The sequence below is a fragment of the Rhodococcus erythropolis R138 genome (genome assembly GCF_000696675.2).
Taxonomy (GTDB): domain Bacteria; phylum Actinomycetota; class Actinomycetes; order Mycobacteriales; family Mycobacteriaceae; genus Rhodococcus_F; species Rhodococcus_F erythropolis.
Window position 1 is genome coordinate 3,058,015 of sequence record NZ_CP007255.1, and the last position, 56,284, is coordinate 3,114,298.

Annotated in this window: 58 protein-coding genes and 1 riboswitch (2 of these 59 running past the window's edge); of the genes, 35 read left to right on the forward strand and 23 right to left on the reverse strand. The window is 63.1% G+C overall.

Going from position 1 to position 56,284, the window contains the following annotated elements:
- The 4 genes in view from H351_RS14250 to H351_RS14265 are tightly spaced (at most 7 nt apart) and all read left to right on the forward strand, a layout consistent with a single transcriptional unit that may run on beyond the window.
- Window positions 1-120, forward strand: partial view of a sulfate ABC transporter substrate-binding protein gene (locus H351_RS14250; protein ID WP_003944569.1) — the end only. 912 nt of this gene lie to the left of the window's left edge; 120 of the gene's 1,032 nt are visible here — the last part of the coding sequence; the start codon falls outside the window, past its left edge; it ends in the stop codon at window positions 118-120.
- A gap of 7 nt (window positions 121-127) precedes the next feature.
- Window positions 128-976, forward strand: a complete 849-nt coding sequence (gene cysT, locus H351_RS14255; RefSeq protein ID WP_003944556.1) for a sulfate ABC transporter permease subunit CysT — start codon at window positions 128-130, stop codon at window positions 974-976.
- Window positions 973-1,779, forward strand: a complete 807-nt coding sequence (cysW, locus tag H351_RS14260) for a sulfate ABC transporter permease subunit CysW (protein WP_003944503.1) — start codon at window positions 973-975, stop codon at window positions 1,777-1,779. The genes cysT and cysW overlap by 4 nt, the downstream gene beginning before the upstream one ends.
- The gene (locus tag H351_RS14265; protein ID WP_020908203.1) at window positions 1,776-2,825 is read left to right on the forward strand and encodes a sulfate/molybdate ABC transporter ATP-binding protein; all 1,050 of its coding nucleotides are present in this window, start codon (window positions 1,776-1,778) and stop codon (window positions 2,823-2,825) included. Before cysW ends, H351_RS14265 begins: the two co-directional genes overlap by 4 nt.
- Window positions 2,826-2,950: 125 nt before the next feature.
- Here the strand turns inward: H351_RS14265 and H351_RS14270 are convergent, their stop codons facing one another.
- The 7 genes from H351_RS14270 to H351_RS14300 all read right to left on the reverse strand — a co-directional run bounded on the left by H351_RS14270 (window position 2,951) and on the right by H351_RS14300 (window position 10,222).
- Window positions 2,951-3,847, reverse strand: a complete 897-nt coding sequence (locus tag H351_RS14270; protein ID WP_021333400.1) for a universal stress protein — start codon at window positions 3,845-3,847, stop codon at window positions 2,951-2,953.
- Window positions 3,848-3,902: 55 nt separating this feature from the next.
- Entirely contained in the window at window positions 3,903-4,679 is a 777-nt protein-coding gene (locus tag H351_RS14275; RefSeq protein WP_020908202.1) for a DUF998 domain-containing protein, read from the reverse strand.
- Between the two features lie 94 nt (window positions 4,680-4,773).
- Window positions 4,774-5,529: a sirohydrochlorin chelatase gene (locus H351_RS14280; protein ID WP_029255654.1), complete on the reverse strand. Its 756-nt coding sequence runs from the start codon at window positions 5,527-5,529 to the stop codon at window positions 4,774-4,776.
- A 4-nt stretch (window positions 5,530-5,533) separates the two neighbouring features.
- Window positions 5,534-6,820 carry a sulfate adenylyltransferase subunit 1 gene (locus tag H351_RS14285; RefSeq protein ID WP_029255653.1) on the reverse strand — a complete coding sequence of 429 codons (1,287 nt, stop codon included), beginning with the start codon at window positions 6,818-6,820 and terminating at the stop codon, window positions 5,534-5,536.
- Window positions 6,820-7,755 carry a sulfate adenylyltransferase subunit CysD gene (gene cysD, locus H351_RS14290; protein ID WP_020908199.1) on the reverse strand — a complete coding sequence of 312 codons (936 nt, stop codon included), beginning with the start codon at window positions 7,753-7,755 and terminating at the stop codon, window positions 6,820-6,822. Before cysD ends, H351_RS14285 begins: the two co-directional genes overlap by 1 nt.
- Entirely contained in the window at window positions 7,752-8,495 is a 744-nt protein-coding gene (locus tag H351_RS14295; protein WP_020969971.1) for a phosphoadenylyl-sulfate reductase, read from the reverse strand. The genes cysD and H351_RS14295 overlap by 4 nt, the downstream gene beginning before the upstream one ends.
- Entirely contained in the window at window positions 8,492-10,222 is a 1,731-nt protein-coding gene (locus H351_RS14300) for a nitrite/sulfite reductase (protein ID WP_020908197.1), read from the reverse strand. Before H351_RS14300 ends, H351_RS14295 begins: the two co-directional genes overlap by 4 nt.
- A gap of 2 nt (window positions 10,223-10,224) precedes the next feature.
- On the opposite strand from H351_RS14300, the gene H351_RS14305 reads away from it, so the two are divergent.
- The 3 genes from H351_RS14305 (at window position 10,225) to H351_RS14315 (ending at window position 12,608) form a co-directional block, all read left to right on the forward strand.
- Entirely contained in the window at window positions 10,225-10,407 is a 183-nt protein-coding gene (locus H351_RS14305; RefSeq protein WP_029255652.1) for a hypothetical protein, read from the forward strand.
- Window positions 10,408-10,725: 318 nt separating this feature from the next.
- The gene (gene hemW / locus H351_RS14310; RefSeq protein WP_029255651.1) at window positions 10,726-11,952 is read left to right on the forward strand and encodes a radical SAM family heme chaperone HemW; all 1,227 of its coding nucleotides are present in this window, start codon (window positions 10,726-10,728) and stop codon (window positions 11,950-11,952) included.
- Between the two features lie 35 nt (window positions 11,953-11,987).
- On the forward strand, window positions 11,988-12,608 hold the full coding sequence (locus tag H351_RS14315; protein ID WP_029255650.1) for a CG0192-related protein: 621 nt from the start codon (window positions 11,988-11,990) through the stop codon (window positions 12,606-12,608).
- 26 nt (window positions 12,609-12,634) lie between these two features.
- On the opposite strand, the gene H351_RS14320 is transcribed toward H351_RS14315, so the two are convergent.
- The gene (locus H351_RS14320) at window positions 12,635-12,958 is read right to left on the reverse strand and encodes a type II toxin-antitoxin system VapB family antitoxin (RefSeq protein ID WP_003944521.1); all 324 of its coding nucleotides are present in this window, start codon (window positions 12,956-12,958) and stop codon (window positions 12,635-12,637) included.
- A gap of 157 nt (window positions 12,959-13,115) precedes the next feature.
- Here H351_RS14320 and hrcA point away from each other — a divergent pair, with 157 nt between their 5' ends.
- The 5 genes from hrcA to H351_RS14345 all read left to right on the forward strand — a co-directional run bounded on the left by hrcA (window position 13,116) and on the right by H351_RS14345 (window position 18,329).
- Complete coding sequence (hrcA, locus tag H351_RS14325; RefSeq protein WP_019749027.1) at window positions 13,116-14,159, forward strand: heat-inducible transcriptional repressor HrcA; 1,044 nt, start codon at window positions 13,116-13,118, stop codon at window positions 14,157-14,159.
- Window positions 14,160-14,240: 81 nt separating this feature from the next.
- On the forward strand, window positions 14,241-15,392 hold the full coding sequence (dnaJ, locus tag H351_RS14330) for a molecular chaperone DnaJ (RefSeq protein WP_029255649.1): 1,152 nt from the start codon (window positions 14,241-14,243) through the stop codon (window positions 15,390-15,392).
- A gap of 2 nt (window positions 15,393-15,394) precedes the next feature.
- Window positions 15,395-16,156 carry a 16S rRNA (uracil(1498)-N(3))-methyltransferase gene (locus tag H351_RS14335; RefSeq protein ID WP_029255648.1) on the forward strand — a complete coding sequence of 254 codons (762 nt, stop codon included), beginning with the start codon at window positions 15,395-15,397 and terminating at the stop codon, window positions 16,154-16,156.
- A 143-nt stretch (window positions 16,157-16,299) separates the two neighbouring features.
- A complete protein-coding gene (locus H351_RS14340) occupies window positions 16,300-17,538 on the forward strand; it encodes a L,D-transpeptidase (protein WP_020908192.1) in 1,239 nt (412 codons plus the stop codon).
- A 14-nt stretch (window positions 17,539-17,552) separates the two neighbouring features.
- The gene (locus tag H351_RS14345; protein ID WP_021333395.1) at window positions 17,553-18,329 is read left to right on the forward strand and encodes an alpha/beta hydrolase family protein; all 777 of its coding nucleotides are present in this window, start codon (window positions 17,553-17,555) and stop codon (window positions 18,327-18,329) included.
- Here H351_RS14345 and H351_RS14350 read toward each other — a convergent pair.
- Complete coding sequence (locus H351_RS14350; RefSeq protein WP_029255647.1) at window positions 18,321-19,925, reverse strand: MFS transporter; 1,605 nt, start codon at window positions 19,923-19,925, stop codon at window positions 18,321-18,323. The genes H351_RS14345 and H351_RS14350 overlap by 9 nt on opposite strands.
- Before the next feature lie 128 nt (window positions 19,926-20,053).
- Here H351_RS14350 and H351_RS14355 point away from each other — a divergent pair, with 128 nt between their 5' ends.
- The 5 genes from H351_RS14355 (at window position 20,054) to era (ending at window position 24,809) form a co-directional block, all read left to right on the forward strand.
- Window positions 20,054-20,749 (forward strand): TetR/AcrR family transcriptional regulator, encoded by a 696-nt coding sequence (locus H351_RS14355; protein ID WP_029255646.1) that lies wholly within the window; start codon window positions 20,054-20,056, stop codon window positions 20,747-20,749.
- Between the two features lie 112 nt (window positions 20,750-20,861).
- Window positions 20,862-21,950 carry a PhoH family protein gene (locus H351_RS14360; RefSeq protein ID WP_019749020.1) on the forward strand — a complete coding sequence of 363 codons (1,089 nt, stop codon included), beginning with the start codon at window positions 20,862-20,864 and terminating at the stop codon, window positions 21,948-21,950.
- 48 nt (window positions 21,951-21,998) lie between these two features.
- Window positions 21,999-22,541 carry an rRNA maturation RNase YbeY gene (ybeY, locus tag H351_RS14365; protein ID WP_003944525.1) on the forward strand — a complete coding sequence of 181 codons (543 nt, stop codon included), beginning with the start codon at window positions 21,999-22,001 and terminating at the stop codon, window positions 22,539-22,541.
- Window positions 22,542-22,562: 21 nt separating this feature from the next.
- Complete coding sequence (locus tag H351_RS14370) at window positions 22,563-23,867, forward strand: hemolysin family protein (RefSeq protein WP_019749019.1); 1,305 nt, start codon at window positions 22,563-22,565, stop codon at window positions 23,865-23,867.
- Between the two features lie 24 nt (window positions 23,868-23,891).
- Window positions 23,892-24,809, forward strand: coding sequence for a GTPase Era (gene era, locus H351_RS14375; RefSeq protein WP_019749018.1), 918 nt, complete (start codon window positions 23,892-23,894; stop codon window positions 24,807-24,809).
- Between the two features lie 49 nt (window positions 24,810-24,858).
- Here the strand turns inward: era and H351_RS14380 are convergent, their stop codons facing one another.
- On the reverse strand, window positions 24,859-25,413 hold the full coding sequence (locus H351_RS14380; protein ID WP_019749017.1) for a TetR/AcrR family transcriptional regulator: 555 nt from the start codon (window positions 25,411-25,413) through the stop codon (window positions 24,859-24,861).
- A 4-nt stretch (window positions 25,414-25,417) separates the two neighbouring features.
- Window positions 25,418-26,836 (reverse strand): amidase, encoded by a 1,419-nt coding sequence (locus H351_RS14385; RefSeq protein ID WP_019749016.1) that lies wholly within the window; start codon window positions 26,834-26,836, stop codon window positions 25,418-25,420.
- A 329-nt stretch (window positions 26,837-27,165) separates the two neighbouring features.
- Between H351_RS14385 and kdpF the strand changes: the two genes are divergently transcribed.
- The 6 genes from kdpF to H351_RS14415 are packed head-to-tail and all read left to right on the forward strand — an operon-like array spanning window position 27,166 to window position 34,933.
- Window positions 27,166-27,264, forward strand: coding sequence for a K(+)-transporting ATPase subunit F (gene kdpF / locus H351_RS14390; RefSeq protein ID WP_007731078.1), 99 nt, complete (start codon window positions 27,166-27,168; stop codon window positions 27,262-27,264).
- Window positions 27,264-28,949 (forward strand): potassium-transporting ATPase subunit KdpA, encoded by a 1,686-nt coding sequence (gene kdpA, locus H351_RS14395; RefSeq protein WP_020908186.1) that lies wholly within the window; start codon window positions 27,264-27,266, stop codon window positions 28,947-28,949. Before kdpF ends, kdpA begins: the two co-directional genes overlap by 1 nt.
- Window positions 28,946-31,051: a potassium-transporting ATPase subunit KdpB gene (kdpB, locus tag H351_RS14400; RefSeq protein WP_020969963.1), complete on the forward strand. Its 2,106-nt coding sequence runs from the start codon at window positions 28,946-28,948 to the stop codon at window positions 31,049-31,051. Before kdpA ends, kdpB begins: the two co-directional genes overlap by 4 nt.
- 6 nt (window positions 31,052-31,057) lie before the next feature.
- A complete protein-coding gene (locus H351_RS14405) occupies window positions 31,058-31,708 on the forward strand; it encodes a potassium-transporting ATPase subunit C (protein WP_029255644.1) in 651 nt (216 codons plus the stop codon).
- A gap of 7 nt (window positions 31,709-31,715) precedes the next feature.
- Window positions 31,716-34,256, forward strand: a complete 2,541-nt coding sequence (locus H351_RS14410; RefSeq protein WP_029255643.1) for a sensor histidine kinase — start codon at window positions 31,716-31,718, stop codon at window positions 34,254-34,256.
- Window positions 34,253-34,933: a response regulator gene (locus H351_RS14415; protein WP_019749011.1), complete on the forward strand. Its 681-nt coding sequence runs from the start codon at window positions 34,253-34,255 to the stop codon at window positions 34,931-34,933. The genes H351_RS14410 and H351_RS14415 overlap by 4 nt, the downstream gene beginning before the upstream one ends.
- A 23-nt stretch (window positions 34,934-34,956) precedes the next feature.
- Here the strand turns inward: H351_RS14415 and H351_RS14420 are convergent, their stop codons facing one another.
- Together H351_RS14420 and H351_RS14425 are read right to left on the reverse strand one after the other, a co-directional pair.
- The gene (locus H351_RS14420) at window positions 34,957-35,937 is read right to left on the reverse strand and encodes a zinc-binding alcohol dehydrogenase family protein (RefSeq protein ID WP_021344680.1); all 981 of its coding nucleotides are present in this window, start codon (window positions 35,935-35,937) and stop codon (window positions 34,957-34,959) included.
- The gene (locus H351_RS14425; protein WP_029255642.1) at window positions 35,934-36,395 is read right to left on the reverse strand and encodes a MarR family winged helix-turn-helix transcriptional regulator; all 462 of its coding nucleotides are present in this window, start codon (window positions 36,393-36,395) and stop codon (window positions 35,934-35,936) included. The genes H351_RS14420 and H351_RS14425 overlap by 4 nt, the downstream gene beginning before the upstream one ends.
- A gap of 121 nt (window positions 36,396-36,516) precedes the next feature.
- Here H351_RS14425 and dinB point away from each other — a divergent pair, with 121 nt between their 5' ends.
- Entirely contained in the window at window positions 36,517-37,815 is a 1,299-nt protein-coding gene (gene dinB, locus H351_RS14430) for a DNA polymerase IV (RefSeq protein WP_081051156.1), read from the forward strand.
- Here dinB and H351_RS14435 read toward each other — a convergent pair.
- Together H351_RS14435 and H351_RS14440 are read right to left on the reverse strand one after the other, a co-directional pair.
- Entirely contained in the window at window positions 37,812-39,092 is a 1,281-nt protein-coding gene (locus H351_RS14435; protein ID WP_021333385.1) for an LLM class flavin-dependent oxidoreductase, read from the reverse strand. The genes dinB and H351_RS14435 overlap by 4 nt on opposite strands.
- The gene (locus H351_RS14440) at window positions 39,092-39,856 is read right to left on the reverse strand and encodes a 3-oxoacyl-ACP reductase (RefSeq protein WP_046379952.1); all 765 of its coding nucleotides are present in this window, start codon (window positions 39,854-39,856) and stop codon (window positions 39,092-39,094) included. Before H351_RS14440 ends, H351_RS14435 begins: the two co-directional genes overlap by 1 nt.
- A 17-nt stretch (window positions 39,857-39,873) precedes the next feature.
- A riboswitch (TPP riboswitch) is annotated at window positions 39,874-39,967 on the reverse strand.
- A gap of 138 nt (window positions 39,968-40,105) precedes the next feature.
- Between H351_RS14440 and H351_RS14445 the strand changes: the two genes are divergently transcribed.
- Together H351_RS14445 and H351_RS14450 are read left to right on the forward strand one after the other, a co-directional pair.
- Window positions 40,106-40,546 carry a DoxX family protein gene (locus tag H351_RS14445; RefSeq protein WP_029255639.1) on the forward strand — a complete coding sequence of 147 codons (441 nt, stop codon included), beginning with the start codon at window positions 40,106-40,108 and terminating at the stop codon, window positions 40,544-40,546.
- A 104-nt stretch (window positions 40,547-40,650) separates the two neighbouring features.
- Window positions 40,651-41,640, forward strand: a complete 990-nt coding sequence (locus H351_RS14450) for an AurF N-oxygenase family protein (RefSeq protein ID WP_029255638.1) — start codon at window positions 40,651-40,653, stop codon at window positions 41,638-41,640.
- Here the strand turns inward: H351_RS14450 and H351_RS14455 are convergent.
- A complete protein-coding gene (locus H351_RS14455) occupies window positions 41,637-42,386 on the reverse strand; it encodes a TetR/AcrR family transcriptional regulator (protein WP_029255637.1) in 750 nt (249 codons plus the stop codon). The two genes, H351_RS14450 and H351_RS14455, sit on opposite strands and share 4 nt — an antisense overlap.
- 96 nt (window positions 42,387-42,482) lie before the next feature.
- On the opposite strand from H351_RS14455, the gene recO reads away from it, so the two are divergent.
- Genes recO through H351_RS14470 form a run of 3 tightly spaced genes read left to right on the forward strand, consistent with a single transcriptional unit; the run spans window position 42,483 to window position 44,492 of the window.
- On the forward strand, window positions 42,483-43,298 hold the full coding sequence (gene recO / locus H351_RS14460) for a DNA repair protein RecO (protein WP_029255636.1): 816 nt from the start codon (window positions 42,483-42,485) through the stop codon (window positions 43,296-43,298).
- Complete coding sequence (locus tag H351_RS14465; protein ID WP_019749001.1) at window positions 43,255-44,073, forward strand: isoprenyl transferase; 819 nt, start codon at window positions 43,255-43,257, stop codon at window positions 44,071-44,073. The genes recO and H351_RS14465 overlap by 44 nt, the downstream gene beginning before the upstream one ends.
- A complete protein-coding gene (locus tag H351_RS14470; RefSeq protein WP_019749000.1) occupies window positions 44,070-44,492 on the forward strand; it encodes a YbjN domain-containing protein in 423 nt (140 codons plus the stop codon). The genes H351_RS14465 and H351_RS14470 overlap by 4 nt, the downstream gene beginning before the upstream one ends.
- Window positions 44,493-44,511: 19 nt before the next feature.
- Here the strand turns inward: H351_RS14470 and H351_RS14475 are convergent, their stop codons facing one another.
- Both H351_RS14475 and H351_RS14480 read right to left on the reverse strand, forming a co-directional pair.
- Window positions 44,512-44,943: a Fur family transcriptional regulator gene (locus tag H351_RS14475; protein ID WP_029255635.1), complete on the reverse strand. Its 432-nt coding sequence runs from the start codon at window positions 44,941-44,943 to the stop codon at window positions 44,512-44,514.
- An 11-nt stretch (window positions 44,944-44,954) separates the two neighbouring features.
- On the reverse strand, window positions 44,955-45,338 hold the full coding sequence (locus tag H351_RS14480) for an ArsR/SmtB family transcription factor (protein ID WP_003944457.1): 384 nt from the start codon (window positions 45,336-45,338) through the stop codon (window positions 44,955-44,957).
- A 198-nt stretch (window positions 45,339-45,536) separates the two neighbouring features.
- On the opposite strand from H351_RS14480, the gene H351_RS14485 reads away from it, so the two are divergent.
- Window positions 45,537-46,928, forward strand: a complete 1,392-nt coding sequence (locus H351_RS14485) for a glycine--tRNA ligase (protein ID WP_003944491.1) — start codon at window positions 45,537-45,539, stop codon at window positions 46,926-46,928.
- A 92-nt stretch (window positions 46,929-47,020) separates the two neighbouring features.
- The gene (locus tag H351_RS14490) at window positions 47,021-47,602 is read left to right on the forward strand and encodes a dihydrofolate reductase family protein (protein WP_029255634.1); all 582 of its coding nucleotides are present in this window, start codon (window positions 47,021-47,023) and stop codon (window positions 47,600-47,602) included.
- On the opposite strand, the gene H351_RS14495 is transcribed toward H351_RS14490, so the two are convergent.
- Window positions 47,577-48,038, reverse strand: a complete 462-nt coding sequence (locus H351_RS14495; RefSeq protein ID WP_029255633.1) for a MepB family protein — start codon at window positions 48,036-48,038, stop codon at window positions 47,577-47,579. The two genes, H351_RS14490 and H351_RS14495, sit on opposite strands and share 26 nt — an antisense overlap.
- A 48-nt stretch (window positions 48,039-48,086) precedes the next feature.
- Window positions 48,087-48,452 carry a nuclear transport factor 2 family protein gene (locus H351_RS14500; protein ID WP_024487641.1) on the reverse strand — a complete coding sequence of 122 codons (366 nt, stop codon included), beginning with the start codon at window positions 48,450-48,452 and terminating at the stop codon, window positions 48,087-48,089.
- Between the two features lie 137 nt (window positions 48,453-48,589).
- Between H351_RS14500 and H351_RS14505 the strand changes: the two genes are divergently transcribed.
- Complete coding sequence (locus H351_RS14505; protein WP_029255632.1) at window positions 48,590-49,396, forward strand: helix-turn-helix domain-containing protein; 807 nt, start codon at window positions 48,590-48,592, stop codon at window positions 49,394-49,396.
- On the opposite strand, the gene H351_RS14510 is transcribed toward H351_RS14505, so the two are convergent.
- Together H351_RS14510 and H351_RS14515 are read right to left on the reverse strand one after the other, a co-directional pair.
- Entirely contained in the window at window positions 49,371-50,108 is a 738-nt protein-coding gene (locus H351_RS14510; protein WP_029255631.1) for a polyprenol monophosphomannose synthase, read from the reverse strand. The two genes, H351_RS14505 and H351_RS14510, sit on opposite strands and share 26 nt — an antisense overlap.
- A gap of 99 nt (window positions 50,109-50,207) precedes the next feature.
- Window positions 50,208-52,274: a TPM domain-containing protein gene (locus tag H351_RS14515; RefSeq protein ID WP_029255630.1), complete on the reverse strand. Its 2,067-nt coding sequence runs from the start codon at window positions 52,272-52,274 to the stop codon at window positions 50,208-50,210.
- Between the two features lie 69 nt (window positions 52,275-52,343).
- Between H351_RS14515 and H351_RS14520 the strand changes: the two genes are divergently transcribed.
- Both H351_RS14520 and H351_RS14525 read left to right on the forward strand, forming a co-directional pair.
- Window positions 52,344-53,033 (forward strand): YdcF family protein, encoded by a 690-nt coding sequence (locus H351_RS14520; RefSeq protein ID WP_007731109.1) that lies wholly within the window; start codon window positions 52,344-52,346, stop codon window positions 53,031-53,033.
- Window positions 53,034-53,038: 5 nt separating this feature from the next.
- Entirely contained in the window at window positions 53,039-54,337 is a 1,299-nt protein-coding gene (locus H351_RS14525; protein ID WP_019748992.1) for a deoxyguanosinetriphosphate triphosphohydrolase, read from the forward strand.
- A 13-nt stretch (window positions 54,338-54,350) separates the two neighbouring features.
- Here the strand turns inward: H351_RS14525 and H351_RS14530 are convergent, their stop codons facing one another.
- Window positions 54,351-55,901: a serine/threonine-protein kinase gene (locus H351_RS14530; protein WP_029255629.1), complete on the reverse strand. Its 1,551-nt coding sequence runs from the start codon at window positions 55,899-55,901 to the stop codon at window positions 54,351-54,353.
- Between the two features lie 72 nt (window positions 55,902-55,973).
- On the opposite strand from H351_RS14530, the gene dnaG reads away from it, so the two are divergent.
- Window positions 55,974-56,284: the 5' portion of a DNA primase gene (dnaG, locus tag H351_RS14535; RefSeq protein ID WP_003941578.1), read on the forward strand. It continues 1,609 nt past the right edge of the window; only the first 311 of its 1,920 coding nucleotides appear in the window; its start codon is at window positions 55,974-55,976; the stop codon falls past the right edge of the window.

The following is a 56,284-nucleotide window of genomic DNA, read 5'->3' on the forward strand; positions in this document are numbered from 1 at the left end:
CCCGAGCCGACCAAGCTGTGGACCATCGCAGACCTCGGCGGCTGGAAGGCCGTGGACAGCGCTCTGTTCACCAAGGACACCGGTTCGATCGCAGTGATCTACGACAACGCGACCAAGTAAGACTGACGTGACTGACACTATTGACCCCACCCCCGTGGCTCGTCGGCGAAAACTCGCGCGGGTCACGGGGAGTGTGGGGCCGCTCGGAATCGGAGTGGCCACCCTGTGGCTCTCCGTGATCGTTCTGCTTCCGCTCGCCGCGTTGACCGCCACCGCGTTCGACGAGGGGATCTCCGGATTCTGGGACGCCATCACCGCACCCGTCGCCTTGGCGTCGTTGCGCGTGACGTTGTTGGTCTCGGTGATCGTGGCATTGATCAACGTCGTGATGGGCACGATCATCGCGTGGGTGCTGGTCCGGGACGACTTCCCGGGCAAGCGCATCGTCAACTCGATGATCGATCTGCCGTTCGCACTACCGACCATCGTGGCGTCGATCGTGCTGCTGTCGCTCTACGGCCCGCAGTCACCGATCGACATCCACCTCAATGCAACCCAGCCCGGACTGATCGTGGCATTGGCCTTCGTGACCTTGCCGTTCGTGGTTCGCTCGGTGCAGCCGGTGCTGATGGAGGTCGACCGCGAAGTCGAGGAAGCCGCTGCATCGTTGGGGGCTTCCAACTGGACGATCTTTCGTTCCGTCGTTCTTCCGACGCTGGCGCCTGCCGTCATCTCCGGCGCGGGGCTCGCATTCGCCCGAGCGATCGGTGAATACGGCTCGGTCGTTCTGATCGGCGGCAACATCCCACGCGTGACACAGATGACGTCGCAGTACATTCAGCAGCAGATCGAGATCGATCGTCCGACCAACGCCGCTGCCGTCTCGGTAGCGTTGCTGGCCATCGCATTCGTGACGCTGTTCGTCCTGCGAATCTTCGCCTCGCGGGGACAGCGACGTGAGGAGAGTTCCCGATGAACGTGTCCAGAGGATCGAAGATCGGTCTGCGGACCATCGCTCTCGTCTACCTGTTCGTGTTGTTGGTCGTGCCGATCGGTGTGATCCTGACGCGAACGTTCGAGAACGGAATCGGCCCGTTCCTCGAATCGATCACGACACCGGCAGCGATCTCCGCGCTGAATCTTTCGCTGATCATCGTGGCGATCGTGGTCCCGATCAACGTGGTGTTCGGTGTTGTCACGGCTCTGGCACTCGTGCGTGGGCGTTTCCCGGGGCGGGGCGTACTGCAGTCGGTGGTCGACCTGCCCTTCGCAGTCTCGCCCGTCGTCGTCGGTGTGTCGTTGATTCTTCTGTGGGGTGCCAACGGTTGGTTCGGCGGCATCGAATCGTTGGGGTTCAAGGTCATCTTCGGCTTGCCAGGCATGGTGATCGCGACGATTTTCGTGACGCTGCCCTTCGTCGTCCGGGAAGTCGAACCCGTACTTCACGAGATCGGCGACGAGCAGGAACAAGCAGCCGCGACGCTCGGTGCCTCGGGCTGGCAGACGTTCTGGCGGATCACCTTGCCCGCGATCCGTTGGGGCTTGACGTACGGAATCGTGTTGACGGTGGCGCGTTCGCTCGGTGAATTCGGCGCAGTCATCATGGTCTCTTCCGGCTTCCCGGGGGTATCCCAGACACTGACATTGCTGGTGCATTCGCGATACATCGACGACCACAACACTTTTGGTGCGTATTCGGCGGCAACGCTGCTGATGGGCATCGCCATCATTGTCCTGTTGCTGATGACGCTGCTGGACCGTAAGAGGAGCACCACATGATCACAGTGACCGGGGCCCGCAAGAACTACGGTGATTTCGCGGCGCTCGACGACGTGACGGTCAACATTCCCTCGGGTTCGTTGACGGCATTGCTCGGGCCCAGTGGCTCGGGAAAGTCGACGTTGCTGCGTTCGATCGCAGGGCTCGAAGAACTCGATTCGGGAACCATCACCATCGCAGGCAAGGACGTCACCGGCGTCTCGCCGCAGAAGCGAGACATCGGTTTCGTGTTCCAGCACTACGCGGCGTTCAAGCACATGACGGTGCGAGACAACGTGGCGTTCGGGCTCAAGATCCGCAAGCGCCCGAAGCCGGAGATCGAGAAGAAGGTCAACGAACTTCTCGAGATCGTCGGCCTCGACGGCTTTCAGCATCGGTACCCCGCGCAGCTGTCCGGCGGTCAACGTCAGCGCATGGCGTTGGCGCGCGCTCTGGCGGTGGATCCGCAGGTGCTCCTGCTCGACGAGCCCTTCGGCGCCCTCGACGCGAAGGTCCGTGCCGACCTGCGCACGTGGTTGCGCCGCCTGCATGACGAGGTGCACGTCACCACCGTCCTGGTCACCCACGACCAGGAAGAGGCTCTCGACGTCGCCGACCGCATCGCGGTGCTGAACAAGGGGCGGATCGAGCAGATCGGTGAACCTGCCGACCTGTACGACCGCCCGTCCAACGACTTCGTGATGTCCTTCCTCGGATCCGTCGCGAAGCTCAACGGGCAGTTGGTCCGTCCGCATGACATCCGTCTCGGCCGCGATCCGAGCATGGCTCTCGCTCAGGAGTCCGGAACGGCCGAGTCCCTCGGCGTCACACGCGCAACCGTCGAGCGCGTCGTGTATCTCGGCTTCGAGGTTCGAGTCGACCTGCGCAACGAGGCAACCGGTGAGTTGTTCTCGGCTCAGGTCACCCGCGGTGACAGTGCAGCTCTGCACCTCGAGGCGGGGGAGACGGTCTACGCCCGGGCTACCCGGGTGCCGGATCTGCCGGAGACTCCGGTGGTGACGCCGGAGCAGGAGCCGGTGACGGTGAGCGTCGTCGGCCAGGTATGACCCGCTAGCCCTGTTTGACCTGTTTCACCCCCACTCCTGTTTGAGCGAACGGCACTTTCGGCCTCCTGATAGCGCCGAAAGTGCCGTTCGCTCAGAGGTGGGGGTCGGGCAACAGCGAGACGAGTTCAGCCCTCTCGGCAGACGAGGACTGGGCATTGGGCGTGGTGGATGAGGCTCTGACTGGTCGATCCGACTATCGACGCCATGAACGGGCTGCGGCCGTGGCTACCGACGACTACGAGTTGCGCTTCCGCTGAATGCTCGAGCAGTGCCTTCATCGGTCCGCTGCGCTGGACACTCCGCGTGACGTCGACATCGGGGTACTTCTCCGTCCAGCCGGCGAGGCACTCGGACAGCAGAGCGTGCTCATGCTGTTCGTACGGACCCCAGTCGACGAAGCGCCTGGCTTCGGAGTACCCGCCGAGCGAGGCGTGCTCGTTCCAGGTGTGAACCGCAACCAAGGGCGCGCCGAGGAACGCGGCAAACTCGAAAGCATGCGCGACGGCGAGTTCGCTGAGCTTGCTCCCGTCGACGCCGACGACGATGGGCCTGGTGTCGGCGACCGCGTGCTCGCCGGTACCGCGGAACACCGCCACGGGGCAGTGCGCCCGGTTGACCACTCGAATGGTGTCGGATCCGAGAAACACCGATTGCATTTCGCTGGTACCGGCCTGACCGAGTGCAACGATGCGAGCGGATTTCGAAAGTTCGACGAGTGTGGTTGCGGGAGTGCCGGTCACGAGGCCGCGTTCGACGGTGACGTCGGTGTGATCGTCGCGAATGGCGTCCTCGGCCTCGTCGAGTAACTTTGCACCCTCGACGCGAAGGTGATGGTCGAACATCTCTTCGTCAGTGACGTTGGTACCGCCACCTGACTCGGGTTGTCCCGGCAGAACGTGGGTCAGTCGCAATGGTTCGTCGAATCTCTTTGCAGCCGATGCTGCCCACCTCGCGGCGTTGACCGCGCTTGCCGAGCCGTCGATGCCGGCCACGATTCCGTGTCGAACAGATGCACTGGTCATGGAAGTCTCCTCGCGTCGCCTCCCTACCAGTGTGTCCCTGGTCACCCCGGGTTCGCTACAAACTCGTCAGCTCCCGCGGTGCGAGAACGTCGGTAGGCACTGCTGCGCGAGTTCGACGCGGGCGCAACGACAACAGAGCGGTGATGAATCCGTTACCGGGCAGTGTCAATTCCACGTTCTTCAACACGGTTCGGCGCATCAACGCGAGCAGGGCTGCGACGCCGGTGACTGCCATCCACATCGGCAGCGGGTACAGCGTCAAGCGTTCACCCAAGCCGAAAGTGAGGGTTCGTCCGAGAAGCAGTACGGCGCCGACGATTCCGGTGGCCGCGCACAGTCCCGACCATACTGCGATCCATTTGCTGTGCTTCCAGAATTGAATTGCCATGAGTACGAGAACGGCATGGCGGGCGACGAAGCCGGGAAGTACTGCGGTCCAGTGAACGAAGGTCCCGTCGTTGGCCGGGAAGAGGCCGGTAGCCGCGGTGCTCAGTGCAACGACGACGGCAAGGCCGAGAATCCACTTTTTCGCACGACCGTCCGGAATGTACTTGTGCAGCAAGGCTGCACCGAGGATGGTGAGCGCACCGAGGATCATGAAGGCCGCGTTCATGACGTCGTGCATCGGCGAACACGAATCCACGCTGCATGTCGTCACGCCCAGCGAACTGATGGAGTCACGCGCGAAGCTGTACGGCGTCTTCCAGGCTCCGGCCGTGAAGATCTCGACAAGCAGGTAGAGCACCGACAGGACCCAGGCGGTGCCGGCTGTGCCGAGGCGAAGATTGTGAGTGATGGTGTTCCCTCTCGCGGCGCTCTGAGGGGATTGCACCCAAAGATCTGTTTCGCAGGCGAAGGATGAACCTTCGCAGGCTGGACTGATCCAACACTACGGTAACAATCTGATAACGGCCTGTGAAACCGGATCAGGCGGAGCGGACCAGACGGTCGGGTAGTGCATCAGCGACTTGTCGGTAACGGTCGATCATCGTTTCGATCAGTAGAGAGTGCCCACCGATCGTTTCGGCGAAACGCGCGCGCGGACTTACCGTTGCTGCTGCAGCGCTGAGTCGGTCGGTCAGTAGGCCGGGAGCCAAGAACCAGGGTGCGACGACAACGCGTTCGGCGCCGTTCTGCTCGAGAGCGGAGATCGCCTGGGCAACTGTTGGTTCCGCGGATGTCGCGAAACAGATTCGAACGCCCGACCAGTTGGTTCCGCTCAGGAGAGTGGACGCCAGTTCTGCGGTCGCGGCGTTGGCACGCGCGTCGGACGAGCCGACTGCCGCAAGAGCGACACCGACCGACGGATCGTCCGGCCGGGCGCCCGCTTCGAGGATTCGCTCGCGCACTGCCTCGATAAGCCGAGCATCGCGACCTAGTACGTCTGCTTGGAACACGGTCAGTTGGGGGTGGCGTGTCGCGGCAGCGGCCAAGAGCCCGGGCAGATCTACCCGAGCGTGGAAGGCGTTGCCCAGCAGCATCGGAACAACAACGGCGTGAGTGTGGCCGTCGTGTGCAACTCCGTCCAGGACCTGATCGATGGACGGTGCATTGAGATCGAGAAACGCCAGCCGGACATCGAGGTCTGGCCGGGCCTCACGAAGAGCCGCCACGGCAGCCGCGATCACCCGAGCAGAACGGGGATCACGGCTGCCGTGCGCAACAGCAATGAGCGGAACCATCTTCTTAGACGCGCTCGCCCAATTCGACAGCGGAAATGACGTCGCCGACCAAGCCGGCTGCGAGAGTGTTTCCACCAGCGGGATCGATCAACAGGAAGCTGCCGGTGTGGCGGTTCACTGTGTAGTCGTCGGCCACGATCGGCTCGGCCACGCGGATCGAGATCTTGCCGATCTCGTTGAGCTCGAGAGTGTCCGGGCCCTGATCCGTGGTGAGATCCTGCTCGTTGAAGCGCTCCACCAAGCTGCCGACGATGGCCTGCGTCGTGCGCGTGCCGTGCTTGAGCAGCAGACGTGCGCCGGGGCGCAGCGACTTCTCGGCCAACCAGCAGACAGTGGCGTCGAATTCGCCGATCGGCTCGGGTGCGTCAGACGGCGAGGCGATGGTGTCGCCGCGAGAGACGTCGACGTCGTCGGCCAGGATCAGCGTGACGCTGCGTCCGGCGTGGGCGACGTCGAGTTCGCCGTCGGCCGTGTCGATACGAGTGACGGTGGTGCGCGTACCCGAGGGCAGGATCACCACTTCGTCGCCGGGTACGACGGAACCGGCGGCAACCTGGCCGGCGTATCCGCGGTAGTCGAGGAACTCGGCGGTACGCGGACGGATCACGTACTGCACCGGGAAACGCAGGCCGACGCGATGCGGCTCGGCGTCGACCGGAATCGACTCGAGGTGCTCGATCAGCGTGGGGCCGGTGTAGTACGGGGTCTTGTCGGAGCGGATGGCGACGTTGTCACCGTGCAGTGCCGATACCGGGATCTCGACGACGTCTTCGCTTGACCAGCCCAGTGAGCTGGTGAGTTCGTTGAACTCGGCGGAGATCGAGGTGAAGACCTCTTCGGGGTTCTCGACGAGGTCGATCTTGTTCACGGCGAGAACGAGCTTCGGGACACCGAGCAACGCGAGAACCGCTGCGTGCCTACGAGTCTGCGCGATGACGCCCTTGCGAGCATCGACCAGCAGGATCACGAGCTGAGCCGTCGAGGCACCGGAGACCGTGTTGCGGGTGTACTGCACGTGACCCGGTGTATCGGCAAGCACGAAGGTGCGCTTGGGGGTCGCGAAGTAGCGGTACGCCACGTCGATGGTGATGCCCTGCTCACGCTCGGCGCGCAGTCCGTCCACCAGGAGCGACAGGTCAGGGGTGTCGAGACCCCGGTCCACCGACGCACGGGTAACGGCGTCGATCTGGTCGGCGAGAACGGATTTAGTGTCGTACAACAGGCGGCCCACGAGTGTGGACTTTCCGTCGTCGACGCTGCCGGCAGTTGCCAGTCTGAGCAGATCGCTCATCAGAAGTAGCCCTCTCGCTTGCGGTCTTCCATGGCCGCTTCGGAAACTCGGTCGTCGCCACGGGTCGCGCCGCGCTCGGTCAAACGTGATGCCGCAACCTCGGCGAGAATCGCTTCGTTGTCAGCCGCATCGGAGAGAACAGCACCGGTGGTCGAACCGTCGCCGACGGTGCGGTAACGCACCGAAAGGGTCTGCAGCTCTTCGCCGTCAGCCGGACCACCCCAGACTCCGGGGGTCATCCACATGCCGTCGCGCTGGTACACCGGACGCTGGTGGGCGTAGTAGATGCTGGCGAGTTCGACGTTGTCGCGGGCGATGTAACGCCAGATGTCCAGCTCGGTGAAGTTGCTGAGCGGAAAGACGCGCACCTGCTCGCCGGGGGAGTGGCGACCGTTGTAGAGGTTCCACAGTTCCGGGCGCTGCTTCTTGGGATCCCACTGGCCGAAAGCGTTGCGCAGCGAGAAGATCCGCTCCTTGGCGCGGGCGCGCTCCTCGTCGCGGCGAGCGCCACCGAAGACGGCGTCGAAGCGGTTCTCGGAGATCGCGTCCAGCAACGGAACGGTCTGCAGCGGGTTGCGGATACCGTCGGGGCGCTCGGTGAGGCGACCGTCCGCGATGTACTCCTCGACGCTGGCCACGTGCAGGCGCAGGTTGTACTTGGCCACGACGTGATCGCGGAAGTCGAGAACTTCCTGCAGGTTGTGGCCGGTATCGACGTGCAGCAGGGTGAACGGCAGCGGCGCAGGCCAGAAGGCCTTGATCGCCAGATGCAGCAGCACGGTGGAGTCCTTACCTCCCGAGAAGAGAATGACCGGGCGTTCGAACTCGCCGGCTACCTCTCGGAAGATGTGGATCGCTTCGGACTCGAGGGCGTCGAGAGTATCGAACTGTGTGCCGTCGAGCTGAGGACGTGAAAGTGTCAAGTCAACTGTCATGATGCGTGCAACCCGCATTCTGTCTTGGAGGCACCGGCCCAACGACCGCTACGCGGATCGCTGCCGGGGGCTGGCTTGCTGGTGCAGGGTGCGCAGCCGATGGACGGATAGCCCTCGTCGACAAGAGGATTGACGAGGATGGAATTGGTGTCGATGTAGTTCTGCATCTCCTCGTCCGACCACGGAGCGATCGGGTTGATCTTCACGAGGCCGAAGGCCTCGTCGAAGGAGATCAGGGGGGCGTTGGCGCGGGTGGGCGCTTCGACGCGGCGGATGCCGGTCACCCACGCGCTGTAGCCGGACAGTGTCTGCTTGAGGGGTGCGACCTTGCGCAATGCGCAGCAGCGGTTGGGATCACGGGCGAACAGATCCTTGCCCTCGGCGACATCCTGCTCGGCGACGCTTGCCAGCGCGCGTGCATTGATGACGTTGACGCCGTAGACCTGCTCGACCGCGTCACGCGTGCCGATGGTCTCGGGGAAGTGGTAGCCGGTGTCGAGGAAGAGTACGTCGACGCCCGGATGAACTTGTGCGGCAAGGTGAACCAGCACTCCATCCTGCATGTTCGACGCCACGATGTAACCGCTACGTTCCCCCGTCGCTGCGCTCGCCCCGTCACCGAACGTGTCCTCGGTCCACTGCAACAGTTCCTGTGCGCTGGCTCCGTCGAGTTCTACGGCACCGCGCTCGGCGATGGACCGAAGCTCGTCGGCGGTTGCTCGCGAAATGTCCACTGTCATCGCAAATCTCCTTCGTCTGCGCGCACTGCCCATTCGGCGAACCGTTCACCTTCGTTGCGGTTCTTGACGAACTGACGTACGACGCGGTCGATGTAGTCACCCATCTCGACGCTGGTGACCTTGTGCTGGCGCAGCTTGCGTCCGAAGGCGCTGTCGAATCCGAGGCTGCCTCCCAGGTGAACCTGGAAACCCTCGACTTGATTCCCCTCACCGTCGTCGACGAGCTGGCCCTTGAAGCCGATGTCGGCGATCTGCGAGCGAGCGCAGGAGTTGGGGCAACCGTTGATGTTGATGGTGATCGGCACGTCGAGCTGGCTGTTGATGTCGGCGAGACGCTGTTCGAGTTCGGGCACGAGCACCTGCGAACGCTTGCGTGTCTCGGCGAACGAGAGCTTGCAGAACTCGATGCCGGAGCAGGCCATCAGGTTCTTGCGCCAGTGCGACGGTCGGGCGGGAAGGCCCAGCGCGTCGAGATCGGCGATGAGCGGCTCGAGGGTCTCGTCGGCGACGTCGAGGATGATCAGCTTCTGGTACGGCGTGAAGCGGATCCGGTCGCTGCCGGCTTTCTCCGCGGCGTCGGCGACCTGAGCCAGGATGTCTCCCGAGACGCGGCCGGCGATCGGAGCGAAGCCGACTGCGTTGTGGCCGTTGCGGGTCTTCTGGATGCCGACGTGGTCGATCGGGCGCTTGGGCTTCTCCGGCGCGGGGCCGTCGATGAGCGGGCGCTCGAGGTACTCCGTCTCGAGAACCTCGCGGAACTTTTCGATGCCCCAGTCCTTGATGAGGAACTTGAGCCTTGCCTTCGCGCGCAGACGGCGGTAGCCGTAGTCACGGAAGATCGAGACGACACCCTCCCAGACATCGGGGACCTCGTCGAGCGGAATCCAGGCGCCGACGCGCTGCGCCAGCATCGGGTTGGTGGACAGTCCGCCGCCGACCCAGAGGTCGAGGCCCGGGCCGTGCTCGGGGTGGTTCACGCCGATGAAGGCGATGTCGTTGATCTCGTGAACGACGTCCTGCTGACCGGAGATGGCGGTCTTGAACTTGCGCGGCAGGTTGGAGTACTTGGGGTCGCCGATGTAGCGGCGCACGATCTCGTCGATCGCCGGGGTGGGATCGAGGACCTCGTCGAGCGATTCGCCGGCCAGGGGAGAACCGAGGACGACGCGGGGGCAGTCACCGCACGCTTCGGTGGTCTTGAGTCCGACGGCTTCGAGGCGCTTCCAGATCTCCGGAACGTTCTCGACCTCGATCCAGTGGAACTGGACGTTTTCGCGGTCGGACAGGTCGGCGGTGTTCCGGCCGAATTCCTTCGAGATGCCGGCGATGGTGCGCAGCTGCTCGACGTTGAGAGCGCCGGCGTCGCAACGCACGCGCATCATGAAGTATTTGGCCTCGAGCAGGTCGATGTTCTCGTCGCCGGTGAAGGTGCCGTCGTAGCCTTCTTCGCGCTGGGTGTAGAGACCCCACCAGCGGAAGCGGCCGCGAAGGTCGCCCTTGTCGATGCTGTCGAATCCCTGCTTGGAGTAGATGTTCTCGATGCGGGCCCGAACGTTGAGCGGGTTGTCGTCCTTCTTGGCCTGCTCGTTGGCGTTGAGCGGCTCGCGGTAACCGAGGGCCCACTGACCTTCGGCGCGACGCTTGGCGGGACGCGCAGCGCGTGCGGGCCGGGCTTCGGCAGGTGCTGCCGAATCGGCGGGTGTGGCGGCGTCGGTGGTCGACGTCATCGATGAACTCCTGGATCTGGGCGGTTGATCGGCACGCGGCACGCACTATCGACGAACTGTGGCGGTGTCTGATCGGGACGCACCGGTCCGTGTCGGAAATCGAGGGGGCTGTCCTCGGTCTCGGAAAGCTCGCGGCCGGCTGGTGTGCTCACGAAAACGAACAGCTGGAGAAGCTGTATCTCTGAAACGACGTGTCTCTGCAGAGAGTTGTTTCGGTGAAGCAGATGGAGATGAGCGGGAAAGGCTGGAAGATCAGTGAAAGATCAACAGCTACACAGGTGCAGACACGACGAGCTGCACACACGCTTGAAGTCGACATGGCGACGCGCCACAAGTCGCACTCCGAGTCCGGTCATGCGGACCATTGTGCCACGTCAACTCGATAATTCCGACTCGGGCGCATATTTCCACGAAAAACGGGGGAAATATCGAGTTCAGGCCACGCGCCGACCTGCAGCGCAGGCTGAATAGGTGTGCGTTCCGGATGCTGGGACACTGGAGGCGTGAATGCCACCAGCACGACTCCCACTCGACAGAGCGAGGCGACGCCCTTCGCCTTGCCCGCGCGATCGCTCGAGGGTGTCGGGAAACGGCCGTTCGGGATCTACATCCACGTCCCGTTCTGTGCCACCAGGTGTGGGTACTGCGATTTCAACACCTACACGGCCGGTGAGCTCGGAACCTCGGCGTCGCCGCAGTCGTGGCTGGAGGGTTTGCGACGCGAACTCGATCTCGCGGCCGAGATGACGGGCGCCCCGGCGGCCGAGACGGTGTTCGTGGGCGGTGGAACGCCGTCGCTGCTCGGTGGCGACGGGCTGTCCGACGTGCTGTCGGCGGTTCGCAGCAGCTTCGGCTTGGCGTCCGGCGCCGAAGTGACCACGGAATCGAACCCCGAATCGACGTCGCCGGAATTCTTCGACGCTCTCCGCAGTGCGGGATTCACCCGCATTTCCCTCGGCATGCAGTCCGCGGCTCAGCACGTCCTGAAGATCCTCGACCGCACCCACACTCCCGGCCGCGCCGTCGCTGCCGCGAAAGAGGCTCGCGCAGCTGGTTTTTCGCACGTGAACTTGGATTTGATCTATGGAACGCCAGGGGAGCGAGACCAAGATCTGGACGCCTCACTCGATGCGGTTCTCTCCGCCGATGTCGACCACGTCTCGGCCTACGCGTTGATCGTCGAGGACGGCACCGCCATGGCTCGCAAGGTCAGGCGCGGCGAGCTGCCCGCGCCGGACGACGACGTGCTGGCCTCACGATACGAACGAATCGATTCACGCCTGTCCGAGGCCGGCTTGCACTGGTACGAGGTCTCCAACTGGGCAAAGGCGGAAACCGCGGACTCCGGTGACACCCGGTGCCGTCACAACCTCGGCTACTGGGACGGTGGTGACTGGTGGGGCGCCGGACCGGGCGCGCACAGTCACGTCGGCGGAGTGCGGTGGTGGAACGTCAAGCACCCGGCACGGTACGCGGAACAGTTGGCCCTCGGTGAACTTCCCGTCGGCGGCAGCGAAGAACTGACCGCCGAGGACGAACACATGGAGCGCGTCATGTTGACCGCGCGGTTGCGTACGGGACTTCCGTTGTCGGAACTGTCTGCATCCGAACGCCTTTCGGCCGACCAGGTGGTAGTCGACCGGTTGGCCGTGATCGAGAACGATCACGTGGTTCTCACCGACCGTGGTCGCCTGCTCGCTGATGCGGTGATTCGCACGATCCTGACCTGACGCGGCACCATCCTTTGCCGCGTAATGTGGCCGTGGTGGCCATCATTCATCGTGCGCAGCTGAATCCGTCCAAGAACGACCTGCTCCGAGCGTGGGTGCCCAAGCAGCCATGGATCGGGTCGGTCGACTGTTCGACGCTCGAACGCGTCGACGCCTATCGTTTCGACGACCCGGACGGTGAGGTCGGAGTCGAGACGCATCTGCTCCGCTCTGCCGACGGTCGAATTCTTCAGGTCCCGCTCACTTATCGTGGTGCTCCGCTGGACGGGGCGGAGACTGCGCTGATCGCAACCATGGATCATTCGGTACTGGGCGAGCGGTGGGTGTACGACGCTTGCTGCGATCCGGTCTACGTGAGCGCGGTGGCGACTGCGATTCTGACCGGTGGGGCCGGAGTCGATCTGGTTTTCGCGGACTCCGCCGATTGCATCCCGGTGACGGCTCACGTAGTAGGCAGCGGTACGGCCGGCGCTTACGTACCGGAAGTCGAATCGGTGACCTGCTCGACAGTCGGCACCGACACGATCATCAGCGCGGGAGAACTGGAATTGACCGTGGTGAGAGTGATCGACGCAGATCGAGTGTCAGGCTCGGCGACGCTCACCGGAACCTGGCCGGGGCAGCCGAATCCCGCACTGCTCGCGTTCGTCGGTTGAGTCTCGGCGCCTGAGTCGCGTGAGCGTCAGCGGACGCCCTCGATGACACCGGGCATCGCGTCGAAGTCGAAGACACGCGCGTGCAGCACGACGCGGTTTCGCAGGGCCGAACGAACCGCTCGGTGCAGGCCGTCCTCGAGGTAAAGAGTGCCGCGCCACTGCACTGCGTGAGGGAACAGATCGCCGTAGAAGGTCGAGTCCTCCGACAGCAAGCGATCGAGTTCGAGGACCTTCGTGGTGGTCACGATCTCGTCGAGTCGAACCTGACGTGGAGGGAACTTCGACCAGTCGCGTAGAGACAGTCCGTGATCGGGATACGGTTTGCCGTCCATCACGCCTTTGAAGATCATGTGCCGCCTTGTCCATGGTTGTGCGATCGACCCTTCGCCGATCTCACTCCACAGTAAGGGCAACAGCCGTCTCTGGCGCTCGGGCGATTAGACTGCCAGTGGGAACCGATGTGTAAATGTCGGTGTTCGTTCTGTTCAGGAAACGGAGGTGGCAACGATGTCGAGTACCGACGACAGGCGTTTCGAGGTCTTACGTGCAATCGTGGCCGATTACGTCTCCACCCAGGACCCGGTGGGATCCAAGGCCCTGGTCGAGCGTCACAACCTCGGAGTGTCGAGCGCCACTGTGCGCAACGACATGGCATTCCTTGAGGCCGAGGGCTACATCGCCCAACCGCACACCAGTTCCGGCCGCGTCCCCACCGACAAGGGATACCGCGAATTCGTCGATCGCATCGCCGACGTCAAGCCCATGTCCGGACCCGAGCGACGAGCGATCCTCGAGTTCTTGGAGTCGGGTGTCGACCTCGACGACGTTCTGCGCCGCGGTGTGCGACTGCTCGCGCAACTGACCCGTCAGGTCGCGGTTGTCCAGTACCCGTCGCTGTCCGCGTCGTCGGTTCGCCACCTCGAGGTGGTCGCATTGACGCCGGCGCGCCTGCTTCTCGTTCTCATCACCGATTCCGGCCGCGTCGATCAGCGAATCGTCGAACTCGGGGACGTCCTCGAAGACGAAGACCTTTCCCGGTTGCGCGCGCTTCTCGGCGGGGCCCTGGAAGGCAAGCGCCTGGCCGCCGCGTCGATTGCCGTGGCGGAACTGGCCGACGAGTCTCCGGCCGACCTGCGCGACGCCGTGATCCGGTCGGCAACGGTTCTGGTCGAGACCCTGGTCGAACATCCGGAAGATCGCCTCGTTCTGGGCGGAACCTCCAACCTCACGCGCAACGCCGCCGATTTCTCCGGTCTGGCCGGCTTCCCCGGTTCGCTGCGCGCAGTGCTCGAAGCACTGGAAGAGCAGGTAGTGGTCCTCAAACTGCTCGCTGCGACTCAGAATTCCGGCACGGTCACCGTCCAGATCGGTGAAGAGACGCAGGTCGAACAGATGCGCGGAACCTCCGTGATTTCGACTGGCTACGGCGCGGCCGGTACCGTTTTCGGTGGTGTCGGTGTGCTCGGACCCACTCGGATGGACTATCCGGGAACAATTGCATCGGTTGCCGCCGTTGCCAGATACATCGGCGAAGTTCTCTCCGAGCGATGACGGACGTCGACATTTGGTCGGCACACCTCCTCGCGAGGACTGAGGAAAACCTAGAAGTAAGAGAAGGACGAGAGACTCAACGTGGCACGGGATTACTACGGATTGCTCGGCGTCGGCAAGAACGCGACAGACCAGGAGCTCAAGCGCGCTTACCGCAAGCTGGCACGCGAACTGCACCCGGACGTCAACCCTGACGAGGCGGCGCAGGCCAAGTTCAAGGAGATCTCGACGGCCTACGAGGTCCTGACCGACCCGGAGAAGCGTCGCATCGTCGATCTCGGCGGAGACCCGCTCGAGTCCGGTGGCGGCGGAGGTGGTGGCTTCGGTGGCGGATTCGGAGGCGGTGGCCTCGGCGACGTCTTCGAAGCATTCTTCGGCGGCGGTGGCGGCGCAGGTCGTGGGCCGCGCGGTCGCGTTCAGCCCGGCGCCGACTCGTTGCTTCGCACCAAGCTGACCCTCGCAGAATGTGCGACGGGCGTCAGCAAGCACGTGACCGTCGAGACGGCCATTCTGTGCGACAGCTGCACCGGAGCCGGAACCAACGGCGACTCCAAGCCTGTCCGCTGTGAGACCTGCAACGGTGCCGGCGAAGTTCAGTCCATCCAGCGCTCGTTCCTCGGCCAGGTCATGACCTCGCGTCCCTGCCCGACGTGCCGCGGTGCCGGTGAGACCATCCCGGATCCCTGCCACAAGTGTGGCGGCGACGGCCGAGTTCGGGCCAAGCGCGACATCACGGTGAAGGTTCCGGCGGGCGTTGCCGGTGGCATGCGCATCCGTTTGACTGCGCAGGGTGAAGTCGGCCCAGGCGGCGGACACCCCGGCGACCTCTACGTCGAGATCGTCGAGCAGCAGCACGACGTCTTCGTTCGGGACGGTGAAGACCTGCACTGCACCATCCGTGTTCCCATGGTCGACGCAGCACTGGGTACCAGCGTCACCGTCGACACCATCATCGACGGCCCCAAGGAAATCACCATCGAGCCAGGCACCCAGCCCGGGCACGTTGCTGTTCTTCGCGGTCACGGTATGCCGAAACTGCGGTCGGGAGTGCGCGGCGACGTCCACGCTCACCTCGAGGTGGTCATCCCGAGCCGCCTCGATCACAAGCAGTCCAAGCTGCTCAAGGAATTCACGCTGCTCCGCGATCGTGACGAGGCCGAGGTCGTTTCGACGACGTCGCAGAACAGCGGTGGTCTGTTCTCGCGTCTTCGCGAAGCATTCAGCGGCCGCTGACGGTGGCCGCAACGGTCTTCTTTCTCGACCCGGTTCCCGGCGTCGGTGAAATCGCAGTTCTGGACGGGCAGGAGGGCCGCCACGCGGCCACTGTCCGCCGGATCGGTGTCGGCGAGCGTTTGGTGTTGGCCGACGGCCGTGGCCGGGTAGCCGACGCCGAGGTGACGAGCGTCGGCAAGGATCGCCTCGAACTGTTGGTCAGCGACGTTCAGGTTCTCGAGCAGCCCAAGCCGTTGGTGACCCTGATTCAGGCACTGCCCAAGGCCGAGCGCTCCGAGTTGGCCGTCGAACTGGCCACCGAGGCCGGTATCGACGCCGTGATTCCGTGGCAGTCCCTGCGTTGTGTCGCCAAATGGGAAGGCCCGAAGCTCGCCAAGGGCGTCGCACGCTGGCGAAGTGCCGCAGTGTCTGCGGCGAAGCAGTCCAGACGCGCGTTCGTCCCGGAGATTTCGGATCTGCACAAGACGGCGGCGGTGATCGCGTTGGTTCGCGACGCCGTTGCCCGCGGCGCTGTGGTTGCGGTGCTTCACGAATCGGCGACGACGCCGTTGGCCGGCTTGCCGTTGGCGAGCGCGGACGAGGTATTTCTCGTTGTCGGTCCCGAAGGTGGGCTCGACGATTCGGAGATCAGTGCGTTGTCGGAGGCCGGGGCCACTCCGGTGCTTCTCGGGCCGACGGTCCTGCGCACGTCGACCGCCGGGGCTGTTGCTCTCGGCGCGATCGGAGTGCTGACCGATCGCTGGAGACCACGGCCACTGCACTGATCTTGTTGTGACTGCACTGACGTTGGTGTGATCCCGAGCTGAATCGGATCCGGCGCTCAGCGAAGTGTCAGATTTGCGCACTATCGTAAGGACGTCGGGGGTCGCCTTCGGCGTGAGTTGGTTCGGGGATTTCAGGAGGCCAGATGTTGTCACGTGCGCATATGCGAATTGCCGGAGCGGTGTGTGCCGCGGCGGCGATGATGCTGGTTGCGGGGTGCACCGTCTCCACCGGAGACAACCCGGGCTCTTCCGGTAATGCCGTCACCACCACACCGACCAGCGAGGCGCTCGTCACCGTCACTCCCGCCGACGGCGGAACCCCCGTGAGCCCCCTCGATCCCATCGAGGTCCAGGTCGCGAAGGGAACACTGACGACCGTCGCGCTGACCAATCCCGAAGGTAAGGAAGTCGCCGGTATCACGACGCCTGACAAGACGTCCTGGAAGCCGAGCGAACCACTCGGATACGGCAAGACCTACAAGCTTGTCGTCGATGCCGTCGACGCGAATGGTGTTGCCACGACCAAGAACACGACGCTGACCACCGTCGCGCCGAGTAATCAGACTCGCGCGTACATCAACACCACCGGTGGCGCCTCGATTTCGGACGGTGGCACGTACGGCGTCGGCACGGTCGTCGCCGTTCATTTCGACGAGTTGATCGGTGACAAAGCCGCGGCCGAGAAGTCTCTGGTGGTCACCACCAATCCGCCCGTACAAGGATCGTGGTACTGGGTCGACGGTCAGAACGTTCACTGGCGTCCGCAGAATTACTACGCACCAGGCACGACGGTCTCGGTGAACGCGAACATCTACGGCAAGCAACTCGGCAACGGACTGTACGGCCAACAGGACGACACCGTGTCCTTCAAGATCGGCGACTCCCACGTCTCGGTCGCCGACGACAACACCAAGATGGTGACCGTCTACGAAAACGGTCAGGTGATCAAGGAAATGCCGACCTCGATGGGTATGGGCGGCACCGAAACGATCGGCGGCACGACGCTCTCGTTCTGGACCCAGCCCGGCACGTACACCGTGATGGACAAGGCCAATCCCGTCATCATGGATTCGTCGACCTACGGTCTGCCGATCAACTCGCGCCTGGGCTACAAGGAATCCATCAACTGGGCCACCCGCATCAGCACGGACGGTATCTATCTTCACGAGTTGGAGAGCACCGTCTGGGCGCAGGGAAACACCGACACCTCGCACGGTTGCCTCAATCTCAGTGCGGCCAATGCCAAATGGTTCTTCGATTTCTCGCAGCCAGGGGATGTCGTCGAGATCAAGAACACCGGCGGGGCTCCGCTGGAGGTGTGGCAGAACGGCGACTGGACCCTCTCGTGGGCAGACTGGGCCGCAGGCAGCGCCCTCGCCTGAGATAGATTTCCTCGGTGCCTCGATTCAAGATTCCGTACGGCCGACACGAGCAACAGTTCGGGCATCTCTACGTTCCAGACGAGGCGGTTGACGGCCCGATCCCGATCGTCATGCAGATCCACGGCGGCTTCTGGAGCGGGCAGTACGGATTGAATCTGGGCACCGCATTTGCCGTCGAACTCGCGCGGCACGGCGTCGCAGTGTGGAACATCGAATACCGCCGCCTCGGGGCGGGCGGTGGTTGGCCGGAAATGTCCGCCGACGTGAAAACGGCGTACGACGAAATCCCCGGACTGGTTGCCGCGAAGTCCTCGGCCGAATTCGATCTGAATCAGATTCGCCTGCTCGGGCATTCGGCCGGCGGACATCTTGCAGTGTGGCTGGCGGGGGAGAAGGACACGTTCACCCGGCCTGAACGGGTCATCGCGCAGGCTGCCGCACTCGATCTGGCGTCGGCAGGCGAGCGTGGACGACGGATCAGTTTCATCGAGGATCTGTTCGGCGTTCCGTTCGAAGCGGACCCGGATCTGTATCGCAATGCGTCGCCACAGCATCGACTGCCGATCGGCGTACCCGTTGTGTGCGTCACGGGTGCGGAGGATCTGCAGGTGCCGGCCAAGGTGAGCTCCCGGTATGCGAAGGCTGCCGAAGCGGCTGGTGATCCCGTGGCACTGCGCGTGATCGAGGGCGAAGGACACGACGCATTCCTCTCACCCTCGACCGAGTCCTGGCGGGTCTCCCGCGAGTTGGTTCTCGCCGAAGACCCGCTGGCTCCGAGCACGTCAGACTGACACGGGGCCTTCTTGCACAGGGGCCTTCTTGCCCGGCAGGATGAACGCCACGACAACTGCCCCCACGAACAGTGCAAGACCGCCCGCCCAACTGGCCGCCGAAATCGCGTCGGCGTAGGCACTGCCGGCGGCGTCGAGCAACGGCGCTGCCTGAGCTGCAGCCAAGGGGTTGCCTGCCATCTCTTCGGCGACCAACGAAGCGCCGCCGACGGATTCTCCGGACACCTCCATTGCGTACGCGGCCTGTTGCGCCAGCTCACCCGTCAACTGTGGAACCTGCATACCGCTGATGAATCCTGCGATCGAATCCTTGTAGCTCGCAGCGAGGATCGAGCCCAGGATCGCGATTCCCAGAGAGCCGCCGAGTTCGATGGCGGTGTCGTTGAGGCCACCAGCAGCGCCGAGATCGTCCTCGGAGAAGTTGTCCATGATGGCGTCGGTGGCCGGCGGTTCACTCAAGCCGATGCCCAGGCCGAGCAGGATCAGTGGGACAGCGAACATCCAGTAGCCCGAATCGCCGTCTACCTGCGTGAGAATCAGAACACCGACCGCGGCGACGACCATGCCGCCGACGATGGATGCCCGGACGCCGATCAGCGGAGTGATCCGGCCACTGACCACGGCGCCGATCGAAACGGCAATTGCCAAGGGCAGCAGACGAACACCGGTTTCGAGTGCGCCGTATCCGAGGATGAACTGGAACTGCTGTGAGATGAAGTAGATGGCACCGAAGGCGGCCAGGAAGAGCAGAAGTACGGCGAGTGTCGCGCCGCCGACCATGCGCTGGCCGAGTTTGCGGACGTCGAGCAGTGGCTGCGGGTGACGCAGTTCCCAGACGACGAACGAGACGAGGCCGATCGCAGCGAGCATGGCGGCGCCGATGGGTCCGCCGGTCCACCCGAAGTGGAATCCGTTGATGATCGAGTACACGAGCGAGCCGATGGTGACCACCGAGAGTGCTCCGCCGATCCAGTCGATCCGGCCCAGGTGCTCGGCCTTGCTCGGAGGCACCAGGATTACGGCGGCGACGGCAGCGACTGCGGCGATCGGGACGTTGATCAGGAAAGTGATGCTCCAGGAATGGCTGTCGAGAATCCATCCGGCCAACAGCGGGCCGAGGGCAATCGCCAGACCCGACGTCGCCGCCCACGCCGCGATGGCGCGTGATCGCTCCGCCTTGGGAAAGGTCGCGACCAGAAGCGAAAGCGTCGCGGGCATGATGATCGCGGCGCCGACGCCCATGATCATTCGTGCCGCGATGACGGCGTTGGTGGTGTCCGCGATACTGCCGAAGACGGCGCCGCCGGCGAACACGGCGAGTCCGGCCAGAAGCGCTCCGCGGCGACTGTACTTGTCACCGATCACGCCGAACAGCAACATCAGCGCGGCGTAGGGGACTGTGTAGCCGTCGATGACCCATTGCAGTTGCGTGCTGGTGAGCCCGAGGTCTCTGGTCATGTCCGGCGCCGCGACGATCAGCGCGGTATTCGCCATCACGACGATCAGCAGACTCAGGCACAACACCCCGAGCGCGGCCCACCGCCGTGAGTACGGCTGGTCCATCTCCGAGACAGGTTTGCTCATGAGTGTCGTCATGACGCGACTCCGTTCCTGATGATCGAAGAGACTCCTCGATCTATTTGCACACTGATGTGTAAGTTAATAACTTGCACACTGATGTGCAACTATGATTGACCTAGATCACAGTTGGGCAGTCGAAAGAGGTGGAACGCGCGTTGACGCATTCGGGCACAGTCGTTTCGGGAACTGCCGAATCGGGCGGAAGGCAGCGTCGTAGTCAGGCCGCGGCGAATCGCAATCGCATCATCGAGGCGGCGATCACGGCGTTCGCTGCTGATCCGGATGCGAGCATGGACGACGTCGCAAAGGCTGCCGGTGTGGTCAGACGAACCGTGTACGCGCATTTCGACAGCCGTGAGGCGCTGATCAACGGCATCGTGGACGAGGCGTCGACCGATCTCGTTGCTGCGCTGAGCCAAGCCGGTGAGCCGCCCGAGCGCCCCGATCTGGCGACTGCCGTACTGGCATTGCTGTCATGGCCGGTCGGTGATCGATTCCGGATGCTGCTCAGTTTTGCTCGCAAAGAGTTGGGGGAGCAGCGGATTCTCGATTTGATGGAGCCCGCGCGCGCCGTGAGTATCAGCGTCGTCGAGCGAGGTCAGCGTGACGGCACCTTCTCGACATACCTGCCGGCCGAGACTCTGGTAGCGATGACCGAGGCGATCACGATCACGTTGTTCGATCAGGCCAACAGTGGGCTCATCACGGACTCTGGCGAATCCTTTGCCGCCGTATGCCTGGTCATCTCGGGTATCAGTCCGGACAGAAGTGCCGAGGTCGTCGCCGAAGCGTCGGAATGGATCCGAGAATCGCTGCCGTCCGGTCGCCGCGAGGATTAGGCCGGGACGATTAACAAGTGGGCCGTGTCCGACTCTGGCGCTAGACTTCGAAGTATCGAGGCTCACGAGTCGAGTGGGCTGATCGGACCAGAAAGCAGGCCATATTCACCACGTGAGTGAACACAGTGAACTCGACGGGAACCGTGTAACCACCATCACCGATCGCGCTCTGCCCGCAGAGCGCACCGTCCGTTCGAGTATGGATCTGGCGCCGGAGACCGTGCGTCAAATCCTGGGGGCGACGGACGAGAATCTCACCGCGATCGAACGTGAGCTTCGTGCCGACATTCACGTACGTGGCGGAACTGTCTCCTTGTCGGGGACGGCTGCAGACGTTGCGCTGGCAGAACGTGTGTTCAGTGAATTGGCGTCGCTGGCCGGTCGGGGGCAACCCATCGCACCGGATGCTGTTCGACGAACCATCGGCATGCTCACCAACGAGGTCGGCGAGTCTCCGGCCGAGGTGCTCTCCCTCGACATTCTTTCGCGTCGGGGCAAGACGATTCGGCCCAAGACCCTCAACCAGAAACGCTACGTCGACGCCATCGACGAGAACACCATCGTGTTCGGAGTCGGCCCGGCCGGCACCGGCAAGACCTACCTCGCCATGGCCAAGGCCGTTCAGGCGTTGCAGGCCAAGCAGGTCTCTCGGATCATCTTGACCAGGCCGGCAGTCGAGGCAGGCGAGCGACTGGGCTTTCTGCCCGGCACGCTGCACGAGAAGATCGATCCGTATCTGCGCCCGCTGCACGACGCATTGCACGACATGATGGATCCCGAGGCGATTCCGAAGTTGATGCAGGCCGGAGTCATCGAGGTCGCTCCGCTCGCTTACATGCGCGGCCGGACGCTCAACGATGCCTTCATCATCTTGGACGAAGCGCAGAACACCACGGCCGAGCAGATGAAGATGTTCCTGACCCGTCTCGGGTTCGGTTCCAAGATCGTGGTCACCGGAGACGTGACCCAGGTCGATCTACCTGGTGGGGCCCGTTCGGGTCTGCGTGCGGCATCCGAAATCCTCACCGGGATCGACGATATTCATTTCGCCACTCTCGACAGCAGTGACGTCGTACGTCATCGGCTGGTCTCCCACATCGTCGACGCTTACGAGCGTCACGAATCGGATCGGTCCGGCGAGTTAGCGGTCGGAAACCGGGCGCAGCGCCGCGCTGCACATGCTCATTCACCGCGACGGTAGGCTGATCGACGCATCAACCCCTACTTTTCCCAGGAAAGAGCGTCGCACATGAGCATCGAGGTCTCGAACGAATCGGGCATGGACATCTCCGAACCGGAGTTGATCAGCGTTGCCCGTTTCGTGATCGCTCGGATGGATGTCCATCCGGCGGCCGAGCTGTCGATGGTTCTCGTCGACTCCGCGACGATGGCGGATCTGCACGTTCGCTGGATGGACCTGCCGGGCCCGACCGACGTCATGTCGTTCCCGATGGACGAACTCGAGCCGGGTGGCCGTCCTGATTCCCCGGAGCCTGGACCGTCGATGCTCGGCGACATCGTGTTGTGTCCGTCTTTTGCCGCGGATCAGGCTGACAAGGCCGGGCATTCACTGGCCCACGAACTTGCTCTCCTGACCGTCCACGGTGTGTTGCACCTCCTCGGCTACGACCATGCGGAGCCGGAAGAGGAGAAGGAGATGTTCGGCTTGCAGAACAGCCTCCTCGAAGAGTGGTACGAAGACCTTCGCCGTATCGACCGCGAAGCAGCACTCGCCGAACGCGATCAGAAGCTGCTCGGCAAGACCGGTTTCGTCGACGGAGTGGACCGATAACAGGCATCCGGGGGTTCTGTAGTGAGTAGCGCCATAGCGCTCTTTGTTCTGGCGATTGCTCTTGTCCCGGTCGGTGGTGTCTTCGCGGCCGTCGACTCGGCGCTCAACACCATTTCGTCGGCGCGCATCGACGAGATGGCAAAGGAAGAGCGAGCCGGCGCCGCGCGCGTGCAGCGCATTCTGACCGATCGTCCGCGATACGTGAATCTGATGGTCCTGCTTCGCATTTTGTGCGAGATCACGGCCACCGTCGTACTCGTGGGCGGTCTGATCGACATCCTCTCGTTGGGCTGGGCGCTGACCGTCACTGCGGTGATCATGGTTCTCGTCTCGTACGTGGTCATCGGCGTCGGACCGAGAACGCTTGGGCGCCAACATGCGTACTCCATCGCGATGGCCGCGTCGTTGCCACTGCTGTGGATCGGTGTTCTGCTCGGGCCGATCAGTCGCGTCCTGATCCTCGTGGGTAACGCCTTGACCCCGGGTAAGGGCTTCCGCAACGGTCCGTTCGCTTCGGAAATCGAGTTGCGTGAACTCGTGGACATGGCGCAGGAACGCGGCGTCGTCGCCGACGAAGAACGCCGAATGATCCAGTCCGTCTTCGAACTCGGAGACACGTCGGCACGCGAGGTGATGGTGCCACGCACCGACATGGTGTGGATCGAAAATGACAAGAATGCCGGACAGGCGACGTCGTTGGCCGTGCGCAGTGGTCACTCGCGCTTGCCGGTCATCGGGGAGAACGTCGACGACGTGCTCGGTGTCGTCTACCTCAAGGATCTGGTCAAGCAGACCTACCACCTGCCCGACGGCGGCCGGAACGTCAACGTCTGCGACGTCATGCGGCCGGCGGTCTTCGTTCCCGACTCGAAGCCACTCGACAGCTTGCTGGCCGAGATGCAGCGCGACCGCAATCACATGGCGATCCTCGTCGACGAATACGGCGGAATCGCTGGCCTGGTCACGATCGAAGACGTCATCGAAGAGATCGTCGGTGAGATCGCCGACGAGTACGACGAGGACGAGACGCCGCCCATCGAGGATCTCGGCGACGGAATGTTCCGCGTATCCGCGAGGCTTCCCATCGAAGACCTCGGCGAATTGTTCGATCTCGAACTCGAACTCGACGAGGTGGAGACCGTCGGCGGGCTGATCGGATACGTACTCGGCCGAGTTCCGCTTCCCGGTTCCGAGGTGGAATACGACGGTTTGATCCTGCGCGGTGAGGGAACCAACACGGGCCGAGGCCGGGTACGCATCAGCACGGTGTTCGTGCAGCGCATCCCGCGGTCCGAAGACGAAGAGACAGAAGACACCGATGACTGAGCGAGTGTTCAGCGAGGAGCAGTTATGAGCAAGAACGAATTCCGGTCAGGCTTCGTGTGTTTCGTGGGTCGACCCAATACGGGTAAGTCCACGCTGACCAATGCGTTGGTCGGCAGCAAGATCGCGATCACGTCCTCGCGCCCCCAGACGACGCGCCATACGATTCGTGGCATCGTTCACCGCGAGCATGCGCAGCTGATCCTGGTGGACACCCCTGGACTGCACAAGCCGCGCACATTGCTCGGGCAGCGCCTCAACGACCTGGTTCGTGACACGTACTCCGAGGTCGACGTCATCTGCCTGTGCATCCCGGCCGACGAGGCCATCGGGCCCGGAGACCGCTGGATCGTGCAGCAGATCCGTCAAATGGCGCCCAAGACCAAGCTGGTCGGCATCGTCACCAAGATCGACAAGGTCAGCCGCGACGCCGTCGGAAAGCAGTTGCTTGCGCTGTCCACCCTGCTCGGCCCCGAATCCGAAGTCGTTCCGGTGTCCGCGAAGTCGGGCGAACAGGTCGAGATCCTGGTCGACGTCCTCGCCGGTCTGATGGACGAGGGCCCGGCCTTCTACCCGGACGGCGAATTGACGGACGAGCCCGAAGAGGTGCTCATGGCCGAACTCATCCGTGAGGCTGCGCTCGAGGGTCTCGGTGAGGAATTGCCGCACTCCCTGGCCGTGGTGATCGAGGAGGTCATCCCGCGCGAAGGACGCACGGAGAAGCAGGGCGAGATGCTGGACGTCCACGCGTTGCTCTACGTCGAGCGGCCCAGCCAGAAGGGCATCGTCATCGGTAAGGGCGGAGCGCGTCTGCGGGAAGTCGGTACCAGTGCGCGCCTGCAGATCGAGAAGCTGCTCGGTGTGCGGATCTTCCTGGAGTTACACGTCAAGGTCGCCAAGGACTGGCAGCGCGACCCGAAGCAGCTCGGCCGGCTGGGCTTCTAGGGCCTCCGGCCCCGTGAGCGGTTAAGGAGTCCAGGGACTGCCTAACCACTCACAGGGGCCGGAGGACCCTCAGGATCGCCGCGCCGATGTCCTGCTCGTCGACGCCGGTGGCCAGGCGTCGGAGTTGGAGTCCAGTGATGACGGCGACGAGCGTCGATGCAATCGATTCGGGATCCGGTACGCCGAGTGCCGTCAGAATCGTGACGGTCAAATCGTCGTAGGCGGCAAAGCATTCGACCGCCACTTCATGGAGTTCGTGGTCGCGGCCGGCGGCGATGTACATCTCGAACGGCGCGATCCGCTCGGCCGAGAACGAAAGATCTCGCGTCACCTTCTCAGCTATTGCCGCGGCATCCTCGACGCTGAGACCTTTGTCGCGGTACTCCTCGGCCAAGGCGCGCAGGCGCGTCGTCTCGTCTGTCACGAAACGAGACAGAGCAGCGCGGAGCATGTCCGACTGGCTCGCGAAGTGATACGTGATCGATCCGAGTGAGACGCCGGCCTGCGCGGCGATGCGCCGGTTGCTCACACCCGGGATGCCGTCGGTACCGACGACGTGCAGAACGGCGTCGAGTATTCGCTCGCGAACGTCCCGGTTACTCATCGGGTCACCACCACGGCTCGGGTCGGACCTGATCCCAACGCAGGACCGATTCCAATTGTGAAGCGAGGGAGACCAACAGAGGTTCGGTGTTCTCGTTGCCCATCAACTGCGCACCGATGGGCAGGCCGGCCTTGCTGAATCCGGCCGGCACGTTGACCGAGGGCCAGCCGAGGACGTTCCACGGCCACGCGTACGGGCAGGCGCCGGTCATGACCTTGTCGGTGTCCCAGCCACCGATGCCGTCGATCGCGGTCGCCATGATCGGTGGAGTTGCCGTCGTGGGTGCCAGGACGACGTCGTAGGTGTCGAAGATCGCTCCGATCCGCTTTCGCATCCGCGGTTCGGCCGCGCGGGCCGCGCGCAGTGGTGCACCACGAAGTAGCTTGCCGTTCTGTGCATTTCCGCGTGTTCGGGCATCGACCAGTGTCGGGTCGGGAACGCGTCCGAGCCAGTCGTGGACCCCGACGAGTGAGCGGGGCAGAAAGTTCAGGCCGAAGATCAGGCCGTATGCGGGATCGTCGACGACGACGTGGTGTCCGAGTTCCCGCAGCGTGTCGGCGATCGAATGCACGGCCAGGCGCACTTCCGGGTCCAGCTTCACAGGAGTGGCGGTGAACGGATTACGAAGGGAAAGAGCGATTTTCAGTTTTCCGGGGTCGCGTCCCACCGCGTCGCTGACGGTGACCGGTGTCGGCTTGTGGAGATCGCCGTCATGGTTGCCGGCAGCGACGTCGAGCAACAGTGCCGCGTCGGCGACGGTGCGAGCGAGCGGGCCGTTGACCGTCAGGCCGTAGAAGGCTTCGGCGTCGGGCCAGGTGGAGATGCGCCCGCGCTGCGGCTTGATTCCGACGAGGTTGGTCCAGGCCGCGGGGATTCGGATGGAACCGGCTCCATCGGAACCGATTCCGGCGCTGACCAATCCGGCAGCGACGGCCGCGGCGGTGCCGCCCGACGATCCGCCTGGAGTGTGGTGACGCGACCACGGATTGCGCGTGTAGCCGAAGGCTGAACCGCTCGTGAGCGGCCACTGGCCCAGTTCCGGGCTGTTGGTCTTGCCCACGATCACTGCGCCGGCGTCGCGGAGGCGTCGAACCATCTCCGAGTCCTCGGTCTTGGCCGGGAAATCGCCAGGGCAACCGAAGGCGGTGGGTTCGCCGGTGATGTCGACGTCGTCCTTCACTGCGATCGGCACGCCGAGAAGAGGTAGGCGCTCGCCGAGTGCGAGACGCCTGTCGGCCTCGGCAGCTTCTTCGAGTGCCTTCTCGCGCCGCACGATCTTGAACGCATTGAGGTGAGGCTGAGTGGCCTCGATCCGGCTCAGCGTTGCCTCCGTGGCCGCGACGGACGAGGTAGCACCCGAAGCCAGACTCGCAACCTGGTCGACAAGGCCGGGGGCGAGATCGTGGTCGGTTCGAGAAGTCATCAGGTTCCCTTCGCAAAACTGTTCGTTCGAACGAACAGTAACTTGTTTCAGTATTAGCGAACGTGGGTTCCGCGTCAAGATCGCGTCAAGACGCCAGGTCAGTGCGTAAGTGGATCGTCAGAGACACGGAATCGGCCTCTCTGGAGGTCGATGCTGAGAGAGCGCATCCGGTCGAGGGCGACCGAGCGTCATGGCTGCGATGCACAGCAGCACGGCAAAAGATTTCGAAGAGGGAAGCTCATGGCCGATCTGGCCTACGTTGCTCTGATTCTCGGTGGTTTTCTCGTGTGCGCGCTGGTGCTGCGCGCCCTACAGGCGAGCGCTCCCAAATGACGGTTGCCGGTGTGGTCAGCGTGGTTCTGATCGCCGTCGCCGCGGCATTGGTCATTTATCTGCTCGTTGCACTCGTAGATCCTGAGAGGTTCTGATGTCGCCCGCTCTTGCAGCCGGCCTGCAGATCGCTTTTGTCCTCGCCGTTCTGGCAATTGCCTACGTTCCGGTGGGCGACTACATGGCACGCGTTTACTCGTCGACGCGGGATCTGCGGGTCGAGAGTGTGATCTACCGCGTCGGCCGGATCGACTCGCGGGCCGAGCAGACGTGGTACGGCTACGCCGCAAGCGTTCTCGGATTCTCGTTGGCGAGCGCATTGTTCTTGTACTTTCTCCAACGGATTCAGGGTGTACTACCGCTGAGTGACGGACTGTCCGGCGTCAGCCCTGCCGTTGCCTTCAACACCGCGATTTCCTTTGTGGCGAACACGAACTGGCAGTCGTACACGCCGGAAACGACGATGAGCAACTTCGTTCAGCCCGTCGGCCTGGCGGTGCAGAACTTCGTCTCTGCCGCAGTCGGGATGGCGGTGGCCATCGCATTGGTTCGTGGCTTCATTCGGGTTGCCCGGGGCGGCGAGATCGGCAACTTCTGGGTCGATCTGACGCGTGGTTCTCTGCGCATCCTCCTCCCGTTCTCCTTCGTGATCGCCCTGATCCTGTTGAGCCAGGGAGTGATCCAGTCGTTCCACAGCGGTTTCGCCTCCACCGGCCTCGACGGCAATGCGGTGACCAATGCACTAGCTCCCGTCGCGTCCCAGGAAGCGATCAAGGAACTCGGCACCAACGGCGGCGGGATCTTGGCTGCCAACTCGGCGCACCCGTTCGAGAACCCCACCCCGCTGAGCAATATCGTCGAGATTCTGGCGATCCTGTTGATTCCGGTCTGCCTCACACGAACATTCGGAACTCTCGTCGGTGATCGTAGGCAAGGCCTCACCCTGCTCGCAGTGATGGGAATCCTGTGGAGCGGACTGCTCGCGGTGACGCTCGCTGCCGAATCCGGCGCACGCGGTGTTGCCGCCACAGCAGCTGGTTCGATGATGGAGGGTAAGGAAGTTCGCTTCGGAATCCCCGGATCGGCATTGTTCGCGGTGGCGACCACGGGAACGTCGACGGGCGCGGTGAACTCGGCCCACGACAGCATGTCGCCCCTCGGCGGCGGCGCGGTCCTGCTCAACATGTTGCTCGGCGAAATCGCGCCGGGCGGGGTTGGAACCGGCCTCTACGGGATTCTCGTGCTGGCGCTGATCGCAGTGTTCGTCGGCGGACTGTTGGTCGGTCGCACGCCCGAATACCTCGGCAAGAAGTTGGGTCGACGCGAGATAACCCTTGCGGCGCTGTCGATCCTGGTCATGCCCGCACTGGTCCTGATCGGTACCGCCATCACCGTGATCCTTGGTTCGACCACCGGTTATCAAGGTAACGGGGGAGATCCGGGCACGCCGGGATCGATCCACGGGTTCAGCGAGGTGCTCTACGCTTTCGCTTCCGCCTCGAACAACAACGGCAGCGCGTTCGGCGGTCTGACCGTCACCAGCGACTGGTTCCAGTCGTCTCTCGGAATCTGCATGCTTCTGGGCCGATTCCTGCCCATCATCTTCGTTCTCGCTCTGGCCGGTGCGCTGGCCTCTCAGAAGAAGGTGGCGCCGACGGCGGGCACCCTCCCCACATCCGGCCCGATGTTCACCGGCCTGTTGACCGGCACCGTCGTTCTTGTTGCTGCACTTACATTCTTCCCGGCCCTCGCGCTGGGCCCGCTAGCGGAGGCTCTTCAATGACCGTGCGTATCAGTGAGAAACCCGTGGTAGCGCAAGACGCTGCCGACAAGGTTGATCCAGGGCAGTCCCGTCAAGTACACGCAGGCGTATTCAACCCGCGGCAGATGATCACCGCGTTGCCGGGGGCCGTACGCAAACTCGACCCACGCCACTTGGCGCGTAACCCGGTCATGTTCGTGGTGTTCGTCGGTTCCGTCATCACCACCGTCATGGCGATCGCCGATCCCTCGGTGTTCTCCTGGGTGATCACCCTGTGGCTCTGGTTCACGGTGATCTTCGCGAACCTCGCCGAATCCGTGGCCGAAGGGCGAGGCAAGGCTCAGGCGGCCAGCCTGCGCAAGGTCAAGCAGGACACCACAGCACATCGGATCACGATGAGCGGCGCGATCGAATCGGTTTCCGGCACCGAACTGGTGGTCGGCGACCGGGTGATCGTGGTTGCCGGCGAGGTCATCCCCGGCGACGGCGACGTGGTCGAAGGTATTGCCTCCGTGGACGAATCGGCGATCACCGGTGAATCCGCCCCGGTAGTCCGTGAATCCGGTGGCGACCGCTGCGCCGTCACCGGTGGTACGACGGTTCTCTCCGACCGGATCGTCGTGGAAATCACCGCAGCACCGGGCAGTTCGTTCGTGGACCGGATGATCGCGCTCGTCGAAGGTGCCTCGCGTCAGAAGACACCCAACGAGATTGCGCTCAACATCCTGCTCGCGTCGTTGACGGTCATCTTCCTCCTCGCCGTCGTAGCCATCGGCCCGATGGGCTTGTACGCGGGGCACGAGCAGGATCCGATCAAGCTGATCGCACTCCTCGTCTGCCTGATCCCGACGACCATCGGAGCGCTGCTCTCGGCAATCGGTATCGCGGGCATGGACCGCCTCGTCCAGCGCAACGTTCTCGCGATGTCGGGGCGTGCCGTGGAAGCTGCGGGCGACATCGACACCCTGTTGATGGACAAGACCGGAACCATCACCTTCGGCAACCGCCGGGCGACCGCGCTCCACCCGGCACCCGGCGTATCCGCCGACGATCTTGCTGCGGCAGCGCGCTTGTCGAGCCTGGCTGACGGAACTCCCGAGGGACGGAGCATCGTCGAGTTGTGCGCAGCAGAGTTCTCTCTCGCGGCTGAACCGACGCTCGACGAGGAACGCGCCGAGTTCGTTCCCTTCACGGCACAAACGCGGATGAGCGGACTCGACCACTCCGGACGCCAAATCCGAAAGGGTGCAGCAGATGCGGTGATGAACTGGGTCGTCAGTGGCGGTGGACATGCAGAGACCGCGGTGACCGATACCGTGAACGACATCGCCCAAGCCGGCGGAACACCACTGGTAGTTGCCGTCAAGCACGGTGAGAGCACCTCGATCCTCGGCGTGATCGCGTTGTCCGACGTCGTCAAGCCGGGAATGGCTGACAGGTTCGCCGAACTCCGGGCGATGGGTATTCGCACGATCATGATCACCGGCGACAATCCGTTGACCGCGAAGGCGATTGCCGATGAGGCGGGCGTCGACGACTTCATGGCGGAGGCCACCCCGGAAGACAAACTGGCCCTGATCCGGAAGGAGCAGGAAGGCGGACGTCTCGTCGCGATGACCGGTGACGGGACCAATGATGCGCCCGCCCTTGCCCAGGCGGATGTCGGGGTCGCGATGAACACGGGAACCTCGGCAGCCAAAGAGGCCGGGAACATGGTCGATCTCGATTCCGATCCCACCAAGTTGATCGAGGTAGTGGAAATCGGCAAGCAATTGCTGATCACCCGCGGCGCCTTGACCACATTCTCGTTGGCGAACGACCTGGCGAAGTACTTCGCAATCCTGCCGGCATTGTTCAGCGGCATCTACCCGCAGCTGGACGCGTTGAACATCATGCGGCTCGCCACCCCCGAATCGGCGATCGTCTCGGCCGTGATCTTCAACGCCTTGGTGATCATCGGGTTGATTCCGTTGGCACTCAAGGGTGTTCGATACCGACCGTCGACAGCATCGCAGTTGCTCGGACGTAACCTGCTCGTCTACGGTCTCGGCGGTGTGATCACACCGTTCGTAGGTATCTGGTTGATCGATCTCGTCGTGCGTTTGATTCCTGGAATTGGGTGACCTGACATGCGTTTCACTATCGGTTTTGCCAAACAGGTGTGGGCGGGTTTGCTCGTATTACTTGCACTCACGGTCGTTCTCGGTGTGATCTATCCCGCCGCGGTGTGGGGGGTCAGCCGGATCAGCCCCGGATCTGCCGAAGGCTCACCGGTCACTGATGCCGCCGGTTGCGTGGTCGGCAGTGCCTGGGTGGGTGTTGATCCGCAGGTTGCCGAAGGGCAGCAGGACCCGTTCTTCCACAACCGCGTTGTCGGATCCGTTTCGGACGAGGATCCTTTTGCCACCGGTGATCCGGCTGCGGCACTGCCGTCCAACCAGGGGCCGAGCAGCGAGATTCTGGCCGGATTCATCATCGAGCGCCGGGCAGCCATCGCGGCACGTGAGGGCGTCGACCCGGCATCGGTGCCCGTCGACGCAGTCACCGGTTCGGGCTCGGGTATCGATCCCCACATCAGTCCGGCGTACGCCGAGCTGCAGGTCGCGAGGGTGGCGGCGAACAACGGCATCTCGGAAGACCAGGTGCGGGGCTTGGTGGCTGAGCACACCGACGGTCGGCAACTCGGATTTCTCGGAGCCGAGCGAGTCAACGTCCTGGAATTGAACCTGGCACTCGGATTGACGGCACCTACGTGTGCTGCGCCGACGACTGGTGGATGATTGTCACGTGAGTTCTTCGGAGAAGGTCGGTCAATCTTTCGGTAGGGCACGCAAACGTGGTGAATTGCGTATCTACCTCGGCGCTGCCCCCGGCGTCGGAAAGACCTTCGCGATGCTCGGTGAGGCTCATCGACGTCGAGATCGTGGCTGTGACGTGGTCGCGGCCGTTGTGGAGACACACGGCCGCGCCCGCACGGCGGCGCAGATCGGTGACCTCGAGATCATTCCGCCGAAGCTGGTGGACTATCGCGGAACACGGATGCCGGAACTGGACGTCGAGGCCGTGTTGGCTCGGCGGCCGGCCCTTGTCCTCGTGGACGAGTTGGCACACACCAACACTCCGGGGAGTGAGAATCACAAGCGCTGGCAGGACGTACAGGAACTGCTCGAAGCCGGGATCGACGTCCTGTCCACGGTCAACGTGCAACACCTCGAAAGCCTCAACGACGTTGTCGCGCACATCACCGGCGTGGTTCAGCAGGAGACGGTTCCGGACGCGATAGTGCGTAGTGCGGCGCAGGTCGAGTTGGTCGACATCACTCCGGAGGCGCTGCGCCGCAGACTTTCTCACGGCAACGTGTATTCGCCGGAGCGTGTCGATGCGGCATTGGGTAACTACTTCAGACGCGGAAACCTCACGGCGCTACGCGAACTGGCTCTGCTGTGGGTGGCCGATCAGGTGGACGCCGCCCTGGCGAAGTACCGGGCCGAGAACAAGATCACCGATACCTGGGAGGCGCGCGAGCGTGTCGTCGTTGCCGTGACCGGGGGACCGGAGTCGGAAACGCTGGTACGACGCGCATCCCGTATCGCGTCGAAATCGAGTGCCGAACTGATGGTGGTCCACGTCGTGCGCGGTGACGGACTCACCGGCGTCTCGGCTCCGGAGATGGGCAAGGTGCGCGCGTTGGCCGTCGGGGTCGGCGCCACGCTTCACACCGTTGTCGGTGACGACGTACCGTCGACGCTTCTCGAATTCGCCCGCGAGGAGAACGCCACACAGTTGGTTCTGGGAACGTCTCGACGTTCTCGGCTGGCGCGCATCCTCGACGAGGGGATCGGCGCCGCGGTGGTTCAGCAGTCCGGCGGCATCGACGTTCACATGGTCACCCATGAGGAAACGACCGTCCGTCGGCGGATCTCGTTTTTCGGCCGATCCGAGTACCGCTTGCTGTCGTGGATTGCGGCAGTGGTGGTTCCGACGGCCGCAGCCGGACTCATGGGTCTGATCGACCGGATCTCCGGCGTGCAGGGTGAAAACGCGTTGTTCTTCGTGGTGGTGGTTCTGGTCGCGCTGCTCGGTGGTGTCGGGCCGGCAATGCTGTCTGCTCTGCTATCGGGACTGCTGCTCAATTACTTCTTCACCGACCCCAGGTACAGCTTCACGATCGCCGAACCCGACAACTTCATCACGACGGTGGTGCTGCTGATAGTGGCTGTGGCAGTGGCCGTTCTGGTGGACGCTGCCGCCAAAAAGGCTCGGGAAGCGAAGCGCGCTTCGGAGGAAGCGGAACTTCTGACACTGTTTGCGGGGTCGGTTCTCCGCGGTGCTGACCTGTCCACGCTGCTCGAGAAAGCTCGTGAAATCTACCGTCAACGTGGGGTTTCGGTGGTGCATCATGAGGATGGCGTAGTCGCGGCCGTGGGTGCAGAACCGCCGGCACGTGAAGCTGACGCGGATTCCGTATGCGAGGTAAACGACGGCGAATACGCACTGATGCTGTCGGGGCCGGAGTTGAGTGCGCGTGATCGTCGGGTGTTGACCGTTGTCGCGCACCAGGCGGTCGGCATGATCCGTCAGGACAAGCTCACGGTCGAAGCGAGCAAGGCGGCTGCATTGACCGAGGCTGATCAACTGCGCCGAGCATTGCTTTCGGCTGTGAGCCATGACCTTCGGACACCGCTTGCCGGCGTGAAGGCTGCTGTGTCGAGCTTGCGCAGCGACGACATCGAGTTCTCACCTGAGGACACGGCAGAACTACTGGCCACCATCGAGGAGTCTGCGGATCAGTTGACCGCGCTGGTCGGCAACCTTCTTGATTCGTCCAGACTGGCTGCGGGAGTGGTCAAGCCGACGTTGCGGGCGGTGTACCTCGACGAAGTTGTTCACCGGGCGTTGCTTGGATTAGGCATCGGCGGCCGGTCGGACTCCCGGTCTCACAGTGTGATCGTCGACGTGGGTACTGTTGCCGTGCAAGCCGATCAGGGTTTGCTCGAGAGAGTGATCGCCAACCTCGTCGACAACGCATTGCGGTACGGCGGCACAACACCGGTGCGAGTGGGAGCAGCACGCGTCGGAGACCGCACCGTCATCACCGTCGCAGATACCGGCCCCGGTGTACCCCGTGGTGAAGCCGAATCGATGTTCGAGCCGTTTCAGCGAATGGGGGATCGCGACAACACGGGCGGCGTCGGACTCGGGTTGTCCGTGGTGCGCGGATTTGTCGACGCGATGGGCGGAACGGTCAGTGCCACCGACACTCCGGGCGGTGGGTTGACGATGATGGTCGAACTGGCCGGTGCAGGAACGAATGGAAGCGAGTCATGAGCCGGATACTGGTTGTCGACGACGAACCGCAGATCTTGCGGGCACTACGCATCAACCTCACTGTGCGTGGATATGACGTGGTGACGGCGTCCACCGGAGCAGGGGCCTTGCGCGCTGCAGCGGAACGGCCGCCGGACGTGGTGATTCTCGATCTCGGACTGCCGGACATGGACGGCACCGAAGTACTTGCAGGCCTGCGTGGCTGGTGCACGGCGCCGGTCATCGTGCTGTCGGCGCGCACCGACTCCGCGGACAAGGTCGAGGCCCTCGATGCCGGTGCCGACGATTACGTCACCAAGCCCTTCGGGATGGACGAGTTTCTGGCCCGCGTGCGCGCAGCGGCGAGGCGTGGAACCTCGGCGGCCGATACCTCGGAACCGTCGGTCGAGACCGCGTCGTTCACGGTGGACTTGGCTGCCAAAACGGTGAGTCGGCGCGGTGAACAGGTGCACCTGACTCCGACCGAGTGGGGCATGCTCGAGATGCTTGTGCGCAACCGCGGAAAGCTGGTCGGGCAGAAGGAATTGCTTCGGGAGGTGTGGGGACCGGCTTACGACACCGAGACTCACTATCTGCGTGTCTACCTGGCTCAACTTCGTCGCAAGCTCGAGGACGACCCGGCCAACCCCAAGCATCTGATCACCGAGGCGGGGATGGGTTATCGATTCGTGGTGTGAGAAACCAGGTGTGAGAAACCAGGTCAGATCATCACCACCAATTTGCCACGAGCCGTACCGGCTTCCATCTTGGCATGTGCTTGCGCGATGTCCTCGAACGCGAACACCTCGTCGATCGGTACCACCGCCTCGCCTGACGCGACAGCGGAGAGGAAGTCTTGCAGTACGTCGGCAGGCAGGTCGGACGCGTCCCCGCCGTACGAGGTCAATCGCACTCCGCGTGGAATGTAGTCGATCGGATAGAAGTCCTTGACTGTCCACTCGTTGGACAACATGCCCGTGAAACACACGGTCCCGTGAACGCGAGTGGCGCGCAACGTGTCGGGAAGTGTTGGTGTTCCGACTAATTCGAGAGCCAGATCAACACCGTCCGGGAAAATGTCTCGCACCTGGCCTGCCACGGTACCGTCGTCGAGGACAACGTGGTCGACCCCGATCGCGGTCAACGACGACGCTTTGCTCGCATCGCGGGTGGTCGCAAGGACCGTGAGCCCCCACTGCTTCGCCAGGACTGCCGTTGCCATGCCGACCGAGGAGGTTCCGCCTCGAATCAGTAGGGATTGACCGGATTTCGCATCCAGTCCCACCGTCAGCGAGCCGTACGACGTCTGCAGCATCTCGGGAACAGCTCCCACTGTCGACCAGTCCAGTTTGCTGGAGAAGGGAACGACCTGGCTGACGGGAACGCATGTGTACTCGGCATATCCGCCGTCGAAGACCCGACCCATCCCGCCCATCATGGCGGCGACCTGCTGCCCTTCGGTCAACTCCCCGCCGGGGCAGTTCACCACTTCGCCGACGGCCTCGATGCCCAGCACCCTCGGGAACGTCACGCCTTCGGCGAGGCCGAGGCGGGTGTGCAGTTCGGATCGATTGAGACCGAAGGCCTTCACACGGATGAGGACCCAGCCGATGGTAGGCGCCGGTATGGGAATCTCCCTGATCGTCAATGCTTCTGGCGGGCCGGGGGCGTCGAGCACGATTGCGCGCATTGTGTCGGTCATGCTTTCTCCTTGGTGATGAGTGTCAGTCGGCGGTTGGCTTCGCGCAGCGTGGCCAGTGTGGCGCCGAACCGATCGAGAGCCTCGGGCGTCAGCAGGGAACCGAGACGGCGTGCCAGTTCGTCGTCGAACGTGGCCTTCGCCCCCTGCAACAGGCCAATGCCGTCGGGGGTCAACGCGATGAGTGAGGATCGTTTGTCGGCGGGATTGGATTGTCGACGGCAGTGCCCCGAGGACTCGATCCGATCCACCAATTTGCTCGTGCCACCGACGGTGATCGCGAGGGCTTCGGCAATGTCGAAGACCCGACAGGAACCTAGCCTGTCGATGATCTGCATCGGCTCGAATCGACTCAGTGGCAGGTCGTGCTCGCTTCGGAGTCGCTGGTCGACGGCCGTCCACAGTTCGGTTTCGAAGCGGACGAGGTTGTCGAAGTGACCGCTCAGGTCCGACCCCGTCATGAGCAGACCCCGAACCGATATGCATTCCGTGGAATCATTCTTTCACCGTACGCCCGATTCGTGATCAATTCCATGGAATCTATTTGCGGCCTTTCGTTGTGTCGGTGGCGCATGGGAACATATGTTCGTGTCGCATGAACCGTTGGATCGAGAAACGCCAGGTAATCACCTTGGCGGTGCTCGTTCTGGCGGTAATCATCCTGGGGGTAGTCGACCTACGGGTGACGCAACGATCCTCCATGCGGACCTCGATTCGTTCTACGCATCGGTCGAGCAACGTGACGACCCGACTCTGGCGGGCAGACCGGTCATCGTCGGCGGTGGCGTGGTCCTGGCGGCAAGCTACGAGGCCAAGGCATTCGGGGTTCGAACTGCGATGAGTGGTGGTCAGGCTCGATCACTGTGTCCCCAGGCAATCGTCGTTCCCCCGCGAATGTCGGCGTACTCGCAGGCGAGCAAAGACGTGTTCGACGTCTTTCACGACACGTCGCCGCTGGTCGAAGGAATCTCCATAGACGAGGCCTTTCTCGAGGTCGGCGGGCTCGCCAAAATCGTGGGAAACCCGCTGCAGATCGGGGCCAACCTCAGACGCGACGTGGCCGAGCAGGTCGGACTACCGATCACGGTCGGGATCGCACGCACCAAGTTCCTGGCCAAGGTCGCGAGTGCATTCGCGAAACCCGACGGATTGCTGCGAGTGCCGCCGGAGGGCGAGACCGAATTCCTGCATCCGTTGCCGGTCGAGAAGCTGTGGGGCGTCGGCAAGATCACGGCCCAGAAGTTGCGAAACTTCGACATCGTGACGGTGGGTGACATCGCTCGGCACGACGAATCCTCGATCGTCTCGATTCTCGGGGGCGGCGCCGGTCGCCATCTCTACGCGCTCTCGCACAATCGAGATCCGCGCCCCGTCCGCGCCTATCGTGGCCGCAGTTCGATGGGTGCTCAGCATGCGCTTGGTCGCGGATCCCATTCCCGCGCAGAACTCGATGCGTCGTTGATGTCCCTTGTCGACCGTGTCAGTCGACGCATGCGTTCGGCGCAGCGGACGGGGCGCACGGTCACGCTCCGGCTTCGCTTCGCGGATTTCACGCGGGCAACTCGATCTCACACGCTGCGCCGGTCCACCGCCGACACAGCGGAATTGCTGAACGCCTCGATGGTGCTGCTGGACGAAGCGATACCGATGATCGCGGACAAGGGCATCACGTTGATCGGTGTCGCTGTCTCCAACCTGGATCGGGACGGCGCCGAACAACTCGAATTGCCCTTCGACGGTCCAGGATTCGCGGGTCCGGACACTGCCGCCCTCGACTCGGCGATGGACAGCGTCCGGAAGAAGTTCGGCTCGGCGGCTCTCACGAGGGGAGTGCTCCTGGGACGCGATCCGGACCTGTCGGTGCCGCTACTGCCGGACTAGGTGAGGTTTTCTCTCAGAGTCGCTCCCTCGTATTCGTGTCGGAACAACCCACGCGCCTGCAGCACTGGAATCACGTGATCGACAAAATCTTCCAGGCCCTGCGGATAGGTCGGCGGCATCAGATTGAAACCGTCGGCACCGCGGCCGTCCAACCAGGATTCCATCTCGTCGGCAATCGACTCCGGTGTGCCGATCATCGTTGCGTGGCCACCACCCGCAGCGAGCGTCCCGAGGAGTTCCCGCACAGTCGGTGCGTCCTTCTCGACGATCCGCAGAATAGTTGCGTAGCGTCCTTGCGGCCCGCTGAATGCTTCGAGTGGAGGCAACGGGGGCACGGGCCCGTCGAGATCCCAGTCCTCGCAATCCTGTCCGGTGAACAACGAGAGTTGGCGTATCGACTGTTCGGTGGGCAGCAGGCGATCAAGTTCGGCCTTCTTGGCCCGTGCCTCGGCGACAGTACTTCCGACGTAGGTGACCAGCCCCGGCATGACGGCGACCGAGTTCGAATCCCGGCCGGCGCGCTCGATTCTCGACTTCACGTCCGCGTAGTAGCTCTGCGCGCTGGGTAGGTCGTAGGCAACCGAATAGATCGCCTCGGCGCGCTGCGCAGCCAGATCGCGACCCTGCTCGGACGCCCCGGCCTGAAACAAAACCGGTCTGCCCTGCGGGGATCGAGGAACCGTCAACGGGCCGTCGACACGAAAATGCTTGCCGTCGTGATCGATGCGAGAAATCTTGCCTGCGTCGGCAAAACGTCCCGCCCGGTCGAGGATCAGCGCGTCTTCCGACCACGAATCCCACAATGCGAGGGCCACTTCGACAAATTCGTCGGCTCGTTCATATCGGGATGCGTGATCGGGCATCGCCTCGAGTCCGTGGTTGCGCGCCTCCTGGTCGAACATCGAGGTCACGACGTTCCATCCGGCCCGTCCGCCGCTGATGTGGTCGAGCGATGCCAAAAGTCGTGCCGCGTGGAATGGCGTGTAAAAGGTCGTGGAGATGGTGGTGACCAGGCCGACGTTCGCCGTCGCTCGTGCCATGGCAGTCAACGCGGTGATCGGTTCGAGAAACCACGACGCACCAGACTCGGGTTCTCGAACACTGTGACCGTCAGCGAAGAAAACGGCGTCCAGCTTGCCGCGTTCGGCGATCTGGGCGAGCGACTCGTAATACGTGATGTCACCGAGACTTTCGACCGGTGAGTCGCGGTGTCGCCACGCCGCACTGTGATGCCCGCAACCGAGCAGGAACGCACCTATCCGTAGCTGTGCGCCCATCAGTTCTTGACGAGTCCGCCGTCGACAACCAGATTCTGGCCGGTCACGGCCCGCGACCATGGGGAGGCGAAAAAGAGTGCAGCGTCGGCAAATTCGTCCGGCGTCGTGACTCGGCGCAGGGGAGTGCTTGCCGCGATCATGTCGAACACGGCTTCCGGTGTCGCGGCACTCGCATCGGTGGTGCGGAGCAAGCCGCCGGAGACCATGTTGACTGTGATCCCGTCCGGACCGAGGTCGGCGGACAGCGTCCGTGTCAGTGCCAACAGTGCGGCCTTGGCAGCGGTGTAGTCGTGGTACGGAACTACCGGATTCTGGACCAGATTTGTTCCGACAGTGATGATTCGGCCGAAGCCGAGTTCGCGCATGCCTGGTAGCGCTGCCTGGGTGGTATTGAGTGTTCCGGCAACAGCTCCGCGTAGTTGAGAGTCGAAGTCGGCCCAGGTGATCGTGTCCGCGTTCGGCCGGGCATCGCCGTTGAACGAGAAGTCGACCAGTGCATTGTCGACCACGGTCGAGATCGGTGCGTCGAATCTCTCGCGTGCAGCGGAGAACAACTGGTCGACGGAACTGCGGTCCGTCACGTCCGCCTGGACTGCGAAGGTGCGATCCTCACCCAGTTCGGCGACCAGGGCCTCGGCGGCATCGCGGCTCTTGTTGTAGTTCACGATTACGCGGGCGCCCGAGCGGGAGAATGCTCGGCTCAGTGCGGCGCCGAGCCCGCGGGCGCCACCGGTGATCAGAACGATCTGCTCGTCGAGGTTCAATGCGCGCTGAAATTGCTGTTCGGTCATGTCGACATCCCTCCGCCAGTGCTAACTGGTCAGGTTCATCGGGTCTGATCTCAGCCGACTTTTTCGGCACCCCGTGTCACCGTCCATCAGACCACGTGAGGTGAATCGTCCCGAACGCCGGGTGTGTAGTAACGGCCGGCGCGATGAGTTTTCGATCGCTCGGGAGTCGTAATTGCAAGCGAAGTGGCAACCGGCCGCTCGCCTTCGCCCCAGGAGACTCCGATGACCACCCAGCCCGTCCACAACGAAACTGTTTCCGGTAACGCCACGACGACGACACCTTCGGCCACGGCTCGCAAGGTCGGATACGTCCTGAGTGGGCTGTTCGTCGTTTTCATGCTCTTCGACGGCATCATTCACATTCTCAACCTTCAGACCGTCAAGGACGCCTCCGCCGAACTTGGGTTGCCGGACTCGCTGGCATTGACGGCCGGGGTGGTGCAACTGATCTGCCTTGCGCTGTACGTGATTCCGCGAACGTCGATACTCGGCGCGATTCTGCTCACCGGTTACCTGGGCGGAGCCGTGTTGACCAACCTTCGAGCGGAACAGCCTCTGCTGAGCACGACATTGTTTGCCGTCTACACCGGAATCGTCATGTGGGCGGGTCTGTATCTCCGAGACGAGAAGGTTCGCGAGATCATCCCGGTGCGGCGGGTCTGAAATCAGGCCCCTGAAGGGGTTGCGTGGGACGCGGTGTCCCATTATGTTTGACCTCATTCAAGTCCGTCGACTCCAATCGACGGACTGGCCGTGAGGAGACACCGATGGCTCGGTCAGCGTCGATCGAAGTGGAAAAGCCGTACCGCCAGGTACTGCAGACTTTGTCCGAGGGCTCAGTTGCCCGCAGTTTCGATCCCTATCTCGACATCGACTGGGATTCACCAGAGTTCGCGATCGATCCGCATGATCCGAGGTGGGTGCTCTCATCCGTGTCGGATCCGCTCGGAGCGACGCAGTGGTACCAGGACCAGTCGTTGGAGCGTCGAATCGCCATGGGAATGTGGCGTCAGGCGAATGTGACCAAGGTGGGTTCGGCATTCGAGAGCATCTTGATCCGGGGAATGCTGCAATACATCATGGCGCTACCCAACCAGTCGCCTGAGTTCCGGTACTGCCTGCACGAGATGACCGAAGAGTGCAATCACATCCAGATGTTCCAAGAGCTCGTCAATCGTATGGACATCGACGTACCGGGTATGCGTCCGATGTTCCGGCGGCTGTCGCCGATCATCGGAGTGCTGGGAGCAAAGTTCCCGGTCATCTTCTTCATCGGCATTCTGGCTGGTGAAGAACCGATCGACCACTTCCAGAAGGATCTCATCCGCGAGGGTAAGGACACGCCGCCGGCGATGCTCCGCACCATGGAGATTCACATCGCCGAAGAAGCGAGACACATCTCGTTTGCTCACGAGTTCCTGCGCAATCACGTCCCCAGACTCAGTCGTTCGAGTCGAGCCATCACATCGGTCGCCTTCCCCGGCACGATGCGTTGGCTTGCGGGCGAAATCATGTCACCGCCAAAGGAATTCGCCGAAGAATTCGGAATCCCGGACGAGGTGATGAAGAGCGCCTTCTGGGGGAGCCCACATTCACGCCGCATCCTGGGTAACTACTTCGGCGAAATGCGAGCCCTGGCAGACGAACTCGGATTGATGAATCCGGTGTCGAAGCGCGCGTGGCGAAAGCTGCGCATCGACGGCGACTACGCCCGCTACCGCGGCGAGCCGAAGCGTTCCGACAAGACCCGGATCTAGTCCGGCCGCGAAGTTCCTCCGTCGGAGGACACCAGCTCGGCTATGAGCGTGGACAATTCGACATGGGGATCGATCTGTAGCCCGCTCGAGCGGGCAACGCCGTCGAACATGTACCAGGTGTATTTCGCGAGGTCGGCGATGATCTCTTCGCGGCTCGGTTTCGGATCGGTGCTTCGGACCCAGTGGGTGAGCGTGCCCTCGACCATTGTCACCACTGCGAACGGTAGTGAATCGAAGGGTGAAGAGTCGATCCCCACGGATCGACCGACTTCGGTGATAGTGGTGCGCGCCGAGTCGGCGATTGTCGCCTTCAGGCTGCTGATCGCGTCGATGCTTTCGTCGTCGTAGTCAGTGGGGCCGGTACCCATGAACTCGTGAATCCGTGGATGCTCGGTGATCCACTCGGCGACGGCGCTGATGGTTCGGGTCAGGATCTGGTCGAGAGTGCCTACCGAAATGCTCATCGACGCATCCAGGGCCGCCGCAAATTGGCCGAGCACAAACGCTCGGACTCGTCGATCGAGGTCGTCTCGGCCGCTGAATTGTCGGTACACCACCGACTTGGCGAGGCCGGCACGGTCGGCGATCTGCTGGACGGACACCTCGGCACCTGCCGCGCGCTCTTCGATCAGTTCGACAGCCGAGGTGAGTATCCGTTTCTGACGCTCGGAGTTGTGTCGCTCCCACCGCGCTTCGCGACCGGTCAACTCTGTAGTGACAGGTTGCGCAATTGCGTCGCTCGGCATCGGGCCAGTCTATCCGGACGGACCCGCCGTATTTCCGACTTGTCATCGGGCGCGGCATCGGGATCGGTCGTCGGTACAACGTGGGACACTGGTCGAGTGAGGTTGTATCGAGACACGGCGGTGGTGCTGCGCCTGCACAAACTGGGCGAAGCCGACCACATCGTCACGTTGCTCACCCGTCAGTTCGGGTTGGTACGTGCCGTGGCCAAAGGTGTCCGCCGGACCACCTCCAAATTCGGTGCCAGACTCGAACCGTTTGCTCACATCGACGTGCAACTACTTCCGGGCAAGAATCTCGACATCATCACTCAGGTGCAGACGGTCGATGCATTCGCCACTGACATCGTCGACGACTACAGCCGGTACACCACGGCCTGCGCCGTACTCGAAACTGCCGAGCGGTTGGCCGGCGAGGAACGCGCGCCGGCCCCGCAGCTTCAGCGATTGACGGTGGGAGCACTGCGTGCGATCGCCGAGCAGGCGCGGCCGGTCGAGTTCGTGCTCGACGCGTTCTTGTTGCGAGCCATGGGCTATGCGGGTTGGGCGCCTGCCCTCGAAGAGTGCGCCCGCTGCAGCGCTCCGGGACCGCACCGTGCATTTCATGTCGCCGCAGGCGGAGCCGTCTGTACCTACTGCCGCCCGGCGGGTGCTGCGACGCCGTCGCCCGGAGTGCTCGACTTGATGGAAGCCCTGCTCCGAGGGGAGTGGGAGGGCACCGATTCGGCGCCCGCGACGCTGCGGACGCAAGCCAGCGGACTGGTCGCGGCACACCTGCAGTGGCATCTCGAGCGTCAATTGCGGACGTTGCCGCTGATCGAGCGTTCGAGGCCGCATGCAGCCGTCGAGGTCGACTTGCCCGTGAGGCAGGATGGAACCCGTGATTCGACGACGCGAACCGCGAACTCCGCTTGATCCTGCTGCTGAACGGGTGATCCGGCCACCGGACCCACATCCGTCCGGGGCGACCCCGCCGATCCTGCAAACCGAACTCATCCCGCGCCACGTCGCGTTGGTGATGGACGGCAACGGACGGTGGGCACAGGAGCGCGGTCTGCCGCGAACCGCCGGGCACGAACGCGGTGAAGCTGTCCTGATGGACACCGTGTGCGGGTGCATCGAGATGGGTGTCGAGTGGCTCTCCGCCTACGCCTTCTCCACCGAGAACTGGAAGCGCAGTCCCGACGAGGTTCGATTCCTGATGGGCTTCAACCGTGACGTCATCCGCCGCCGACGCGACGAGATGAACGAAATGGGTGTGCGTGTTCGCTGGGCCGGTCGTAAGCCGCGCCTGTGGGCCAGTGTGATCAAGGAACTCGAGATCGCCGAAGAACTGACCAAGAACAACACAGTCATGAACTTGACCATGTGTGTGAATTACGGCGGGCGGGCCGAAATTGCCGATGCGGTAAAGGAAATCGCGAAGCGTGTTGCGGCCGGTGAGATCAATCCGGACAAGATCACCGAGGCGACGGTTGCCAAGTACCTCGACGAACCCGACATGCCCGACGTCGATCTCTTCCTGCGTCCGTCGGGGGAACAGCGGACGTCCAATTTCTTGATCTGGCAATCCGCCTACGCCGAAATGGTGTACCAGGAGAAGCTGTTTCCCGATTTCGACCGCCGCGATCTCTGGGCCGCCTGCGTCGAATACGCCTCACGCGACCGTAGATTCGGTGGCGTCAAATGACAGGGGAGAACATGACCGACACCACCGACGAAGCAGCCCGCCTACAAGAACGCGCGGCCGCCTCGCTGGCGCATTTCGTGACGGTCGATGTGGCTGCGGACGGCTCGCTTGGTTTCCAGTACTCCGGCGCGCTGTGCTCGATCCAGGCGATGAATTTGTCCGAGGGTCTGGACGTGCTGTCCATGACGTGTGTCCTCGCGTGGGACCGACCGGTCAGCGCGGCACTGCATCGCAAGGTGGCCGAGCGGAACCGGACCATCCAATTCGGTTCGATCGCGGTATTCGGCCACGGCAGTCTGGCGGACGTGATCCTGCGATACACGTTCCCGGCGGCCGGACTGGACGACGAGGCACTGACCACGATGTTGCTACTCGCGCTGACCGGCGCCGATACCGCGCGTCAGGGTTTGATTCCCTGACGCTGTCAGCTGTCAGCTGTCAGCCGGCGGCGCAGTCGCGGCAGGTGCCGAAGATCTCGACGGTGTGACTCACTTCGGTGAAACCGTTGTCCTCGGCGATGGTCTGTGACCACTGCTCGACCGTCGGGCCCTCGACCTCGACGGTGAATCCGCAGTTGCGGCACACCAGGTGATGGTGGTGTCCGGAGGAGCAGCGTCGGTAGACGGACTCACCTGTGTCGGTGCGCAGGACGTCGATGGTTCCGGCGTCGGACAGTGCCTGCAGCGTGCGGTAGACGGTGGTCAGGCCGATCCCTTCACCGCGCTTGCGCAGTTCGTCGTGCAGTTCCTGTGCCGACTTGAATTCGTCGATGTCGTCGAGCAGGGCGGAGATGGCGCTGCGCTGTTTCGTGGAACGAACGCCGACGGTGGCCGGTCCACGTTTCGAGGTCGTACTGCCCGGGGTGTTCATGCGGTGGAATCTCATCCTTCTTCGGCGTGGGCGACAGCGTCGACGACGATGTGTGCGAGGTGATCGTCGACGAGTCGATAGAGAACTTCTCGTCCGTTGCGTTCGCCGCGGACGACGCCCGCTGCTTTGAGAACGCGCAAATGCTGGCTGATGAGTGGCTGAGTGACACCGAGAGCGCCGACGAGTTCGTGAACGCAGCGCTCCGACTCGTGGAGCTGAAGCACGATCGCGATGCGAACGGGTGCAGCCAGCGCCCGCAGAATTTCGCCGGCGGCCGCCAAAGTTTCCTTGGGCGGCACGGGCGCGGGGGGTGCGGCTTCGAACGGGTCGTGCGTGTGTCCGAGGTCGGAATGATCATGGCTTTTGTGGAGATCGCCGGTATCCGCAATGCTCACAGCGAGGCTCCTTCGAGGGGTAGATCATGATGTCCGGGCATAGCCATCTCACCACATTATTGCAAATCACTTTCATTTTGATATGCACAAGTATGCATGTCAACCTTGGACGGAAGTGCGTGGCAGCCGCCAGATAGGCTGATGGTGCGAAAAGCGCACGAAAATCATGCATCTATTACCCAGATGGAGAGCAATCGAGTGGCACCCAAGTCCAAGATCGAAGCCGTTGTCAATCTCGCCAAGCGGCGAGGCCTGGTCTACCCGTGCGGTGAGATCTACGGCGGTACCAAGTCCGCATGGGACTACGGCCCATTGGGTGTCGAGCTCAAGGAGAACATCAAGCGTCAGTGGTGGCGCAACATGGTCACCAGCCGCGAGGACGTCGTCGGCCTCGACTCCTCGGTGATCCTGCCCCGCGAGGTGTGGGTCGCATCCGGTCACGTCGGTGTCTTCAACGACCCGCTCGTCGAGTGCCTCAACTGTCACAAGCGTCACCGTCAGGATCACCTGCAGGAGGCGTACGCGGAGAAGAAGAAGCTCGACAACCCGGACGACGTCTCGATGGATGTCATCGGTTGCCCCGATTGCGGCACCGTCGGCCAGTGGACCGAGCCGCGCGACTTCAACATGATGCTCAAGACCTACCTCGGCCCTGTCGAGAGCGAAGAGGGCATGCACTACCTGCGCCCCGAGACCGCACAGGGCATCTTCGTGAACTTCGCCAACGTGCTGACCACCTCGCGTAAGAAGCCGCCGTTCGGCATCGGTCAGATCGGCAAGAGCTTCCGTAACGAGATCACCCCGGGCAACTTCATCTTCCGCACCCGCGAGTTCGAGCAGATGGAGATGGAATTCTTCGTCAAGCCGGGCGAGGACGAGCAGTGGCATCAGTACTGGATCGACTACCGCCTGGACTGGTACACCGGCCTCGGCATCAACAAGGACAACCTGCGGCTGTACGAGCATGCGCCGGAAAAGCTTTCGCACTACTCGAAGGGCACGACCGACATCGAGTACCGCTTCCACTTCCAGGGCAGCGAATGGGGCGAGCTCGAAGGTATCGCGAACCGTACCGACTTCGATCTCTCGACGCACTCCAAGCACTCGGGCACCGAGCTGAACTACTACGACCAGACGACGGGCGAGCGGTACACGCCGTACGTCATCGAGCCGGCGGCAGGTCTCACGCGTTCGCTGATGGCCTTCCTGGTCGACGCGTACACCGAGGACGAGGCTCCCAACTCCAAGGGCGGCGTCGACAAGCGCACGGTGCTGCGACTGGATCGTCGACTCGCTCCCGTCAAGGCCGCAGTGCTGCCGCTCTCGCGCAATGCGGATCTGACGCCGAAGGCAAAAGATCTTGCGGCGCAGTTGCGTCAGAACTGGAACGTCGAGTTCGACGACGCCGGTGCCATCGGGCGTCGTTACCGTCGCCAGGACGAGATCGGCACACCGTTCTGCATCACGGTCGACTTCGACACTCTCGAAGATCAGGCTGTGACGGTGCGTGAGCGTGACTCCATGGCGCAGGAACGCGTCGCCCTCGATCAGGTGGAAAGCTACCTGGCTGCGCGGCTGATCGGTTCCTGATTCGTTCGAAGCTGACGGGCGGTTCTTCTCATTCGAGAAGGACCGCCCGTTTTCTCTTTCCATGGTGGATCTTCAGGCGCAGGATCGAAGTTATGAGAAAACTCAGCGTGACCAACAGCGTGACTCTCGACGGTGTCATGCAGGCACCTGGCGGGCCGGACGAAGATCGTCGTGGCGGATTCGAGCACGGTGGATGGGCGGCACCCTTCAACGATTCCGTCATGGCACAGAAAATGGGGGAGGGGATGGCGAAGAAATCAGAGTTGCTCTTCGGACGCCGAACCTATGAGAACTTCGCCTCGTACTGGCCGTTTCAGACGGACAATCCGTTTACCGAGGTGCTCGACAACACGCAGAAGTACGTCGCGTCAAGAACTTTGGGTGAACCGCTGCCGTGGAAGAACTCGACTGTGTTGAAAGGCGATGCCGCCGACGCGGTCGCCGCGCTGAAGGAAAGCGATGGCCCGGATCTGGTGGTTCTGGGCAGTGGCGACCTGATCACGTCATTGGCCGAACGGCGTCTCGTCGACACCTACACTCTGCTGATTCATCCGCTGGTTCTCGGAACCGGGCGCAGATTGTTCCCCGACGGTGCTGCGCTCGCTCAGTTCACCCTCACCGAAAGTGTTCCTACGACAACAGGCGTCATCATCGCGACGTATCAGGTGAGTTGAATACATCAGGGAACTCGCCGAAATGCTGCTTCTGCCAACGCTGGGTTCTGACGGCTTGCACACTGGTCGGCGTGACCCAGGGCGGATAGACCCGGATAGCGCGCTTGCCGCCCGAGAAGTTCGTCGACACGATGTCGTGTTCGACGAGGGTTTCGGTGGGAAAGACGAAGTGACCCAGATGTTCTTCGTCGTAGACCTTCACCACAAACAGCGCGACGCCGTCGCGGGTGTCGAAGGGGCGGATGGGCCCGGCCTCGGAACGGCGCCACAGGGTGACGAACTGACCGAGCTTGGTCGGCGTCGTCTTGGCGGATCGATAGACGGAGGGAAGGCCGTTGACGGTCAGCGTGTGAGCGCCGTACTCAGCACCCTCGGACTCGGGAATCGGTGTGGACCAGGTAAATCCGTCGGCGTTCATCGGCAACGATGATGCCACGGACCACCGACAGCCTTCGTGGCGAACGCTGTCGGTGGTAGTCCCGATTCAGGCCGTAGGTACCTTGTCGAGAAACCCGAGGACAAGCGTCACCCGGCCGTCGTCGTCGCGTTCGAGTACGTCGAACCCGTCGATCAGTGACTCGGCCCCCGCCGGGCCGAGAGCCCAACCGAATCGAGCCTGTCGGTGGTGCGCGTCCACCGGCCCGATGAGGGTGAAGTGCATGCCCGGAAATTGTTGCTGCACAGCGTTGATCATCGCGTCGATCTGATCGTGTCCGGTGACGTCCGCGAGCGGATCGGTGTAGCGGCCGCCGGGTGCGAACAATTGCTCGATCCGTGCTCTACGGGCGGTGGTATCTGTTTCGTTCCACATGTCGATATAGGCGTCGGCGATTGCGTCGAAGTCGCTCATGGTCGCTCCCTTGATCAGTTCCGGTGGTGAACGTCCGGCGGTCTCGCCGGCTGAGACCACTGTTCCTCCGAAACTGCTTCGGGTCGATTACCTCCGAGGTCATGGTCTCGGCTACCTCGGGTCGCTAACTTGAAAGAATGACCTTCGAGACGATGGACGTTGGCACCGAACTCAAGCGGTGGCGGGAGCGGCGAAGGCTCACTCAGTTAGGTCTCTCGGCAGCGGCAGGAGTGTCGACCAGGCACCTGAGCTTCATTGAAACCGGCCGCTCCAAACCCAGCCGGGACATGATCCTTCACCTGTCCGAATGTCTGGATGTTCCTCTACGACAACAGAACACGCTTCTGCTGGCAAGTGGCCACTCACCGGAGTACTCGCAAAAATCGTTGGTGGAAGCGCCGATGTCAGCGGTGAGCGAGGCCATCGATCGCATCATCGACGCGCATGACCCTTATCCGGCCGTGGTGGTCGATCAGCAATGGGAGATGATCGCCGGGAACCAGGCCGTGAGAATCCTGACCGAGGGGGCCGCTGAATTCCTCCTGGAACCACCGGTGAACGTATTGCGTTTGAGTTTGCATCCCGAGGGCATGGCGCCGCGGATCGTGAACCTCGCGCAGTGGCGGACCCACCTGCTCGCCAGGTTGGCGCGGGAAGTGGAGGTCAGTGCGGATGCGCAGTTGGCGTCGTTGCTCGACGAGTTGCGCACCTATCCGAGCGGCGGAGACTGGCACGACGACCGCGCGAATTCCCTGCTGGTTCCGTTGCGTGTACGCGCCGGCGATACCGAATTGGCGATGTTCAGCACCACCACCGTGTTCGGTACGCCGCGCGACGTCACGCTCGCAGAGATCGCGATTGAGTCGTTCTACCCGTCGGACACGCAGACCGCCGATTATTTTCGATCAGCCGCGCAGGTCAGAGAGACTTCTTGCCGAACTTGAGCTTCCACGGCACCAGAGCGGACTCCAACTGAACCGAGAGGCTCATCTTGGAGACACCTTCGGTGCGTTCCTCGAAGCGGATTGGCGTTTCGGCGATCTTCATGCCGCGCTGAACAACTCGGTAGTTCATCTCGACCTGGAACGCGTAGCCGTTGCTCTGCACCGATTCGACGTCGATGTCGCGCAAGGTCTGCGCATGCCACGCCTTGAAGCCTGCAGTTGCATCCTTGACGTGCAGTCGCAGAATAGCGTTGACGTAGAAGTTCGCCCAGGCGGACAAAGCCTTGCGATGCCACGGCCAGTCGCCGGCAACTGCGCCACCTTCGACGTAACGGGAGCCGAGAACGACTGCCGCATCGGTAGTGGTGAGGATCTCGATCATGGCGGGGATCGCTTCGGACGGATGGGAGAGATCCGCGTCCATCTGAATGACGATGTCGGCGTTCTCCGCCAGAGCCCGGCTCATGCCCGCGACGTAAGCACGGCCGAGTCCGTCCTTGACCGTGCGGTGAAGCACTCCGACCGGGATGGGACCATCGATACCCAACTTGTCCGCAACCTCGCCCGTGCCGTCGGGGGAGTTGTCATCGACCACGAGGACGTGCAGGTTCGGGATCTTCAACGCGGCGAGGCGATCGACGAGCTTTGGCAGGTTCTCACGCTCGTTGTATGTAGGTACAACGACGGTTATCTGCGGGGCGACGCTTTCCATAACACCTTCGTATGATCTGTGATCCCGACTTGCCGGATGAAGCGTACGACGAGTGCGGTCGTGAACAAAGTAGGGATTTTACTACCTCGACAGGATCCGTCAGAACCGGCCGCCGCCGCCTCGACTGGTTCGGCCGCCGCCGCCACCGCCGAAACCACCGCCGCCGCCACCGCGACCTGAGCGTCCACTGCTGCTCGGTCCGCCGTACGAACGGGGCCCGCCGCCACCTCGCAGAATGCTGTTGATCAGGATGCCGCCGAGGATCGCTCCCGTCGCATCGCCGCCGCCACCGCGGGGTCGTTGGTTTGCTTCCCAGGTGTTGACGTCGTTCTGCGCGGCGCGAAGTGAGTGCGTCGCCAAGGTGGTCGCGGCCTGGGCGTGTTGCAGTGCCTTGGACGGATCCGCAGCCTGCAATTGCTGGGCCGCCTGCAGGTGCCGCTGAGCCTCTGCGTAGCGAGTGCGCGCCTCCGCCCCGATCGCGCCGCGCCTGGTTCCGAGGAAGTCGCCTGCAGCGGTCACCTGAGCCTGTGCGGCCAGAATGTCCTGGGCAAGGCGCTGCTGTGCACGTTCGAGCTGCTGCTTCTGCTCCTGAGCGTCGGCAAGCAGCGCGTCGAGTTGGGCGTCGGCCGCGACGATCTGGTTGAAGGCTGTCAGCGGATCGCTGTCCTTCGACGTCTGAGCATTCGCCAACGCTGCCTGGGCTGCGGCCTTCGCGTCCGCCAACTTCTGCCCGCCCTGCGCCAGGTAAGCGTCCGCAGCAGTGATGCCCTGCTGGACGTCGTCCATCGCGGACGGAAGAGTCGCGATGGCGTTTCGGATGTCGTCGGCGGCGTGATCGACGCCGTCGAGTAGTTTGCGTGCCTGATCGAGAGCCGCTTCGGCAGTGCGAATCGCGGTGACGGCAGCGCCTTGCTTACCGGCCGGCAGCGCGGTGGCATCGCGGCCTTCCTCGATCGACTTCTCGGCGAGCGTCAGGCGTTCGCTGGCCATGGTGACGTTGTTCACGACAGATGCCAGCGTCGGCGCGGGGAACTGATCCTTCAATTTGGTCAGAATCGCCTCGGATTCGGGCAAGCGCACGCTGAGAGAAACAACACTCTGCGTCAACGCATCGAGACGTGCGGGGGCGTTGATGAGAAGGTCGCGAAGCCCGTCGAACTCCTCGACGCGAGCTTCGAGTTCTTGGTCGGCTCGACCGCACGAGGAAATGATGTCGATCAGCATCTGGCGGCGTTGATCGGGAGTTTCCGGGATGGCGTCGTCGAGTCGCTGCCTGATCGCGAAGGCTTCGGCGAGGGTGGCCTTGGCCTTGTCGAATGCTGCCGAGAAGGGTGCGACGGCGGAATCTCCGAACTCGCTGCGGGCCAGATCGAGCTCCTCCTGGCTGCCGGCGATCGCGTTGTCCGTCTCGACGAGGATCTCCTTCGCGCGTTCGTCGAGCGTCGGCAGCGGGAGTGCGTTGAGGCTGGCGATGTCGTCGGGGGAGATGTTCTTCGCGGCTTCGACGCTTGCCTTGTTCTTGTCGTTCTTGCGCTTACGTGAGTACAGGACCACGCCGCCCGTCCCGACCACCACAGCGCCGCCCGCGATGAGGAGTGTTCCGACTCCCATTCCGCCGCTCGTGTTGTTCGCGTCGCCGAGTGCTCCAGCTGCAGCAATTGCCGCGCCGGTCCAATCATCCTCGGCAAGAGCCGGTTCCACCGCGTCGGAATTGATCGATTCGATGTCGGAATCGGTGATGTTGCTCAGCTCAGCGGGGACGTCGAGGTAGTAAGCACGCTCCGCCGTGGCAACTGCAAGCAGGACGGACTTGGTACTCAGCGTCGACTTCGTGGCTGTCTGCTGTGCCCACGCCTGGCCACCCAGGTTGTTGAAATCGGGGACGAACGCGACCCACAGATCGATCTGGTGGTCCTCGCTGAGTTGATCGATCGCGGCTTGTATGTCGCTGCGTTGTCCGGCGTCGAGAACCCCGGAGGTGTCGGTGATGTGATTCGGCAACACCATCGGGGCGTCTGCCGAGGCGAGCGCAGGACTGAAGACGAGCGCCAGCAAAGCGAAAATCGCCGCGACGGCGGCGGCGCTTCCCCGACGGCGAACGGGTCGGGTGATTGTCCGACTCTGCTCTACCGAGGACAACTGCGCGAAGTGTGGTGCGAGGGCCATGACGCAAATCTATCCGTTGTGGCGCGTCGGCATCGGAGGTGATCGCCGCGAACTGGCAGAATTGCGGGAGTGAAACCTGCTTTCGGTAACCGCCCCCACGACCCATCACCCTCACGGGCGGGCGGCTTCGGGGCAGGATTGGCTCGCTGGACGCGCCGACTGATCGCCGGTGCCGTGTTGATGGCCGTGGTTCTGGTCGGGGGTACTGCGTTCCGGGTGTGGCAGGTGGCGCGCATCGACGACACGCGGCCGGCCGACGCGATAGTCGTTCTGGGCGCGGCTCAGTATTCCGGCACTCCGTCGTCCGTCTTCGAGGCCCGACTCGAGCAGGCGTACAAGCTGTACAAGCGCGGAGTGGCGCCGCAGATCATCACTGTCGGCGGTAAACAAGAAGGTGACGAGTACACCGAAGCGGCGTCGGGAAAGATGTATCTGACCGATCGCGGAATTCCGTCGAGTGCGATCACTGCTGTGGAGACCGGTTCGGACACACTTCTCAGTATCGACGCGGTGAGCGCCGAGATGTCCTCGCAGGGAATCAATTCCGCTGTCCTGGTCAGTGACCCGTGGCACTCCTTGCGAACGCGGACGATGGCCCGCGACACAGGACTCCAGGCGTGGACCGCACCTACTCGTCAGGGCCCGGCTGTCTTCACCCGCGAATCCCAGTTGCACGGAATCGCTCGCGAAACCGGCGCGCTGCTCTGGTATCAGCTCACGCACTTCTCGGCAGACTTCCCCTACACGGCAGGGCAATAGAGACCATGACAGCTCACACCACCTACGGAGGCGGCACATACTCCGAACACGACCTCGAACGTCGTGTCGTCGAGGCGCCGAAGCGTGCGGGGTTGCCGGGTTCGCAGATCGCAGCGGCGCAGCATCGTTCGGACTTCTCGCGAGATCGGGCGCGTGTCCAACACTCCGCGGCTTTGCGGCGCTTGGCCGACAAGACCCAGGTTGTCGGCCCGCGCGACGGTGACACACCTCGCACGCGGTTGACGCACTCGATGGAGGTCGCACAGATCGGGCGAGGGATCGCCGACGGACTCGGTTGCGATCCGGACCTGGTGGACCTCGCCGGTCTCGCGCACGACATCGGGCACCCGCCGTACGGTCACAACGGCGAGAAGGCCCTGGACGAAGTCGCCAAGGACTGCGGAGGTTTCGAGGGCAACGCGCAGAATCTGCGGATATTGACCAGCCTCGAACCCAAGATCCTGCGCCCCGACGGTCTGAGTGCCGGCCTCAATCTCACCAGGGCATCACTCGACGCAGCCATCAAGTACCCCTGGACACGGCCGCAGCCCGGCGCGAAGTTCGGGGCATACGACGACGACGCAGAGGTGCTCGCCTGGGTTCGAGAGGGGGCGCCCGAGCGTCGGCAATGCCTGGAAGCTCAGGTCATGGACTGGGCCGACGACATCGCGTATTCCGTGCACGACGTGGAGGACGGGGTGATCGCAGGCCGTATCGACCTGCGCTCGCTTGCCGATCCGTCCGAGCAGCGCGCACTGGCAGAACTGGGGGCCTCCGAGTTTCGGGGATTGGTAGTCGACGATCTGATCGACGCCGCTCAACGGTTGTCCGAACTCCCCGTCGTACGCGGGGTCGGAAGTTTCGACGGAACACTCGGAAGTTCCGTCGCGTTGAAGAATCTCACGAGTGAATTGGTGGGTCGCTTCGCCACCGCAGCGATCGCCAGCACCCGGCTGACACACGGTGACCGACCCCTCTCGCGGTATCAAGCCGACCTCGACATACCCGAGGCCGTCGCATCCGAGGTGGCGTTGCTCAAGACCGTGGCGCTGTACTACGTGATGTCCGACGCCGGACACAAGGCGCGTCAGGATCGGCAGCGTGATCGTGTTCATCGCGTCGCGGAATGGCTGCTGGCGACTGCGCCGGCCGGGCTCGATCCGATCCTGCTGCCCGCGTGGGAACGCGCCGCGGACGACGGTGCTCGGGTCCGGGTAGTGGTGGATCAGATCGCGTCGTACACGGAGAGTCGGCTGGAACGGGTGGACAAAGCGAGCCTGGGCGCGCAGGCCAGCTGGGGCTGAGCCGCTTACGCCTTCAGCAGGTCATCCGCGTCGACGGGTCGGTAGTGGTATCGAGCCACTTGCCGTAAGCGTCGCCGCCTGCTGCGCGAACGTCCTTGCAGATCTTCGACTCGGTGTTCCCGGATTCGCGATACACCGTGTAGATCGCCGTCCCCGAATCGGAGACTTGACGCAGTGACGGGCAGGACTGGTCTGTGCGTAGGTATTTCGAGCCGGGGAACGCGTCGAGGTAGTTCTGGATCTCGCTGGCGTACGTTGCCGGATCGGTGGCATTGGCCAACACCACGATTCCGGTTCCTTTGCACGAGGGGACGGTGATCGGCTTGCTGACCCTGAGGTCGCCATTTCTCGCGGACGGGTTCGACGCCCGGGTGGTCGTGGTCGCCTGCAGTCCGGCGGTGGGTAGCGGCTCGAGCTTGGGCGTTCTGGCCGGCTCCTGAGTGGGTGCCGGTGCCGACGTGGAGATGGAAGCTGCTGCAGTGGTGGGTGATTCGGGTCCCGAGTTCCCCAGCATTACCCAGGCCGCCGTGCCTCCTGCGGCCAGAACGAGTGCAACTCCAGCCGCACCGATCGCGATCGGGGCTCGGTTTCGCTTGGTCTTTGTCGCGATGTGCGTGTAGTTCCCGTGAGCGGGATTCGCCGTGGTGTAGATGGGCGGCCCGACGATCGTGGGGTGCAATCCGCCGGCGGAACCGGGGGTGTCGGTCGTCGAGAGGGCCTGCCGCGCTTGGAGTGCGAGCGCTCCCGTAGTCGGATAGCGGTGTGCGGGATCCTTTGCCATGCCGCGAGCCACGATGGCGTCAAAACCTTGCGGGAGCGACGGAACTGTCAGTGTGGGGCGTGGCGGCGGAGCGTTCAGGTGCGAATTGACCAGATGCTCGATGCTTGTGGTGTTGAAAGGTGTTGTTCCGGTGAGTGATTGGTAGAGGACACAAGCCAGGGAATAGACATCCGCTGCGGCCGTCGGCGTTTCGATTCCGAACCGCTCCGGCGCCATGTACGCATAGGAACCGACTGCGCTTCCCTCGGTGGTGATCTTCGTGTCCGTCTGTGAGTATGCGATTCCGAAGTCGACGAGGTAGGCGAAGCCGTTGTTCGTGAGAATGATGTTGTCTGGTTTGACGTCGCGATGGATGAGCCCGCGGGCATGTGCGGCGTCCAACGCCGAGGCGATTTGCGAGACGATGTCGACGGCTCGTACAGGCGTGAGTCGGCCGAATTCGGCCAACTCGGCGCGCAACGTATGACCTTCGACCAAACGCATGTCGATGAAGAGGACTCCGTCGATCTCGCCCCAGTCGTGTACCGGGATCACGTGCGGTTCGTTCAAGGCGGCGGTGGTGCGAGATTCTCGGCGGAAACGAGCCTGGAATGACGGGTCGGCCGCAAGTTCGCGATGGAGCAACTTGAGTGCGACCAGGCGATCCTTCGAGGTGTCGTACGCCTCGTACACTTCACCCATTCCGCCTCGGCCGAGGAGGCGACGCAACTCGTACACGCCGAATCGGGTTCCTGATCGCCCTTCGTGCGAGCTCGAGGCGTTTTCAGTCATCGTCGGTCCCATCGCTGCGGTGCAGAGTCGGCCATCAACATATCGTTGTCAGGAGGTGCCGGGGGACCGCCTAGACTGATGTACGTGGCGGGCCGAATTTCTGACAGAGACATCGCGGCCATTCGCGAACGCACTCGCATCGAGGACATCGTCGGTGAATACGTTTCACTCAAGCGTGCCGGTGGCGATTCGATCAAAGGTCTGTGTCCCTTTCACGACGAGAAGTCGCCGTCGTTCCACGTGCGACCCAACCACGGCCTCTACCACTGCTTTGGCTGCGGTGAGGGCGGGGACGTGTACTCGTTCCTGCAGAAGATGGATCACATCAGCTTTGTCGAGGCTGTCGAGCAGTTGGCGGATCGGCTCAGCTACACGATTTCGTACGAGGGTGGTGG

Bases quoted from the DNA above. Each gene is read 5' to 3' on its own strand.
- H351_RS14385 (WP_019749016.1), bottom strand. From the start codon at position 26,836: ATGACTTCTCGAACCGACCACGATCTCGCCCCCGGCCTTGTCGACCAG.
- H351_RS14445 (WP_029255639.1), top strand. From the start codon at position 40,106: ATGACCACCCAGCCCGTCCACAACGAAACTGTTTCCGGTAACGCCACG.
- ybeY (WP_003944525.1), top strand. From the start codon at position 21,999: ATGAGCATCGAGGTCTCGAACGAATCGGGCATGGACATCTCCGAACCG.
- dinB (WP_081051156.1), top strand. From the start codon at position 36,517: ATGTTCGTGTCGCATGAACCGTTGGATCGAGAAACGCCAGGTAATCAC.
- H351_RS14285 (WP_029255653.1), bottom strand. From the start codon at position 6,820: ATGAGCGATCTGCTCAGACTGGCAACTGCCGGCAGCGTCGACGACGGA.
- kdpA (WP_020908186.1), top strand. From the start codon at position 27,264: ATGTCGCCCGCTCTTGCAGCCGGCCTGCAGATCGCTTTTGTCCTCGCC.
- cysD (WP_020908199.1), bottom strand. From the start codon at position 7,755: ATGACAGTTGACTTGACACTTTCACGTCCTCAGCTCGACGGCACACAG.
- H351_RS14405 (WP_029255644.1), top strand. From the start codon at position 31,058: ATGCGTTTCACTATCGGTTTTGCCAAACAGGTGTGGGCGGGTTTGCTC.
- era (WP_019749018.1), top strand. From the start codon at position 23,892: ATGAGCAAGAACGAATTCCGGTCAGGCTTCGTGTGTTTCGTGGGTCGA.
- H351_RS14320 (WP_003944521.1), bottom strand. From the start codon at position 12,958: ATGATCTTCAAAGGCGTGATGGACGGCAAACCGTATCCCGATCACGGA.
- H351_RS14515 (WP_029255630.1), bottom strand. From the start codon at position 52,274: ATGGCCCTCGCACCACACTTCGCGCAGTTGTCCTCGGTAGAGCAGAGT.
- H351_RS14470 (WP_019749000.1), top strand. From the start codon at position 44,070: ATGACAGGGGAGAACATGACCGACACCACCGACGAAGCAGCCCGCCTA.
- H351_RS14490 (WP_029255634.1), top strand. From the start codon at position 47,021: ATGAGAAAACTCAGCGTGACCAACAGCGTGACTCTCGACGGTGTCATG.
- H351_RS14450 (WP_029255638.1), top strand. From the start codon at position 40,651: ATGGCTCGGTCAGCGTCGATCGAAGTGGAAAAGCCGTACCGCCAGGTA.
- H351_RS14340 (WP_020908192.1), top strand. From the start codon at position 16,300: ATGTTGTCACGTGCGCATATGCGAATTGCCGGAGCGGTGTGTGCCGCG.
- H351_RS14530 (WP_029255629.1), bottom strand. From the start codon at position 55,901: ATGGGACCGACGATGACTGAAAACGCCTCGAGCTCGCACGAAGGGCGA.
- H351_RS14505 (WP_029255632.1), top strand. From the start codon at position 48,590: ATGACCTTCGAGACGATGGACGTTGGCACCGAACTCAAGCGGTGGCGG.
- hrcA (WP_019749027.1), top strand. From the start codon at position 13,116: ATGTCGAGTACCGACGACAGGCGTTTCGAGGTCTTACGTGCAATCGTG.
- H351_RS14435 (WP_021333385.1), bottom strand. From the start codon at position 39,092: ATGGGCGCACAGCTACGGATAGGTGCGTTCCTGCTCGGTTGCGGGCAT.
- kdpB (WP_020969963.1), top strand. From the start codon at position 28,946: ATGACCGTGCGTATCAGTGAGAAACCCGTGGTAGCGCAAGACGCTGCC.
- kdpF (WP_007731078.1), top strand. From the start codon at position 27,166: ATGACGGTTGCCGGTGTGGTCAGCGTGGTTCTGATCGCCGTCGCCGCG.
- H351_RS14350 (WP_029255647.1), bottom strand. From the start codon at position 19,925: ATGACGACACTCATGAGCAAACCTGTCTCGGAGATGGACCAGCCGTAC.
- H351_RS14265 (WP_020908203.1), top strand. From the start codon at position 1,776: ATGATCACAGTGACCGGGGCCCGCAAGAACTACGGTGATTTCGCGGCG.
- H351_RS14270 (WP_021333400.1), bottom strand. From the start codon at position 3,847: ATGACCAGTGCATCTGTTCGACACGGAATCGTGGCCGGCATCGACGGC.
- H351_RS14380 (WP_019749017.1), bottom strand. From the start codon at position 25,413: ATGAGTAACCGGGACGTTCGCGAGCGAATACTCGACGCCGTTCTGCAC.
- H351_RS14280 (WP_029255654.1), bottom strand. From the start codon at position 5,529: ATGGTTCCGCTCATTGCTGTTGCGCACGGCAGCCGTGATCCCCGTTCT.
- H351_RS14525 (WP_019748992.1), top strand. From the start codon at position 53,039: ATGACAGCTCACACCACCTACGGAGGCGGCACATACTCCGAACACGAC.
- H351_RS14415 (WP_019749011.1), top strand. From the start codon at position 34,253: ATGAGCCGGATACTGGTTGTCGACGACGAACCGCAGATCTTGCGGGCA.
- H351_RS14425 (WP_029255642.1), bottom strand. From the start codon at position 36,395: ATGACGGGGTCGGACCTGAGCGGTCACTTCGACAACCTCGTCCGCTTC.
- H351_RS14420 (WP_021344680.1), bottom strand. From the start codon at position 35,937: ATGACCGACACAATGCGCGCAATCGTGCTCGACGCCCCCGGCCCGCCA.
- H351_RS14455 (WP_029255637.1), bottom strand. From the start codon at position 42,386: ATGCCGAGCGACGCAATTGCGCAACCTGTCACTACAGAGTTGACCGGT.
- H351_RS14475 (WP_029255635.1), bottom strand. From the start codon at position 44,943: ATGAACACCCCGGGCAGTACGACCTCGAAACGTGGACCGGCCACCGTC.
- H351_RS14295 (WP_020969971.1), bottom strand. From the start codon at position 8,495: ATGACAGTGGACATTTCGCGAGCAACCGCCGACGAGCTTCGGTCCATC.
- H351_RS14510 (WP_029255631.1), bottom strand. From the start codon at position 50,108: ATGGAAAGCGTCGCCCCGCAGATAACCGTCGTTGTACCTACATACAAC.
- H351_RS14300 (WP_020908197.1), bottom strand. From the start codon at position 10,222: ATGACGTCGACCACCGACGCCGCCACACCCGCCGATTCGGCAGCACCT.
- H351_RS14305 (WP_029255652.1), top strand. From the start codon at position 10,225: ATGAACTCCTGGATCTGGGCGGTTGATCGGCACGCGGCACGCACTATC.
- H351_RS14500 (WP_024487641.1), bottom strand. From the start codon at position 48,452: ATGAGCGACTTCGACGCAATCGCCGACGCCTATATCGACATGTGGAAC.
- H351_RS14465 (WP_019749001.1), top strand. From the start codon at position 43,255: ATGGAACCCGTGATTCGACGACGCGAACCGCGAACTCCGCTTGATCCT.
- cysW (WP_003944503.1), top strand. From the start codon at position 973: ATGAACGTGTCCAGAGGATCGAAGATCGGTCTGCGGACCATCGCTCTC.